We start from the raw sequence: 57,671 nt of genomic DNA on the forward strand, positions 1-57,671 counted from the left end.
TGATAACTTTCCATTGGCTGTTGGTCAGCGGAGCATAACGCCTCTGCATGTTTTAATCGGTTTAGTCACCTCATAAAACAGGCCAACAGCTGATTTTGTGTCCCAATAAAATTCCCAAACAAGCTCTAAGATTCTCTTGAACCTGGATTACATTATTGTAATTTTCCAAGTAATATTTTATTTCTGGTTCTGATTTGACGCTTCCTGAAGGTGTAAATATCCATAAAAGTATTGCAAATAGTAGTCCAAATAATGATATGGGAACTGTATTTTCTAAAATTACACCCCATTTGAACCATCTAGATATTTTATCAATAGTGCTTTTATCTGACATGAGATCCTTTTAATTTAGATTGTGCTGGTTTATGGTGAATAGGTTGGCCTATTGTTACTTCTCTTAGAACTTAATACTGGTTTAGCTTGGCAGAAAGCTTAACATCTAGGCTTGGAAGAATGCTTTAATTGACACATCACTCAATGGTCACATGAGTTGATCTAATCACTATGGTAGCTAGGGATAGGCATCAAGGGTTGGGTCTAAATGTAACATATAACTTGTCATCATATTTTATTGCATCAAAATAGCATTATTTCCAACATTCTTCTGAGGATTTTACCAACCTGTTGTCATACAGTTGCTTATGTAGACCTTCCGAGTCCCTCACTGCCCACCCCAAAAGCCCGCTTCCACCCAGGTGGAGGCGGGCTTTTCTATTATCGGTAAAACCCATAACAGCCTAAATCCTCAGCAGCAAAATCACTCCCCAAAAACCCTAACCTCCCCCTCCCTTTCCAAATTAATCGTCGGCGTCCCGTTGAAATCCCGCACCTCACCACGCACGGCGATGACCTGCCCTTCGTAGGTGGCCTGGGGGTCGCCGGTGAAGTTGACGAGGTCCTGCTTGCGGATGAAGACGGAGAAGAGCTGGTTGGGGAACTTTTTGTCCAGGTTGAGCCAGAGGTTGCCGCTGCGGGAGTAGCGGCTGCTAACGACCGTGCCGACAACCGTGACGGTGCGGCCGTTGCCCATCTGTTGTTTGGCCTGGACGGTGTTGAAGTGGCCGCGGGGCAGCGAGGGCGGGTAGATGGGGTCCACGTCACCGGCCTTGACGGCCGGTAGCCAGTGGGCCTTGTCCAGGGTGGCTTCGATCGCGGACTGGTTGGCGATGCGGTTGAAGAAGTCCAGACCGGTGAGGGTCTCCACGGCGTCGACGGAGACGGCGTAGTGCTCGATGGGGTAGGCCAGGCGCTCGTTGGGCATGAGGAAACCGATGGCCTTGCCGGCCTCCAAATCCAACACCACCTTGAAAAACTGCCGGGGGATGGATACTTGGTTAATTCCCCGCTCGATGACCGGGAGGTCATCCGTCAGTACGCCGCCGGTGACGACGTAGAGCTGGGTGGTGGGGTGTTCGAAGACGTAGCCCCGCAGCAGGCTTTCCAGCTCGGCCCAGCCCTCGCGGTTGAAGTCGGCTACCTGGGGCGACATATTGGAATAGAAGTAGCTTTCCGACAGGGCTTTGGCGGACCAGCGGAAGTCCGCCGAGGGCGCCAGGTGACCGCGGTCGTAGCCGAAGCCGTCGTAGTTGTAGTCGTCGGTGGTGCCGGGTTTGAGTTCCTTGAGGAAGTAGTCGGCCTCCACGGCCGTGCCCGTGGGGACTTTGGGGTCCACCCGGAAGTCGTTGCTGCGGTACTGCGTGCCGGAGATGATCTCCGGCGAGATCACGTGGGCCACCCAGCGGGCCTGCTCGTGGGACTCGCTGTACTCGAGCATCATGGCGCTGTGCTCGATCACGTTGTTGCCCGGCAGGCCGACGGCCCGCAGGTCGCGGCGGACCATCGCCAGGTGAATGTCCTCGATTTCGGCCACCACCCGGTCGCGTTGCTGCTCCAGCGCCTCCCGGCGGGCCTCGGCGTCGGCTAAACGATCATCCAGCGACTGGGCCAGGCCCAGGTTCACGGACAGCGCAAGAAAGAGGAGGAGGGTAAGGGTGCGAAGCATAAGGATAACAGCGTAATCTGGAGGAAATAAGGGGAGTTGAAGTAGTAATGAACGTAAAGGAATAAAAATTTGATGGGTGGATGATTTTTTCCTTTTCCATTAGCCCTCATCTTGAAGCTGTTCAGCTATTCGCTCCATCCCAGAGGATGCGGTAGCGCCGGATTTATCCGGTGAAAGGTTTTCGATCAACGGCTAAAGCCGTCGCTACGGAAGTAATTTGTGTTGGCGTGAAGAGAAATTTCTCGGTTGGAGCGTGGCACCTATCCTGAAGGATTACCAATAGTATTATCAACACCGCTCCAACCCATACCCCCGGCACCGGCGCTCCGCGCAATAAGTATGGTCTCACGCTTGCTGAACGTCCTTATCTCCTGGCCTCATTCCTGCTTCAGCATCCGCAGCGGGAAAGCGCCCCGCGGCCCCGCGAGCTGCACCAGGTAGATCCCTGCCGGAAGCGACTGCAAGGCCCGCAGCGGCATCCGGTGCGTGCCCGGTGGCCAGGGCTGGCGTGCACGCTCCCGGACCAGCATCCGGCCGGATACGTCCAGCACCTCGACGGAAAATTCGGTGGGCTCAAGGACCGTGAAGGTGAGCGTGGTGGTCGTCGATACCGGGTTGGGACTCACGCTGACCCCGGACAAAAAATTGGCCAGTGAGCGGTTGGCGGTAGTGCCGGACTGCACGAAATCGTCGTTGTTGCGGGGCAGCAGTTTCAGGTTGCCGCTGCCGTAGCTAATCAGGCCCGTGACGGACTGAAAGGCCGTGTCGGTGGTCACTACCCGGGCGGGCACGTTCAGGCGGCCATTGTTCGTGGCCCAGAACTCGTCGTTGATGTAGGACACGTTCAGGGAGGAAGACACCGAGGCGGTGGCTCGACCCGTCAATACCCGGCAGCCGGTCTGGGGGGTGGCGGGGTTGGTGCCGATGCGCCACTCCCCGAAGTTGTTGTTGACGTCGGCGTTGACTTCCACGACATGGATCAGTCCGCCCGGATTGCTAAACCTGACCAGCATGCCTTCGTACTGCTCGTTGGTGGCAAGGCCGTAGGTCGTGAACAGGGCGGGGTCCAGCTCCAGCGGCTCGATGGTGCCCGTGCCCGTCACGTTTACCTGGGAGATGTTTTCCAGGACGGTCATCCCGCCGACTTCATCCACCGTTCCGGTCACTTCGACTTTGTCGCCAATCGCCAGGCTGATGAGGTCGGGGCCGCCACTGACGAGGGGAATGCCGGCCCACTCCGTGGCCCCCTCCTGCTGGATGTAGATGTACCCCAGGTTGTCGGCTTCGGCCGAGGCGGTTACCACTCCCGTCACCGTCACCTCACTGCCCAGGAAGGTAGACGCGTCAGAGCCTCCTCCGATGTTGACCGTCTGAATGTCCACGATGGTGTTGGATTGAGCAAAGCCGGGCGGGGAAATGGTGCCGAGGAGGAGCAGGCAAATAAGGGTGATGGGTGGTGTTTTCATGGTTGCTAGTGTTGTGCACCCCTAAAATACGGGGTTTCGCACACTATCCTCAAGTCCGCGCGGCAAACGCCGGCGGCACCTTTATTTTCCAATCGACTCCCCCATCCGTACGAAGGTCTCGTAGCCCCGGCGGGTGTTCTCGAGGAGATCGGCGTCGATGGTCAGCCGCTCGCGGTCGGCGAGCACGACGATGCTGGAGCCGCCGAAGGCGAAGTAGCCCATTTCGTCGCCCTTCTGGCAGTGCTCTCCCGGAGCGTAGGTGGAGATGATGGAGCCCACCATGGCCGCGCCCACGGGCGCGAGGAGCACCCGGCCGTAGTCGGTGTCCTCCAGGAGGGTGTACTCCCGCTGGTTTTCGACGAAGACCTTCGCGAAATCGTGCACCAGGGCGTGGGGGGAAACGGACAGGTAGCCACCGTTGATGACCTGGCTCGCCGCGGGTGTGCCGGCACAGGGAAAGTGGTAGCGGTGGTAGTCGTTGGGGGCCAGCCGCAGGATGAGCATCACCGCGTCGTGGAAGCGCTCGGCCAGGGCCTTGTCCGCCAGGAAGTCCGGCAGCGTGAAGGCCCGTCCCTTGACGTAAAATTCGTTGACGCCGCTGGCGTTGTCGAAGGTCAGCAGTCGCCCGTCGCCGGGAGAGACGAAGCCCTCACCGATGGGGCGTACGCCCGGTTTCAGCTTGCGGTAGAAGAAGTCGTTGAAGGAGGTGAATTCCTCCAGGGATTTTTCGGCCTCGCTCAGATCGATGCCCAGGGACTCCACGAAGCCCGGGATGCGCTTGACCGAAGCGGGTTTGTCCATCCGCCGCCCGTATAGCTCGGTGAGGAACTTGCGCCGGGCCAGCGGCAGCACCACGCCGCGCCCCACGCTGGTGCCGTAGAGGAACTTCAAGAGTCCCTCGGCCGGCGGTGATTCCGTCAGCAGTTGGCCCGTGGCGCGGTCGACGTACTGAATTTGCATGCGTGATTGGTTAGGAGCGAAGCGCGTTGCCGGCGGCACCGGGGAAGCTACCCCTGCAGTACGCCGGTAACCCGCTCAGGGTTCAGCGGCAAAATTAAGTTTTTGTGGTGGGTTGGGATTTGCCGTGACCGCGAGGCCCTGGTTGTTGTACCCAACAACTGCAGACCTCGCTCGGGTAAGGAGGACCCTTCCAGGGCCCTTGGGGATTCCTTAGCCTTAGCCTCCGCCTTCTCCTCCCCCCAACAATTTCCTCCATCCTAAAACCCAAATCCTCCCTCCTTATGCTTACTTTGCCCTCCGCTGTTACTTTGCACCTGCGCTCCGTCGCCCCAAAAGGAAGATAAACGCAGCCGGTGCCAACTTACGATCATGTCCAACTACAAAAATAAAGTCGTCGTCATCACGGGCGCGGGATCCGGAATCGGCCAGGAACTAGCCATGCAATTTGCCGCCAAGGGTGCCATCCTGGCCCTCAACGACTGGAACGAGGAGGCCCTCAACCAAACCTGGGAGATTTTGCCCGAAGAAGCCCGCGGTCAGAAGGCGGCCTTCGACGTTGGCGACCGGCAGAGCGTGGAAGGCTTCGCCCAGCGGGTGCGCAAGGGACTGGGCCGGGTGGACATCGTGATCAACAACGCCGGCATGAGCGTGCAGCAAACCCCCGTGATTTATTCGGAGGTGGAGCAGTACGAGCGCGTGATCCAGATCAATTTATGGGGCGTCATCTACGGCTCGCTGGCCTTCCTGCCCTACCTGCGGGAGCGCGAGGAGGGCGGCTGCCTGGTCAACATCAGCAGCGTCTTCGGCCTCTTCGGCTTCCCCGGCTCGGCGCCCTACAACGTGAGCAAGTTCGGGGTGCGGGGCTTCACCGAAACGCTGCGGGTGGAGATGCGCAGCACCAACCTCCAGGTCGTCTGCGTGCACCCCGGCGGCATCAAGACGAACATCGCCGAGAACATCGAATACGACAGCGAGGCGGAAAAGAAGCGCTTCGTCAACACCTTCAACAAGCAGGCCAAAACGACGGCCGCCGAGGCCGCGCGGGTCATCATCGACGGCATCAGCCGCGGCCGGAGCCGGGTGCTGATCGGCAGCGACGCCCGCTTCATCGACAAGATCACCCGCCTGATGCCCGCCAGTTACGAACGCATCCTGACGCGCTGGCTGAAGCCCGAACGCTTCCTGGCGCCACCAAAATAATGGCCGACCGTCAACATCTCGGCCAAAATTGCCTTATATCCGGGGTGGCTACTTCCAGCACGATGGAATAGTCTGCCATTTTTTTTCTTTCTTGTGCGTTGCTTCCCGCCGGACAGACTGACCGGTGAAAAATTTTGTGGGTGGGTCCCGGATAGTTTCATGACCAGGACATTTGCCATGAGATACTTACGCGACAGCCCGTGGGCGACGGCCCCGAGTTCCGTAATGCTCGTCGGGGTCGCTGTTTTTAAGAAAATGCAGCGGCGCGCAGGTGCCTTGTTTCCGCTCAGGACGCCATGTTTTTTGCTCCACTCACCCATTAAACCATTTGCCCCAACGCTAGCCAACGGGAGGTGCTACATTCAACTCAAAACCAAATTGCACGAAATGACCAAGCTTGCCTTAAGCTGGTCGTCGTTGTTGCTCTTGCTGCTCTTGCCCCTGGTGGGCTTCAGCCAGAACAGCGCCGATGACCGTCCCCCGGTGACCGGGGCGTACTTTATCCAAAACGCCCTGGTCGTCACCCAACCCGGGGCCGAACCCACCATGAGCAATGTCCTGATCCGCGACGGCCTCCTGGCCGGCATCGGGAAGAACATTACCGCTCCCGCCGACGCCAAGGTGATGAAGGGGGACTCCCTCTACGTCTACGCCGGTTTTATCGACGGCCTCTCCCACGTGGGCGTACCCAAGCCCAAGGACGATGACCGCCCCCGCTACGAAGGCTACCCCGGCACCGCCCCCAACGACGTGGCGGGCATCCAGCCCGATCGGTCCGTAATGGAGATGATCAAAGCCAGCGATAAGTCCGTAGAAGAAATGCGGAAACTCGGCTTCACGACCGCCCACGTGGTGCCCCACGGCAACATGCTGCCCGGTCAGGGCGCCATCATCCAGCTCGGCGGCGACGTGGCCAACGACATGGTCATCCGCAAGGGAACTTCCCTCTTCGCCCAGTTCGTGGGCGGCCGCCGGGTGTACCCGGCTACCGACATGGCCATCATGTCCAAATTCCGGGAGCTCTACAAGCAGGCCGAGCAGGCCAAGACCCACGCCGCACGCTACGCCAAGAATCCCCGCGGCATGGCGCGCCCGGAAACGGACGCCGTGCTGACGGCCTTTGACGCCAGCATCGATAAGAAGCGGCCCATCTTCTTTGCCGTAGACAACGTCAAGGAAATGCACCGCGCGATGACGCTGCAGAAAGAACTCGGCTTTCCCCTCGTGCTGGCCAACGTCAGCGACGGCTTCCGCGCCATGGACATGCTGAAATCTTCCGGCACACCCCTGTTCCTGAGCATGGAGTTGCCCGAAGACAAGGCCGGTAAGAAGAAAAAGGACGACGAGAAGGAGGAAGATCCGGTGAAGGCCAAGATGGAAGAACGCCGGATGGCGGCCATGAAGGACTACGTCGGCCAGGCCGCCATGATGGCCAAGGCGGGTGTGCCCTTCGGGTTCTCCAGTATGGAAGTAAAGGCTAAGGACGTGCGGGGTAACCTGGAGCGCATGATCGGGGCCGGCCTGACGGCCGACCAGGCCCTGGCCGCCCTGACGACCACCCCCGCCAAAATGCTCGGCCTGTCCGACATGCTGGGCACGGTGGAAAAGGGCAAGATTGCCAACCTGGTGATTTCCGATAAGCCCTACTTCGAGAAGGGAGCCAACGTCCGCTACGTTTTTGTGGACGGCATGCCCCACGAATATGAGGTGAAGAAAAAGAAGACCAAGAAGGCCGGAGATGCTAACGCCACGGCGAAGGCCGCCGGCAGCTGGTCGGTGGAAATCGACGCCCCCGGCCAGGACGGCGACGTGGAGATGACCATTACCGGAGAGCCCGGTGACTTCAGCGGAAGCTTGTCCTTTGGCGGAGAGTCCACCAGCCTGTCGGCCATCGAACTGGACGGCAACACGCTGACCTTCGAAGCCAAGATTGACGCCGGAGGCCAGTCGCTGCCCCTGAGTTTCGAGGTCGTCATCGACGGCGACAGCTTCGACGGTTCCGTAACCGCGGGCAGCTTCGGCACCTTCGACGTGGAGGGCAGTCGCAAAGACCCCGAGTAACCACCGCCCCAATCCAAAAAAAAGAATCATGAAAAGATTAGCATTATGCTTCGGACTGATGCTCGTTTTCGCGGGGCTTTTCGCCCAGACGGAAAAGGGTAGCGTCCACATTAAAAACGGTACGGTCATTACCATTACCGACGGCGTCATGGAAAATACGGACGTCCTCATCGAAAATGGCATCATCACCCGGATCGGTAAGAACCTGCGCACGCCTTCCGGTGCCCGCGCGGTAGACGCCACCGGGCAGTACGTGATGCCGGGCATCATTGACGCCCACTCCCACATCGCTCTGGACGCGGTCAACGAAGCCACCAACGTGGTGACGGCAGAGGTCTGGACCGGCGACGTGCTGGACCCCATGGACGTATCCATCTACCGGGCCCTGGCCGGTGGGGTAACGGCCTCCCACGCCATGCACGGATCGGCCAACGCCATCGGCGGTCAGTGCGAGACCATCAAGCACCGCTACGGCACCTACAATCCGGACGACCTGAAGATGGTCGGCGCGCCCCGTACCATCAAGTTCGCCCTGGGCGAAAACCCCATGCGCGTACACGGAGAGGGCAACCGCATCATCCCCCGCACCCGGATGGGTGTTGAGCAGGTATTCCGCCAGGCCTTCTCCGAGGGCAAGGCCTACATGGAAGCCTGGGACGCCTACGAGAAGAAGAAAGCCACCGACGCTACGGCCGTACCCCCCAAGTATGACCGCCGCATGGAAACGATGGCCGACATCCTCAAGGGAGACATCATCATCCACTGCCACTCCTACCGCGCCGACGAAATCCTGATGCTGATGAACGTCTGCCGCGACTTTGGCGTCAAGCGCCTCGTGTACCAGCACGTGAACGAAGGCTTCAAGGTGGCGCCCGAGCTGGCCGAATTCGGTGCCGGTGCTTCGGTATTTGCCGACTGGTGGGCCTACAAGTTTGAAGTCTACTACTCCACGGCCTACAACGCCGCCATCCTGACCAAGAATGGCGTGGTGACCTCCATCAACTCGGACTCCGGCGACTACATCCGCCACCTGTTCCACCAGGCGGGCAAGACGCAGCGCTACGGTGGCCTGACGGACAACGAGGCCCTGCGCCTCATCACCCTCAACCCGGCCATTCAGCTCGGGATTGATGATCGGGTGGGATCCATTGAGAAGGGGAAGGACGGTGATATTGCCATCTTCAGCGCTCACCCGCTGTCGATTTACGCCGTGCCCCAGATGACGATCGTAGACGGTATCGTACGCTTTGACATCAAGGAAGATTCGGACGATATGCGCCTGGACGTCAACCCCGAAACCACCGACAATATGATGCTGGAATACGACGAAGACCATCGTTGTATGGAAGGTGTCAGTGAACAAATGCACTCGCATAAACACTAAAGAAAAATCCATGCGCTACACAAGCACAGTATTTATACTATTCCTCGTAGGGCTGTTCGCCGCTCCGGCGCTGAACGCCCAGGTGGTGGGCAAGCACGAAAAGGGGGCCTTCCTCTTCAAGAACGCTACCATCGAAACCGTTACCAAGGGCACCGTCAAGGGAGACCTGCTGGTGGAAGACGGTAAAATTACCGGTATCGGCACCAGCATCACCGCGCCCGCGGGCGCGAAGGTGGTGGACTGCACCGACCAGTTCATTTACCCCGGCTTCATCGACGGGGGTACCCAGCTGGGTCTGATTGAGGTGGGCTCCGTTTCCCTGACCCAGGACGCCAACGAAATCGGGGACGTCATCCCCTACATGGACGCCCTGACGGCCGTGAACCCCAACTCCGTGGCCATTCCCGTAACCCGGGTGGGCGGCGTGACGACGGTAATCACCATGCCCACCGGGGGCATCTTCCCCGGGCAGGCTTCCCTGATTAACCTCGTCGGCTACACCCCCGACCAGATGTACGCGGGCTTCAAGGCCGTGCGGATGAACTTCCCCTCCAGCGGCTCCCGCGGGCGGTGGGACCGCCGCAGCGAAGAAGACCGTAAGAAGGACGAGGAGAAGAAGCTCAAGCAGATTACGGACCTGTGGGAAGAGACCCGTCTTTTCGCCAAGGTCAAGGAGGCCAAGAAGAAGGACTCCAGCGTCAAGCTGAACTACAACCCCAGCCTGGAAGCCATGATTCCGGTCGTAAACGGTGACATGGCCCTCCTGATCGAGGTCAACCGCGACGCCGATATTCTCTCCGCCCTGCGGTGGATCAAGAAGAACGACGTGAAGGCCATCCTCACGGGAGTAGCCGAGGGCTGGCGGGTAGCCGACAGCATCGCCGCCGCCAAGGTTCCCGTCATTACGGGACCGGTCATCAACATCCCCTCCCGGGGATCGGATCGCTACGACCGTGCCTACGCCAACGCCGGACTGATGCACAAGGCGGGCGTAACCGTTGCCCTGCGGACGAACAATACCGAGAACGTGCGCGACCTGCCCTTCCACGCCGGTTTTGCCGTGGCTTACGGCATGGACCGTCAGGCCGCTCTGGAAGCCATCACCATCACCCCCGCCCGCATGATGGGCCTCGGTGACCAGATCGGTTCCCTGGAAGTGGGCAAGGTGGCTAGTCTGTTCATCTGCGACGGAGACCCCTTCGAAACCAGCACCCAGATCAGCAAGGTGGTCATCGAAGGATGGGACATCCCGATGGACAGCCGCCACATCCAGCTGTACAACGAGTTCCTCAACCGGACCCCTGGCGTGAAGGACTGATTAGGGACTTAGTCTGTTAGACTTTTGGTCTGTTAGACTTTTGGTCTGTTAGTCTTTTAGTACGTTAGACTTTTAGTCTGTTAGTCTTTTAAAACGTTAGTCTTTTAGTCCGCTGGTTCGATGGTGTTTGGACGGGCGGACATGATGGGCGACGGCTTCCGATGGGTATCGGGGGCCGTCGCTTTTTGTTGGGGCTAGATGACGGAATGCTGGACTCAAAGGACAGCTAAATCAATGTTTTTTCGGGCGCCTTGAAGACGCAATCAACCATCAGTGTTGTCCTCGAAGTGTTTATCGGGCTGAACCGTTGGTTCGCCTCGATAATCCTTTGAGAGTCAACCTGTCAAACCCCAATTTCAGTCTTTTAGTCCGCTGGTTCCATGGTATTTGGACGGGCGGACATGATGGGCGACGGCTTCCGGTGTTATCGGGGGCCGTCGCTTTTTGTTGGGGCTAGATGACGGAATGCTGGACTCAAAGGACAGCTAAATCAATGTTTTTTCGGGCGCCTTGAAGACGCAATCAGCCATCAGGGTTGTCCTCGAAGTGTTTATCGGGCTGAACCGTTGGTTCGCCTCGATAATCCTTTGAGAGTCAACCTGTCAAACCCTAATTTCAGTACTTTAGTCCGCTGGTTCGATGGTGTTTGGACGGGCGGACATGGTGGGCGACGGCTTCCGGTGTTATCGGGGGCCGTCGCTTTTTTAAGGGGTCAGATGACGGAGTACTGGAGGAAGTCGGCCTTTTCGGGATAGTCCGTGGTGTAGTGGAGGCCGCGGCTTTCGTGCCGCAGGGCGGCGGATTTGGTCACCAGGTGGCCGATGGTAATCAGGTTGCGGAGTTCGCACAGCTGGGGGCTGACCAGGGTGCTTTTGTAGAGCTCTTCGGTTTCTAACGAGAGGAGTTCAATCCGCTTGCGGGCCCGTTCGAGGCGCTGGTTGCTGCGCACGATGCCCACGTAACTGGACATGACCTCCTTGAGCTCCTTGATGCTCTGGGTGATGAGGACGAGTTCCTTGGGTTCCGTGGTGCCGGTGCGGTTCCAGCTGGGGATGTCTTCGCGGCGCGCGTAGAGGTCCACGTTGGCGGCAATGCTGTGCGCAATCCGGTGACCGAAGACCAGGGCTTCCAGCAGGCTGTTGCTGGCCAGGCGGTTGGCACCGTGCAGTCCGGTGCTGGTGCACTCCCCGCAGGCGTAGAGCTGATTGATGGAGGTCTGGCCGTATTCATCCACCTTCACGCCCCCGCACATGTAGTGGCAGGCGGGCGTGACGGGAATGAAGTCCTTCATCGGGTCGATGCCGATGCTCATGCACTTCTCGTAGATGGTGGGGAAGTGGGCGATGAATTTGTCTTTATCGAGGTGGGTGCAGTCCAGGCACATGTATTCTACCCCGCCCAGCTTCATTTCGTTGTCGATGGCCCGGGCGACGATGTCGCGGGGAGCGAGGCTGCCCCGGGGGTCGTAATCGTGCATAAATTCCGTTCCGTCGGGGCGTTTCAGGATGCCCCCGAAACCGCGCACGGCCTCACTGACCAGGAAGGCCTGCGGATCCCGCCCGGGATTGTAGAGTGCCGTGGGGTGAAACTGCACGAACTCCATGTTCTCCAGGTGGGCCTTGGCGCGGTAAGCCATGGCAATTCCGTCGCCGGTGGCGATTACCGGATTGGTAGTCGCCCGGTAGATCTGTCCGTTACCGCCGGCACAAAGCACCGTGGTGCGGGCCAGTACGGTATCAATTTCTCCGGTTTCCTTGTCCAGCACGTAGGCTCCGTAGCACTGGATATCGGCGGTCAGCTTGGTGACGATGTGGCCCAGGTGGTGCTGGGTCAGCAGGTCGAGGGCAAAGAAGTGTTCGTGCACCTTGACGTTGTCCAGGGTGGCGGCCTTGGCGCTCAGGGCCCGCTGAATCTCCCAGCCGGTCAGGTCCTTGTAGTGAAGGATGCGGTTTTCGGAGTGCCCACCCTCGCGGCCGAGGTCGTACTTCTTAAACTGGTCGGTGTCGAAGCGGGTGCCCCACTGGATGATTTCCTCCACCCGCGTGGGGCCTTCTTCCACCACGATGCGCACGATGTGCTCGTCGCAGAGGCCGGCACCGGCGTCCAGGGTGTCTTCGATGTGCTTTTCGAAGGTGTCGGAACCGTGGTCCCATACAGCGGCCACTCCGCCCTGGGCGTAGCTGGTATTACTCTCCCGTTCGTTGACCTTGGTGAGGACGTCGATCTGGAGGTCCGGACGAAGAATGGCGAGTTTGATTGCCGTGCTGAGGCCGGCGATGCCGGACCCGATCACGAGAACATCAGTGCGAAGCATGGAAATTACTTTAAGTCTGGGGGCGGTAGTAGGACGTGGCCCGTTATGGCAGGTAACTAAAAAAGGGGGCACCTGGTTGGGAGGAGCACCCGAAAGGCGGCGTAAAATAGGAAAGCCGGCGAGCTTAGGCCCCGGGAAGCCGCCCAAACAATTCCCCCACGCGCTCCAGCACCGGTGCCCAGCGAAAGGCTTCCCGTCGGGCCCGGCCGTTTTCTACGAGTCCGGAGGCGAAGAAGGGGGTGTGGACGAGCTGCTGCAGCGCCTCCGCAATGCGCTCCGCCGAAACACTTGGCACCAGCGCTCCGGCGCCCCCCAAAATATCTTGCTGGTGACTCACCACGGGCACCTCGGCGTGCCAGGCATCGAGGATGTCCAGCGGAAAAGCCGGGTGGTCGGAAAGGTTCAGTAAGGCCCGGGAGGAGCCCAGGATGCGGGCGTATTCCCGGGGGGCTTCCGGGCGGGAAAAGAAAATGTCGCCCCCGGAGGTGAGGCGCCGCAGCGTGCGCGACTGCCCGGCCCGGGAGCCCAGCAGCAAGAGGCAGACGTCTTCGTTCTGGAGCTTGCGGAAGCGTTGAAAACCCCGCACCAGCGGCAGGGTGTTTTCGTCCTGCCGCCCACCGGCGTGGGCCACGAAATAGGGGCGTCCCTTCGTGTAGACCTCGCGCGTAATTTTCCGGGTGTTGGCCGGTTGGGGAGCGATGTCCGTAACGGGACCGTGCCCCACCACGTGGATTTGCGCGTTGAGGTCGCTCAGGTGTTCCCGCAGGCGGTTGGCCAGTGCCCGGTGCGGCACGATAATGTGGCGGGCGTTTTTGATCTGGCGCATGTCTTCCTGGGGCCGTGGCCGGAAGAACAGCCACCGTCGTTGGGGCGGCGCCAGCAGGTCGTCCAGACGGCCCAGCAGAAGGATGGTCTTTTCCGGACTGGCGGTATCCTCCAGTCCCGCCCGGATGCTTTCCGCCCGTTCGGGCCACCGGGCGGCAATCTTTTGCTTCAGCGTGGTGGCGAATACGTCCGTGGTCATGAGGGGGAGGTTTCGCTCAGTAGGTCCTCCAGGTGGTGGCGGGTGACCCCGAAGGTTTTCTTGAGGTGCCGGATTTCTTCCCGGGCTTTTTCCCGTCGCCGACCGCGTACGGCCGTGATCATGACGTTCTTGGCCGTGTGCTCGAGGGGGATGAACTCAAAGAGTTTGGTCTTGTAGCCCTCCGCTTCGAGGAAGAGGGCCCGCAGGCCGTCCGTCAACATCGCCGCCTGCCGTTCCAGGATGATGCCGTTGCCCAGCAGGGGTCGTAGTCCCTTGGGTACTTCCATGTCCCGCCGCACCTGTTTCTGGCAGCAGGGGGCCACGACCATGATTTCCGCGCCGGCGCGCATGCCGTGGTGCAGGGCGTCGTCGGTGGCCGTATCGCAGGCGTGCAGCGCGATGAGGGCGTCGATCCGGGTGGTGGTGAAATTATCGATGTAGCCCTCCTCGAAATGGAGTTGGGTGAATTTGCATTCCCGGGCCACCTTCCGACATTTTTCCACGAGTTTGGCCCGCAGTTCCACGCCCGTCACCTTGACGCGCAGGCCGAGGGTATTGGTGAGGTGGTCGTAGAGGGCGAAGGTGAGGTAGCCGCTCCCGGAGCCCATGTCGACGATGTGGGCACCACTGGGCAGGGGGTGTTCCCGCAGCAGGCCGTCCATGATCTCCACGAACTTGTTGATCTGCTTGAATTTTCGCTTCCCTTCCTTTTTTACCTCGCCCTGGTCATTCGTAATACCCAGGGCCCGGAGGTAGGGGCGGCGGGCGTGTACCAGCCGATTTTTTTCCCGGTTGTGGTCCGTGTCTGGCGTGGCCATTTTTGGGGCGCCGGGGCGCCGGTGCAGTGTTTTTCGGATCAGCCGGGTATTTCCCTTGCGGTTCATCATCAGGCTGAGTTGCTCGGTGGTGGTGTAGAGGTCCGCGTGCAGGAATTCTTCTCCCATGGCCGCCGACAGCTGGTTCAATCCGCTTTCCAGCGGATGGTTTTTCACTTCTTCCCGGTCGGGGAAACGGTGCGCGATCTGTAGCTGCATCCCTCCCCGGATTTCCACCAGGCGGGCGTAGAGATTTTTGGGGAAATCGGCGCCTTTGCTCCGGGGTTTACTGAGGGTGAGCTTGGCCAGGTCACCGGCCCGGGCGGCCGATCGCGCTACGGACCAAAATTGCTGTAATGCCTCCTTTTCTGCCATGGGCGCAAGATACGCAGACGGGGAGGATACGCCCTATTGCGAAATTGCGGCTGGGGTAGGTCAAAAACAAGAATTGTTTTAAATTATTTTAATTCGTGAATTTATACAATATTTTGTTGATTTTAATTTCCCCCAACCCTATTTTTGGAACCTAAACAAAACCACCCAATAACCATGACTACCCAGCAAATTGCCGATCGCCTCGTAGAACTGTGCCGTACCGGCCAGTTTGAAGAAGCCTACACCTCCCTCTTCAGCCAGGACGCCTCCTCCCACGAAGCCCCCGGGGTGCCCGACGGCACCGTGGTCGGCCTGGACAATATGCTCGCCAAGAGTAAGGCCTGGGGCGAAGACATGGAGGCGGTGCACGAGATGACCGTCACCGATCCCTTCGTCTACGATAATTTTATCAGCGTCGGGATGTACATCGACGTGGAAAAGAAGGACGGCACCCGCGAAAAAGGCTCCGAAATCTGCCTCTACGAGGTAAAGGACGGTAAGATCATCAGTGAACGCTTTTTTTACCAGATGCCGGGTTAAGCCAGTGGCCTACCCCGTGTGGCGCATAGTGGGGGAGCCTCCACTATGCGCCCTTTCCCCTTATCTTTAGGTAGCGTCAAGCGCCTACATTTTCCCCATCCTTTACCCAATAACCACCATCCCAAGCTATGCCAGCCATTCACATCAGTCGATCAATCGACGTCGACGCTACTCCCGAGAAGGTTTACGAAATCGTCAGCAATTTTCACCACTGGCGGCCCTGGTCGCCCTGGCTGATTGCCGAGCCGGAGGCGAAGGTCTCCGTTGCGGAAGACGGAAAGTATTACGAATGGGAAGGCCAGCGGACGGGTGTCGGCAACATGACGGTCACCGACAGCACGGCTCCGAGCCGGGTGGACTACGACCTGGAATTTCTCAAGCCCTGGAAATCGAGCGCGAAGGTCAGCTTCGACTGCCGGGCGAAGTCCGGGGGTGGCACTACGGTCAGCTGGAACATGGATACGAGCCTGCCGTTTTACCTGTTCTGGATGAAAAACTCCATGATCGCCTACCTCAACTCCGACTATGACCGCGGACTGGCGATGCTCAAGGAATACGTCGAGGACGGAGCGGTAAGCTCCCAACTGGAATTTCTCGGCTACGGAGAGTATCCCGGAACGGCTTACGTGGGGATTACCACCGCCACCACCCAGGCCGACGTAGGTCCGCAAATGAACGCCGACCTCACCAAACTCGCCAAACATCAGGAGGAAGGGGTATTCAGCGCCAGTGGCGCACCCTTTTCCATTTACCATAAGTTTGACATGGTTAAGAATCAAGTCAACTACACGATTGCCCTGCCCGTAGCGGAAGCTCCCGCGAGCCTGCCCGCAGGACTCAAGGCCGGAAGCATACCCGCCACCAGAACGTACACCCTGCGGCACGTTGGCCCCTACAAACACCTGGGCAACGCCTGGTCGGCCCTGGTCATGATGCAGCGGGGAAAGGAGTTTAAGGTGCAGCGGGGCATCCACCCCTTTGAGGTCTACGGTAATGCTCCGGGGGAGGTTCCGGACGAAGAACTCATCACCGATATTCACTTCGCGGTGAAGTGAGGGGAGGGCCGGGATACATCCCGGCCTTTTCCTTTTCAGGTTCTTCCTTTCGTCAATAGTGGATATCGTTATTCCTGACTTTTTCCACCGAGGCTTCGATCAGCTGCTTCAGGACGTCCAGGTCCACGTCGCTCAGGCGCTTGATGTACAGGCAGCTTTTGCCCGTTTTGTACTTGCCCAGTTTAGCGAGTAAGTCGGTTTCCCGCTCCACGCCACTCATGAGGTACACGGATATTTTTCCTTTACGGGGGCTGAATCCCGTCAGCATCCAATCCCCCTCTCTTCCCGTGGGGTAGACGTAACGGAACTTGCCAAAGCCAATGATACTGGGCCCCCACATGACCGGTGGGGAATCGGTCACCTCACGCATGGTCTTCAGAATCCACTGACTGTCTTCGCGTTGCTGCTCATCGGTGACGGCAGCCAGGAAGTCCTCGGGACTTTTTTCCGTGGGTTTGGTTTTATTTTCGGCCATGCTACTTATTATATAGTTGGAGAAATGGAGAGGTTCCACCAAGTTAACGGCAAAGGCCGACATGGCAACTTCTCCCCCACGAAAAGCGTTCCAGAAATAAGAACAACGTAAATTTTCTTCCGAAGGCTTGTCTAATTCACCGCTTCGTTATTAAATTTGCGTCGCTTTAGCGGGAACGCCTGCTAATAAATTAAGGTGCGGTAGCTCAGTTGGTAGAGCAATGGACTGAAAATCCATGTGTCGGCGGTTCGATTCCGCCCCACACCACCCAAGGAAAACCATGACCAACTTCCTCCATCATCACCATGCTGCTATGTCTTGCCCCGTCGGCGAGCGGTAGTTCTGGTGGAAGAACCTGGTTTCCCAAAAGCTATCAAAAGGTCCGTCGGAGCTACTCCGTCGGGCCTTTTTTGTTTCTACCCCCTTCGTATCGAAAACCAAATAACCAAGAAATGTCGACCCCCCGTCTTCGCATTGCCGTGCAAAAATCCGGCCGCCTGTTGCAGGATTCCATTCAGTTGCTGAAAGAGTGTGGCATCAGAATCGACAACGGCCGTGATCAGCTCAAAGCTCCGGCCCGTAATTTTCCGGCGGAAATTCTGTACCTCCGCAACAGTGACATTCCGCAGTACATCCAGGATGGCGTAGCGGATATTGGCATCATTGGAGAAAACACTCTCGTTGAGAAAGAGAAAGAAGGGGAGGTCGTACAGCATCTTGGTTTTTCGAAGTGCCGCCTGAGCCTGGCTACGCCCCGCGGCACCGTCTACGCGGGGCCGCAGGACCTCAACGGAAAGCGGATCGCCACCAGCTACCCCAACAGCCTGCGGGCCTACCTGAAGGCGCAAGACATTGATGCGGAGATTCACGAAATTTCCGGATCGGTGGAGATCGCCCCGAACATCGGCCTGGCCGATGCCATCTGTGACCTGGTTTCCACGGGCTCCACGCTCTTCAAAAATGGTCTGGAGGAACGGGACATCATCCTGAAGTCCGAGGCCGTCATTGCGGCCAGCCCCAAGATTGACGCTACCCGCCGGGAAATCCTGGATCGGCTGCTCTTCCGGATTCGTTCCGTGCTGGCGGCCCGCAACCAGAAATATTTATTGATGAACGTGCCAAACCAGAAGGTGGAAACGATCATTAAGATGCTGCCGGGGATGCGTTCGCCTACGGTACTGCCGCTGGCCGAAGCGGGCTGGAGCAGCGTACACACGGTGATCGCCGAGGACAGCTTCTGGGACATCATCGATCAACTCCGCGAAGCCGGAGCCGAAGGCATCCTCATCGTTCCCATCGACAAAATGATTGTCTAATCCAGAATGAGTAGCATGCGTATTTACGATAACCCACCGCGCGCCGACTGGCCGGAGCTGCTGAAGCGCCCCGCCAAGGATCTCTCCAACCTACAGAAACGAGTGGGGGAAATCATGGCCGCCGTAAAGCAGCGGGGTGACGCGGCCCTGCGGGAGTTCACCGCGCGCTTTGACGGGGTCGAACTCGACCAGTTGGCCGTTCCGGCCGCGGCCATCAAGGCTGCCGGCGATAAGCTGAGTCCGGAGTTGCGGCGGGCTATCCTCACCGCCCGACAAAACATCGAGACTTTTCACCGGAGTCAGGTCACTACGGCCGAGGTGGTGGAGACCATGCCCGGGGTCCGCTGCTGGCGGGAGAGCCGGGGCATCGACCGGGTGGGTCTGTACATTCCTGGGGGGACGGCCCCCCTGTTCAGTACGGTGCTGATGCTGGCCGTCCCGGCCAACATCGCCGGTTGTGAAGAAATCGTGCTGTGTTCTCCGCCCGATAAGTCGGGAGAAATTCATCCGGCCATCCTCTTTGCGGCGGACGCCTGTGGGGTGACCAAAATTTTCCGGGTCGGTGGGTCGCAGGCCATTGCGGCCCTGGCCTACGGCACGGAGAGCGTGCCGGCGGTGTACAAGATCTTCGGTCCCGGTAACGCCTACGTTACCGTAGCCAAACAACTGGCGATGCTGGACGGGCTGGCGATTGACATGCCGGCCGGTCCGAGCGAAGTACTGGTTTGCGCGGACGCAGGTGCCGAGGCCGCCCACGTAGCCGCGGATTTGCTGAGTCAGGCCGAGCACGGCCACGATAGCCAGGTTGTGCTGGTCGTAGATAATCAGGAGCAGGCAGAAACGATCCGGGAGGAAGTGCAGCGGCAACTGGCGGATCTTCCCCGCCGGGAGTTGGCCGAACAAAGCATTGCCAACAGCCTGACGGTGGTGTTCTCCAATCCACAGGATCGTGTGGACTACGTCAATGCCTACGCTCCGGAACACCTTATCCTGAGCATGCAGGAGGCACGGGCGTTCAGTAAGCAGATTCGTAACGCCGGTTCCATCTTTTTGGGATACCACACCCCGGAGAGTGTGGGCGACTACGCCAGCGGCACCAACCATACCCTGCCCACCTACGGATACGCCCGCAACTACAGCGGTGTGAGCCTGGACAGCTTCGTGAAGAAAATCACCTTTCAGGAGCTTACGGCCGACGGACTGCGTACCCTGGGGCCCACCGTGGAGGTGATGGCTGCCGCCGAAGAACTTGATGCCCACAAGAACGCCGTCAGCCTCCGACTGGCGAGCCTGAAAGCCCAATAAATCATTGCCCAACCAAACAACATTGCACCCGCGATTCGCCAAAATTTAAAAACATGACCGCCACCGAAACCATTTCCTGGACGCCGGAAAAAATCCGCGAACTCGTCCGACCGAATATCCTGACGCTGAAGCCCTACTCCAGTGCCCGGAGTGAGTTCAAGGGCGTTGCCGAGGTGCTGCTCGACGCCAACGAAAGTCCCTTCGATAATGGCGTCAACCGCTACCCGGACCCACTGGCCACCGCCGTGCGCCAGGCCATCGGTGGTTTGCGCAACGTCGATCCGGAGCGCATCATGCTCGGCAACGGCTCCGATGAGTTGGTCGACTACGTGACGCGTATTTTCTGTCACCCCGGACGCGACGCGGTGCTGGCGCTGCCCCCAACCTTCGGGATGTACAAGGTAGCGGCGGGCATCAATGACGTGGAGTTCCGGGCGGTCAACCTGCTCCCCGATTTCACCATTCCGGTAGACCAACTCAAAGGGGCCTTTGACGATAAGACGCGGATCCTCTGGCTCTGCAGTCCCAACAACCCCAGCGGTAACGCGATGGACCCGGCCGTGATGGAGGACCTGATCCGGACCTTCCCCGGCATTGTGGTGCTCGACGAGGCCTACATCGACTTCACCCCGGAGGCCAGCTTCTTGCCTCGCCTCGATGAATTCCCGAACCTGATCATTACCCAAACCATGTCGAAGGGTTGGGGTATGGCCGGCGCCCGCGTGGGGATGGCCTTTGCCTCCGAGTTCATCATCACGATGATGAAGGCCATCAAGCCGCCCTACAACGTGAACGTTATCAGTCAGGAGCGCGCGCTGGCGGCGCTGCAACGCCCCGAGGTGATGCAGGCCAAAGTCAATACCCTGATCGGGGAGCGAAAGCGGCTGGCCCGGGAGCTGGACAGCTTGGCCTGTGTGGAGTACATCTTCCCGTCGGTGACCAACTTCCTGCTGGTACGCTTTCAGGACAGTGCGGCCGTGTACCAGTTTTTGCTGGACCGTGGCATTGTGGTCCGCAATCAAAGTTACCAGCCCAACGCCGAGAACTGTCTGCGGATCACGGCCGGACTTCCCGAGGAGAACGACCGTTTGCTGGCGGCGCTGCGGGAATTTGATGCTCAATAAGTATAAGAACCACAATTTCGCGTAACGTGCAAAAAGTCCTTTTCCTAGACCGTGACGGTACCCTCATCCTGGAGCCCGAAGACTACCAGGTCGATCACATCGACAAGCTGAACTTTTATCCCGGTGTTTTCCGGTGGTTGGGGCGCATCGTGCGGGAGCTGGACTACCAGCTCGTCATGGTGACCAACCAGGATGGACTTGGCACGGACAGCTACCCCGAAGAGAATTTCTGGCCCACGCACGAAGCCATGCGGCGTGCGCTGGCGGCCGAGGGCATCACCTTCGCCGAAGAAATTATTGACCGCACCTTCGCGGCCGACAATCAGCCCACCCGCAAGCCCGGCACGGCCCTGCTCACCCATTACCTGGAGGGGGCGTACGATCTGGCGAACAGTTACGTCGTCGGTGATCGATTGACGGACATGCAACTGGCCAAAAACCTGGGTGGTAAGGGCATCTGGATTGCGAACGATCCGGAGTTGGGTAACGAGGAACTGGACGCTGACCAACTGGCGAGTCTGGACGATACCATTGCGCTGCGCACGACCGACTGGGAGGAAATCTACCGCTTACTGCGGCTGGAAAACCGTACGGCCAGCATCCGTCGGACGACCAAGGAAACGGACATCCAGATTGAACTGGATCTGGACGGCACGGGCAAGACCCGAATGGATACCGGCCTGGGGTTCTTCGACCATATGCTGGATCAACTCGGCCGCCATTCCGGTTGTGACCTGAGCGTGAAGGTGGCCGGTGACCTCCACATTGACGAGCATCATACCATTGAGGACACGGCCATCGCCCTGGGCGAAGCCTTCGGCGCGGCCCTGGGGAATAAGATGGGCATTGAGCGGTACGGTTTCCACCTGGTGATGGATGAGGCCCTCGTACAGGTCGGCCTTGACTTCGGCGGACGCCCCTGGCTGGTCTGGGAAGCAGCCTACAAACGCGAAAAGATCGGGGATATGCCCACCGAGATGTTCCACCACTTCTTCAAGTCGTTTAGCGACGGCGCGAAATGCAACCTGAACATCAAGGCCGAAGGGCAGAACGAACACCACATGATCGAGGCGACCTTCAAGGCGCTGGCCAAGGCCATCAAGATGGCCAAGCGCCGTGACGTGGACAATATGCGACTGCCCTCCACCAAGGGAATGCTCTAAACTCAAAAAAGATAGGTGCCATGGTAGCCGTAATTGACTACAATGCCGGTAATATTCGATCCGTGCTCTACGCCCTGGAGCGCATCGGGGTGGAACACGTGCTGACGAGTGACCACGACGTGATCCGCGCCGCGGATAAGGTGATTTTTCCGGGGGTGGGCGCCGCGGCGTCCACGATGGCTCACCTGAACGAGACGGGCCTGAGTGACCTGATCCGTTCCCTGACGCAACCCGTCTTCGGGATTTGCGTGGGGATGCAGCTGCTCTGTAGCCACAGTGAGGAAGGGGACGTGCCCTGCATCGGGGTGTTTCCGGAGCGGGTCCGGAAGTTTGTACCGACCGATGGCGAGAAGGTACCCCACATGGGGTGGAACGACGTCAGCCTGACCGAAAAGAACGACTGGGTGAGTGATTCCGTGAACGGAACGTACTGCTACTACGTGCACAGTTACTACGTGGAAGCCGGCCCCGATACGGTAGCCACGACGGCGTACTGCGGCAAAACCTTCGCCGCCATGATGCAGAAGGACAACTTCTACGCCGCGCAGTTTCACCCAGAGAAATCCGCTGCGGCGGGGGAGCAGATCTTGCGGGATTTTCTGGCGTTGTAGGGGTGAATTTTGAAATGGATTACGGTTGGTTGGCCCAATGACCGCGAGGCCCTGACCGGAGCTATCGCTCCGGTTGCAGACCTCGCTCATGGAGGAGGACCCTTCCAGGGCCCGGGTCAGGATAACCGAGACCGCGATAACCAAAGCTCGGGCCACGTAGCCCTTCACCTCACCGCCTCGTAGCCCACCATAATTTCCTTGCGTTCCGGACCCCAGCGGTAGCCGCCGAGGGCGCCGTTTTGGCGCAGCACCCGATGGCAGGGAATCAAGAAGGCGATAGGGTTTTTCCCGATGGCCGTGCCTACGGCACGGACGGCAGCGGGCTTCCCAACCTGGGTCGCAATGTCTCCGTAGGAGCGAAGGTGCCCGGAAGGGATCTGCAGCAGCGCCCGCCAGACACTCAGTTGGAAGGGCGTTCCCCTTAGGTCCAGGACCAGTGGTTTATCGGGTAGCTGCCAATCCTTAAAGAATCGGCCGACGGCGCGCAGGTGCACACTATCTCCCCGGTGCAATCGTGCCTCGGGGAATTCCCTACGGAGCTCCTGCTCCGGGTTAGCGTTCCTTTCCAAAAAAGAAAGAAAACAGATCCCCAGTTCGGTGGCCGCCGCCAGCGCCACGCCAAACGGGGTAGTAATTTCCCGGTAGGTGATGTCGACGCCCGCGCCCCGGTCGCGCCACGCTCCGGGTGAGCACCCCTGCAGCTGCACGAACAGATCGTGCAGCCGGCCGTTGCCGGATAGCCCCGCAGCGTGGGCGGCCTCCAGGGTGGAGACGCCGGCCCGCAGGCCGGCCTTGGCGTGCTCCAGCGTCAGGTGTTGCAAAAACCGCTTGGGACTCACCCCCGCCCATTCCCGAAACAGGCGCTGGAAGTGATACTTGCTCAGGTGCACGTGGGCCGCTACGTCCTCCAGACTGGGCTGCTCCTGCGCGTGTTCCCGCAGGTAGCGGATGGCCGCCGCCACCCGCTCGTAATGGTGTTCGGTTGGTGTCATGGTCCAAAAGTAGGGGAGGTGCGGAGGCAGCACAATCCGATTCTTGCGGAGTTCGTACTTTCCTCACCTCACGCAATCCCAATCGCTTCCAATTCTTCCGTCGTCACGTTTTTGATCACGCGGTTTTCGCGGTCCCACTCCACCCGCTTTCCCGTGCGGTAGGCGATGGTGGACATGTGAGCAGACATGGCCTCCTCAAAGCCTTCCTCAATGCCACAACTTACGCCGTGGTCGTTGCGGATGGCACTGAGCCATTCCCGCATGTGCAGGAAGGTGGAATCCACCCGTTTACCGTCGCGGTAGGTCCACATGAGGCCCTTGTCCGCAAAGTACTTGGCAGTGGCGCCGGTTACGCCGTCCACACCCTTTGACGCCGGGTTGTATGCGTACATCGGCGTGGTGGTCGAGACCAGCTGATCCTGCAACATCTCCTCGTAGCGGGTGGATCGCGCGTCGGGGTAGACGGTGAGTTGAGCACCCAGCTCCATCGTTCCGTCGTGGCCCATCAGCAGGGTGGGCCGACTGAACTGGTTCCCCAGCGTGGCGCTGTAAATGAAGGTCATGCCCTTTTCCTTGCCGGATTCCTGGGAGCCGCCCCGGTAGTAGTCTTCGTATTCCATCACCACCTGAAGTACGTCGGGAACCGTCCGCCCGTCGCGGTGGGTGTACACCCCGCCGGAGCAAACCACGGCGTCGGGAATCCCCATATTGAGCAGGCAATTCACCCGGTCGTAATCGTGGGTGAGGAGGTCGCCGGTCAGCCCCGTACCGTATTCCCACCACTTGCGCCACCGGAAAAAGTGTTCCTTATTGAAGGGAATTTTGGGGGCGTTTCCGAGGAAGTTTTCCCAGTCGATGGTCTGCGGACTGGCCTTCTCGTGAATGTGGTACTGCCAGGCACCGTTGTCGTCGTTCCGGTTGGTGTTGGTCTGAATCAGAGAAATGTGGCCCAGGATGTTTTTTTCGATGATGTCTCTGGCCGTCAGGAAGCTCTGCGTTTGCCGGTGCTGGTGCCCCAGCTGGAATTTGATGGCGGAATTTTTGACCGCATCGTAAAGGGCGTAGGTTTCGGCCACTTTGTGGGTCATGCATTTCTCCACGTAGACGTGTTTACCCGCGGCAATGGCCGCGAGGCTCATCGGTGCGTGCCAGTGGTCGGGGGTGCCGATGACGACGGCGTCCACCTCGGGCGATTCGAGCAGCTTGCGATAGTCCTGGTAGATCGTTGGCGCCTGACCATCCACCGTTCCGGCAGCCTGGGCCAGTTCCCGACGAACCTCAAAAGCATCGCAGACCGCGGTGATCTTTACGTTGAGGTTCTCCTGCTCCAGGAAGTCCTTCAGGCGGGTGTCCTTCGGGTTTTTCATGGCCCGTTCCTTCATGCCTGCTTTCCACTGTGGGGTGGCGAAGCCCAGGGCGCGGGTCAGTTGTTCGCCGCGGATGCCGAAGCCGATGATGCCCACCCGAATGGGATCACCGGCCATCGGGCCGGTAGCGGGTGGCCGGGCGGGTTCGACGTTCAGTTCGTCGAGGATTTGCCGTTTGGCCGCCTGGTCGCTCTGGTATTTGGCCAGCGCTCCGGCCGCAAAGGCTCCCAAAACGGGAAGACCGATTAGGCCCTTGACGAAGCTGCGTCGTTTGGTATCCGCACCCTCCATTTTTTCTTCGTTCTTATTCGTTTCCATGATCAGTATTTAAGCGGTTGCGTAGGTGCGTTTCAGTAGGCCATCCAGTCCCCAGCGTTGGCTCGACGGGAAAACCATTAAGACCCCCAGGGCAAATAGCTCAATGAGATTTTTATTGATGAAGAGGTAGCTTCCCTCACTGGGTAATGCGTATTTCACGTCAATCAGCGGTGGATGCGAGAGGAAGTAGAAACCAAGCAAGATGATTCCCCCCAGGGCGGCCCAGCGCGTCATGAAACCGAAAAGCAGGCCTAAGCCAATGAGGATCAACCCCCAGACGTTGGCCGTGTCGACCACGGAAAGGACGGTAGGATTGCTGCCCATTTCGTAAAAAAGATCCTTGAAGGGGCCGGCGGAATCCGTCAGGTAGCCCCGGGCCGACCAGTTGGGGTTCCAGAGCTTTACGACCCCTTCGTAGAGAAAGTGCCAACCGATGGCTAGGCGTAAGACTACCAGGAAAAACTCCTGGCCCTTAGTGTAATTTGTCATGATCAGTGTGCTTTAAGCGGCTGATCCGTCCGGAGGTTGGAAAGGAGAACGGAGGGTTCTGCCGTCCGGTGCGGAGCAACAACCCCCGTAAAGTAAGGGCGTTCCGTTACGGACTTAGTGATTTTGGTCAGCCTTGCGGGAGACTTTTGTTGCGAACCTTTTTTCTTCTTTGGGGAACCAATTGGATGCCCGTAGATGTTATGTCCCGATAAGCAAAATACACTCCCATGAGTTACGTAATGGTGGACGTCGAGACCGACGGTCCCATCCCCGGTGATTATTCCATGGTTTCCCTCGGTGCGGTCATCGTCCGGGAGGGGCTGGAGCATACTTTCTACGGAAGGTTACGGCCTATTTCTGATCGCTACGTGGAGGAGGCCCTCCGGGTTTCGGGCCACTCCCGCCAGGAGACACTGACCTTTGATGACCCCGCCGAGGTGATGGCCGCCTTCGCCGACTGGGTGGCGGAGTACTCCACCGGTCGGCCCCTCTTCATTAGCGACAATAATGGCTTCGACTGGATGTTCGTCTGCTGGTATTTCCATCACTTCACCGGCGGTAATCCCTTCGGTCATTCCTCCCAGAACCTGGGCAGCCTGTACAAGGGACTGGTCAACGACGTCTTTAAAAATTTCAAGCACCTGCGGGAAACCTCCCACACCCACCATCCGGTGGACGACGCCAAGGGAAACGCCGAAGCCCTGCTGAAGATGAAGCGGGATCTGGGGTTGAAGATTCCTTTGAAGTGATTTTTAGGGCAACGGAGTGCCGGTGCCGGGTTGTTCGGTAAGGCGCAATGGTCAGTAATAATCATTTCTCCCATACCCTGAGCAATCGGCAAGTTCTTAGCGGGTCGGTGACCATTCGGGGAATGATCATTCCAATGATTATCTCTTTGACAAGTTGATATATTGGTCAAATGAAAAACTGCCTCTACCTACTGCTCCTCTCCCTAATGCTGGGCACCTGCGCGCTTGCGCCCTCGTGCTCAGCCGGGGCGCCGTCGCATTCCTCGGGAATCGACGATCCCGACGAGTTGCGGAACTCGGGACCGTCGCCCGCCACCGCTCCAGAGACCGATACGGCGATCATCATCGACGAAGATGCCGTCAGTTTTCGGCGCAATGACGGAGAGGTGCTGCGCTATCACCTGACCCCTCGGCTGCCGGACGGACTGCCGGATCACTACGCCCGCAGTGGATTTGTGCACCCGCTGAGCAGTCCGGCCGGGAAGGTCGTCACGGATGATTTTCCGGTGGCCTACGCCCACCAGCACGGCCTCTTCAACGCCTGGACCAACACTACCTTCCGCGACAGTTTCGTCGACTTTTGGAATCAGCACCACCTGCTCGGCACCGTGGCTCACCACCGGCTCACGGATACCCTGCGCGAGGACGGATTCGTGGGTTTCAGCAGCGAGCTGCACCACCTGAGTCGGGTGTACGGCAAGGTGCTGGAGGAAAGCTGGACGGCGCGCCTGCATCCCCGGACGGACGTCCACGTCATCGATTTTCGTAGCCGGCAAAGCAACGTTACCGAAGACACGCTTCACCTGAACGAATACCACTACGGCGGTTTTGGCATCCGCGGTAGTAAGCACTGGAACCCCAGCGATAGCCTCCACTTTTCCGGTCACCCCACCTTCCTCACCAGCGAGGGCCTCGGACGGGAGGCCGCCAACCACAGCCGTCCGGCCTGGACCGCCATGTACGGCGACGTGGCGGGAAGCGTGGCGGGCGTAGCGATTTTTCCGCATCCGGATAACTACCGCTATCCACAGCCCGTACGGGTGCACCCCGGCATCCCCTACTTCGTGGTGAGCCCCGTCGTGCTGGGAGCCTTCACCCTGCCGCCGGGAGCGAGCTACCTGTCGCGGTTCCGGGTCGTCGTCTTCGACGGGGAACCGGACGTGGAGTTGTTTGAGGAGTTAGCTTGGGAGTGATGTTTTCGGTAGTTTTTAAGTACGGTAGTTTTGCCGTGAAGTAGGTCGGCAATGGTGTTAGCATTGTGGCCGTCCCATGAGGAAATCTCCTCTTATTACTACCGTACTAAAAGACTAACCTACTCCCGATGAACCATCGGTTCATCTAACATTCCACTTCGCAAAATCCTTGGCGAAGTAGGTGATGATGGCGCTGGCGCCGGCCCGGCGGATGCTCAGCAGCGCTTCGCTGGCGGCCTGCTGGTAATCCAGCCAGCCGCGCTCGGCGGCGGCCAGAAGCATGGCGCATTCCCCGGAAACGTGGTAGGCCGCGATGGGCAGGGGGTGAGCGGCGTGGAGACGGTAGATGATGTCCAGGTAATTGAGGGCGGGCTTGACCATCAGGAAATCGGCGCCTTCGGCGGCGTCCAGCGCGGCCTCCCGGAGGGCTTCGCGGGTGTTGGCCGGGTCCATCTGGTAGGTCTTTTTGTCCGTCGGTACGTTTTCCAGGGCCCGGGGAGCGCTGTCGAGCGCATCGCGGAAGGGGCCGTAGAAGGCGCTGGCGTATTTGGCGGTGTAGGCCATGATGCCGGTGTCGGTGTACCCGGCCGCGTCCAGGGCCCGGCGGATGGAGCCCACCCGGCCGTCCATCATGTCACTGGGACCGATCAGGTCAAACCCCGCCTGGGCCTGGGCCACGGACATGGCGTCCAGCAGGGGCAGGGTTTCGTCGTTGTCGATCTTGCCGTTGATGACCACTCCGTCGTGTCCGTCGCTACTGTAGGGGTCGAGGGCGACGTCCGAGATCAGGCAGATGTCGGGAAATTTTTCTTTGATGCGGCGGGCGGCCTCCAGGTAAAAGTTGTCCGCTGCCGTAGCGTAGGTGCCCGTTTTGTCCTTGTGCTCTTCCGGCACGGCGGGGAACATCATGAAGCTTTGCAGTCCCAAAGCCACACATTCCTCGACTTCCTTCAGGACCTGCTCGATGCCCAGCCGGAAGGTGCCCGGAAGGCTGGTTACGGGGAGGCGACCGTTGGGATCGGGAATCAGAAAGAGAGGCTGCACGAGATGGCCAACGGTGAGTTCCGTTTCTCGAACCATTGAGCGGATGGCGGACGACTGTCGGTTTCGGCGGGGACGCAGGAGCATACGGGCAAATTTTCGATGTGGAGGCACAAAGGTAGCCGGAGTGCTGCGTGGGAGGGTCACGGGCCGGTTATAATTTTTGGCCGGATTTACCAGCGAACGGAGGCCGATAGGCTGGGGGTGAAGCCGAGGCCACGACGGAAGATTAGGCGCCTGATAACCGCCGCGTTCTTTTCACGCTTGTTTCCGCCTTCGCCTCCCACACTCTTCCGCTCCGCGCTATCTTCACGCCGGAATGATTACCCCCGCCATCATCACGCTTTTGGTGGCCCTCGTGGCCGTGCTGCTCTTCGTCACCGAATGGCTGACCGTGGACCTGATCGCGATGCTGATCATCGTATCCCTGGTGGGCACGCAGGTCATCTCCCCCACCGAGGGACTGGCGGGCTTCAGCAACGGGGCTACCCTTACCGTGGCCTTCATGTTCGTACTGTCCGCCGCCCTACTGAAAACGGGAGCCCTGCAGCTGCTGGCCAGCCGGATGTCCGACCGCTTCCGTCGCCGGCCCCAGTACGCGACCTTTCTGATGATGTTGCTGGTGGCCGCCGTCTCTGCCTTCATCAACAATACGCCGGTCGTGGCCGTCTTTATTCCCATCGTGCACCGCATCGCGGTGTCGGCCAGGATCAAGCCTTCCCGACTGCTGATTCCCCTCTCCTTTGCGAGCATTCTGGGGGGCATGTGCACCCTGATCGGTACTTCCACCAATATCCTCGTCAGCGGCATCGCGCAGGATCACGGATTGCCCGGGTTTTCGGTCTTTACGCTGGCCCCCATCGGCGTTCCCCTCCTGATCATCGGGGTGGTTTATCTTACTTATCTCGGGGCCCGGCTGCTGCCGGACCGGGAAGGAGAAGGCGATCTGGCCGACCGGTTTGCCCTGCATGATTACCTGGCCGAAATTGTAATCCTGAACAATCCCCGCGTAGCGGGGAAGCGCATTATGGAATCGCCCATCGTGCGGGAACTCGACATGGACATCATCGAGGTGCGGCGGGACCAGGACGTATTTACCCTCCCGCCGGGTGATTTCCGGTTGGTGGAGGGGGATACCCTCAAGGTGCGTTGCGACCGGGAAAAAATCAAAAGCCTCAAAGATTGGGTGCGCCTGGTCGATCAATCCGGATCCGTCAAGGTGATGGGGACGGGCCTGGAACGAAACAACTCCAGTCTGGTGGAAATGGTGGTTACGCCCAACTCAGAATTTGTGGGCAAGACCCTGCGCGAGGTCGACTTCCGGCGGAGTTACCGCGCCGTGCCCCTGGCCATCCGGCAACGCGAGGCGACGCTCCACGAGCAGCTGTACCGCTTGCCCCTAATGGCCGGAGACGTCATCCTGGCCGAAGTGAAAACCCACTACCTGAAGGAGCTGCAGCGGATCGAGCAGCAGCAGGACAGCCCGTTCATCCTCCTTTCCAGTGCGGCCCTGAGCGACTTCCATCCGGCTCGCTTTTACTTCGTGCTGACCACCATCGTCGGCCTCGTGGCGGTGGCCACGGCGGGGCTGGTGCCCATCAGTATCGCCGCGCTGGCGGGCGTTTGTCTGCTGGTGCTGGGCCGTACCCTGACCATGGCCGAAGCCTACGAAGCCGTAGACTGGAAAATTGTGTTTCTGCTGGCCGGAGCCCTCAGCCTGGGCAAGGCCATGAGCAACAGCGGACTGGACGGGCAGATCGCCGAGTTGATGACCGGAAATCTGCAGGGTTCGGGACCCTACGTTTTGATTGCGACCCTTTACTTCATCACCAACCTGCTCACCGAAACCATGAGCAACAACGCCACGGCGGCCCTGCTGGCTCCGGTCGCCATCGCCGCGGCTCAGCAAATCGGCGTTGATCCCATGCCCCTGCTCGTCACGGTCAGCATTGCCGCTTCCGCCAGTTTCATGACCCCCGTTGGCTACCAGACCAACGCCATGGTGTACAGCGCGGGCCGCTATCGCTTCCTGGATTTTGCCCGCATTGGAGGTCCGCTTAACCTGATCTGCTGGGGCATGACCACCCTCCTGGTTCCCTACTTTTTCGGCCTGTAGTGGAATAGTTCAAGGGGCGTAATCCCGTGGCCTTAGCCGACAACTTTTCGCGGGAGCAGTACAACGAAGTACCGGAGAAGCAGGAGGGCGTCGGCGCGCGGGTGCAGACATCTGCCCGAAGAGCCGGGAAAATCCAAAAATCCTGCTAATTTTGCCCCCCCCTGCGGGATGTAGCGCAGCCCGGTAGCGCGCGTCGTTCGGGACGACGAGGCCGCTGGTTCGAATCCAGTCATCCCGACCCTAAGCTTAGCCGCTCTGCATCGCAGAGCGGCTATTTTTTTGGCCCAATTGGTTCGAGCGCGAAGCACACGACCGAAGGGAGTAATCCAGTCATCCCGACCAGCGTACAAAAGGCCAGACCCCGCAGGGGTGACCTTACAGTGCGTTGAGACCCACCCCCACGCTGGATCAGCGCAGCTCATCCAGCATGCCGAAAGGGGAACCATTTTAGTTAATTGTTTATGGGTGGACAGTAGCGACAAGGCATGAGTGGGATGGCATAGAGTTATACCCCTTCTAGAGACTATGGCTTGTTCTGTAATAATTAAGTCCAAATTCTCTAGGCCCTGGGCTTCTTGAAAATCATAATCAACCATCCTGGGGATAAGTGCCTGGTGTCGCCTTTCCCCGAAAGGCGACCACTCCATCAAAGAAAGAAGGATGAACAAGATCGATTGGCCACATTCTTTCGCGGAAGGTCCTTCAGTTTTCCCAGGCTGATTCGGTTTCCTTTCGGGGAAAGGAAACACCACCTGCCTTCAATCATTTGATATTTCCTTAAGTGGGAGTCATGATAAACCAGTAGTCTGTCAGACTACTGGCCACAAACCTAAAGGTGAAAAAAGGTATTCGTGGGGCATAGATTACAAAGCATACAACGGCCATAACTCTACGCCATTGTAAGGGTTACAACTTTGCGCCATCCCACACATGCCTTGTCGCCCAACGACCAACAAAGTACGACTGCGATTACTCCTGAAATCGCCATCAATACGCTAACCGATCATCGACGCCGCCGGTGGCAACCGGCGGGCAGTTTAAGCCCCCGTAAGGAGAGCAAACGACCCGGAAATTCACCCATCCCCGGAGCCAAGAAGCGACCAAATTTAATCGAACCATTCCAGCCGCAGGGCCGACGCATTTCGCCACCATTAAGAAACCCGTTCGGCACGCACCGGCGGGATAACCCACCGCTCCCTAGGTACCCCGTGCATACCTGGCCCCACCGGATATCTTTGCACCCGCCGACGGGCCATATATAATTTTTTATTTATTGTTTTAATCTTCATTTTTTGGCTTTTCGCCGCTGCTTTGCTTCCGTTGGTGTTCCATAATCCCAAACTCATGTTCCAGCAACGACTGACGCGCGCTCTCCTGACCTGCCTCGTGATTAGTAGTCTCTTCTTCCTGATGAGCACTAAGAGTCACCGGGTAGGTGCAGCGCCGGCGCTACCCACAACAACCATCGAGAACGACTCTCTGGGCGTCTACATCCCCAATGCGTTTTCCCCGAACGAAGACGGTGTCAACGATGACTTCGGTCCCTACTTCCGACCGGACCTCACCATTGAAGCCTACCAGCTCCAGGTTTTTGATCGTTGGGGCGTGCAAATGTTCATTTCTAATGACCCCAGTGACCGCTGGAACGGTACTTACCGGGGAGAAATCGCGGAACCCGGTGCCTACGCCTACGCGCTGGCCGTCACTTTTGCCGGAGAAACCGGACCGGGGCCCAAAGTGATGCGGGGAAATATTAACCTGGTGCGGTAGCTAAGGGCAGCATGGCAGGAAGGCCACGGAGTAAAATGTTTTCGGGCCGGCTAACGAAGTATGAATTCAGGGCATTAAGCGGGGGAAGTATTACCTTCAATTCCCCTTAAGCCCGAAATACCTCAATCCCAAAGCTATGCTCACCCTCCACAACTTACCCAAAGTTTCTGTATCCCGTCGGTTCGGATTATGGCTCCTGCTCCTACTCGGGACTACTTCACTGGCGGCGGCCGATTACTTCTGGGTTGGGGGTAGTGGCGACTGGTCGGACATCTCTCACTGGGCCACCACCTCCGGAGGAACAACCTTTCACCCTCAGGCCCCCACGGCAGACGATGACGTCTTTTTTGATGCCAACTCCTTCACCGCTGCGGGGCAGCGGGTTAATCTGAACACGGACATCATTTTCTGCCGTAACATGACCTGGGCCGGGGTTACCAATAACCCCACCCTTGCGGGGGGCGATGCGGTTAACCTGAACGTTTTTGGTTCCCTGGAGCTCAACGCGCAGATGAGCTTTGACTTCACCGGACAGGTCATCTTTTCCGCCGACCAGCCGGGCAATACCATCAGCTTCGGACCGCACAATGCCGGGACCAACGTGACCTTTTCCGGAGCGGGCGACTGGACCCTGACGGGCCCCCTTCAACTGGACAGCCTGCTCAGCTTCACGGAAGGCAACCTCAACACCAACGATCAGCCCGTAACGACGGCCTACTTCCACAGTCTGGGAACGGGGGCACGGACCCTGAACCTGGCCGGTTCCGTTATCTCCATCACCAATTCTACCTACATCCCCTTCGAATTCGCCTCGGAGGAATTGTACGTGACGCCGCTTTACCTGTCCAGTACCGGACTGACGATTACCCCCGGCACCTCCGAAATTCAGCTTCAGGGCGCCAACGCGGATCTGTGGCTGGAGGGCTCGGGTAGCCTGGACTTCGGGCGGGTGGTCTTCACGGCGGCGATGGGCAGCTCAAGGATCATTCCCGGGATTTTCTTTCGGGGCTCTCCCGCCACCAGCTTTGCGGAGCTGGAACTGCGGCACCGAACCCTGATCAACGGCAGTCATACCATCGGAAACCTCATCCTGACGGCCGGACAGCGCTATGAATTTGAATCCGGACAAAATTTCAATCTCGGAGACATCCAGGCTACCGGCGACTGCATTGGCGGAATCATCATGGAGGCCACCAGTTCGGGGAATCCCGCGAACTTCATCAGCAGCAACGCCATCACCGTTGACTTCGTGACCCTAAGCTCGATCGCGGCCAGCGGCGGCGGCACCTTCACCGCCAACGACGTGATTGACCTGGGGGGCAACACCGGCTGGACGATCAACCTGAAGCCCACCGAAACCTTCTTCTGGGTGGGCGGCACCGGAGACTGGAGCGACCCCAACAACTGGTCTTTTTCCAGTGGCGGAGCACCCAGTGGATGTGTCCCGAGCCTGGCGGACGACGTCTTCTTTGACGGCAACTCCTTCAATGGTGGCGGGCAAACGGTCACGGTCGATATAGAAAATTCGAATTGCCGGAATATGGATTGGTCGGGGGCGACCAATAATCCATCCTTCAGTGGCCCCATTGAGCACAACGTGCGTATTGCGGGGTCCCTGGTCTTTACCGCGGCCATGACCCACGATTTTGCCGGGAATTATTTCTTCAGCTCCAACCAGACGGGGAATACCATTCAATCCAACGGGCAACGCTTTAACTACGACGTAACCTTCACGGGGGCCAACGGGGAGTGGATCCTTTCGGACGATTTTTACGCCTTTAACCAGATCCTTTTTCTCTCCGGTACCCTGCGGACCAATGACCAGCGCATGGAGGGGAATTTCTTCTATTCGCAAACCACGGAACCCCGGACGCTATCGCTGGGGAATTCTTACGTGCGCCTTCATCCGGACGGTCCCTTCTTTTTTTCCGAGTGGCAGGTAGACGCCACCAATATGACCTTTGACGCGGGTAATTCCACGATCGAGTGCTCGGCCCGGTCCAGTTCCAGTTTGCGGACCTACGGCGACGGGACGATGGCCTACAACCGGGTGGTGATGAATGCGCCCTACGATTACGTGAACAGTAACGTCTTCAGTCAGCCGGACGCCGTGTCCATTGACTCGCTGATCATGGTGCAGTACGGCAATTTTAACGGCGACCTGGTGATTAACTACCTCTCCCTTTTTGCGGGACAGACCTACGAGTTTGACGCCTACACCGAAATGACCGTAACGGAACTGGACGCCAACGGGGATTGCACCCTTGGGCCGGTGTACCTGACGAGCGCCGAAACGGGTAATCAGGCCGAGGTGGAATTTGAGCAGGACAAAACCCTCGAGCGGCTGTTCGTTCGGGACATCAACAACACCGGTCCGGCGCAGCTGACCGCGAATAATTCCATCAACGGAGGCAACAACTCCGGTTGGAGCATCCAGGACATTGGCTCCAGAACGCTCTACTGGATCGGCGATACGGGCGACTGGTTTGCCGAAGCCAACTGGTCGGCCAGTTCCGGCGGACCGGGAGGGGAGTGCCCCCCCACTCCGATCGATGACGTGTTTTTTGACGATAATTCCTTCTTCACGCCCAACGCTGAAGTACGGAATTACACCTCCCGGGAAACTTACGCCCGGAACATGACCTGGGAGACCGGCATTACGGGAACGCCGCGCATCAACGTCAATCGCGTGAACCTGTTCGGGAGTCTGTCCATTCAGGGGGACATGACCTGGGATTACAACTATACTGTGCTCCACGGGGCCGGGAACCACTCCATTGAAACGGGAAATGCCCGGATTTCGGACCTGGTGCTCGAAGCGGAAGGAACCTACTCCCAAATCGGCGACCTGGAGGTCATTGAAACCCTGGCCATGCAGCAGGGTGACTACATCACCAACAGCGAAGACATCCGGGCGGGCCGGTTGACCACCTACGGGGACTTTGATAAGACGCTCGATCTGGGGGATTCTCACGTTATCCTTAATCGTCCCGGGGAGGTGTTCGTCAAAACGCTCAACGTCTATCAGTCAAACAATCGGTTTTCCATTATCCCCGGTAATTCCCTGATCGAGTTTACCCATCCGACGGGAGCCGCACAGATGTACGAGCCGGTTACCTTCAATAATTTCCTGTTCAGTGATCCGGCGGGAGTGGGTACCATACAGTCGCGTAACGTTAGTTTCAACCAGATCCAGTTCAACGGAGGGGGGGAGTTAATTGAAAATCTTACCACCGATACGCTGCTGTGTGCTCCGGGTAAGACCTACTTGTTTGACGCCAACCAGACCCAGACCATCAACGAGTACTGGCAGATCATTGGCAACAACTGCACGCCGATCGAACTGGGCTCGCGGGTGCTGGGGTCGCTGGCCAACGTGAGCATGCCCGCAGCCGGAGTAATTTTGGCCGACTTCATCCAAATGCGGGACATCGCCGCCGGTGGCGGCGCGGAGTTCCTCGCCGGCCGACGGAGTACCGACATCGCCAACTCTAACGTAGGGTGGATATTCGAAAGCGCGCCGCGCTTTGAAACGACGGGCTTCCTGGGGCAGGACCGGGCTCTCTGTGCGGGGGAACCGCTCACGCTTAATGCCTACAACTTCAGTCCCGGAGAAACCTACCGCTGGCAGGACGGCACTACGGATTCAACCCTGGTGGTGGATCAATCCGGAACCTACTCGGTGCAGGTCACTTTCCAGACCAGCTGCGTGATCCGCGATACCGTAGTGGTACTGGAGCCCCAGGACATCACGGTAGATCTTCCCGATGATCCCATCATCTGCGAAGGTGACGAGGTGACGTTCAACGTCAACGTCGGACTGAACTCCGCCACCTACCTCTGGCAGGACGGGAGCACGGATTCCACCTTCACCACCATGGCGGCGGGGGAAGTACGGGTAATCGTAGACCTCGGGGGATGCCAGGAGCGAGACTCCACCATCGTGGGTATCACGGAGCTACCGACGGTGGACCTGGGGGAGGACCGGATTGCCTGCGTGGGCGATGACTTTACCCTGATGGCGAACGTCATGGCGGAGTCCTTCCAGTGGCAAGACGGCAGCAGCAATGCCACCTTCACGGATGACCAACCCGGCATCTACTGGGTGGAGGCCCTCAACGGGGCCTGTCCGGTGCGGGATAGCGTAGAGGTTTCCTACCTGGATCCCGGCGTAGTGGATCTCGGGGCCGACAGTACGCTGTGTGAGGCCGATCAGCTGACCCTAACCGCCAACATCAACGGGGCCACCTACACCTGGCAGGACGGCAGTGCCGGCCAGAGCTTCACGGCCCGCGAAACGGACACGTATTCCGTGGTGGTGGACGTCATGGGCTGTACGACTACGGATACCATCAACCTCGTTTTTCCCGACCTGCCCACGCTGGGACTGGTCCCGAACTACGTGGAATGTGAGGGTAGCACCTTTAACCTTTCCACGGCGACGGTGGCGGATACCTACGCCTGGAGCGACGGTCAGATGGGGCCCAGTTTTTCCACCCTTACTCCCGGCCAGTATGCGCTGGAGGCCACCTTCGGGCCCTGTACGGTTACCGAAGCGTTTACCCTTGACTTTCTGGCGCCACCCAGTCTGGAGCTGGGGCCGGACGTCACCGAATGTGAGGGCATACCCGTGCTGCTGGACGCCGGGCAGGCGGGCACCTGGCAGGACGGGACGATGGTCACCGTATACACGGTAAATGATCCGGGGACTTACCGGGTGGCGGTCAGCAATGCGGCCTGTACGGTGCGGGACAGTGTGGAAGTATCCTTCCTGCCAGCACCGGATTTCTCGTTGGGCGACGACCTGGCCGGTTGCGCGGGCGACTCCTTTACGCTACAGGTCCCCCTGGATTTGGGGACCATCACCTGGTTTGACGGAGACGACCAATCGATGCGCACTTTCTCCCAGACGGGAGCCTACTGGGTGGAGATTGAAGATGCCAATGGTTGCATCTCGCGGGATTCGGCGGTGATCAATATTGCCGAACTGCCGGTGATTGATCTCGGCCCGGATACGGTGGTGTGTGAGACGGTGCCGTTTACCCTCATGCCCGCCGTTTCGGCGGGGATCGTGCGGTGGCCGGACGGGAGTACGGGACCGGAATTCCTGGTGGAGAACCCCGGCCTGATCATCGCGGAGGCGGACGATAACGGCTGTACTTCCACGGACGAAATCCGGGTGAGCTTCCGGACTTGTAAGCGCTTTCAGGCTTACCTGCCCACGGCCTTCTCGCCCAACGGCGACGGCATCAACGATTCCTTCGGGCCCTACTTTGACGCAGACCTGGAGGTGCTTTCCTTCCGCATGCAGGTCTTTGATCGCTGGGGTGCCCAAATCTTCGTGAGTGAAGATCCGGAGGTGCTTTGGGACGGTAGTTTCCGCGGACGGGGCGTCGAGATGGGCGTTTACGTTTACGCGATCGAGATCAATTATCGGGATGATTTCGGGGAGGATTCTACCATCCTCAAGGGGGACGTTACGATACTGCGGTAATCCGGAATCAGTTGGGGGCGGGGTAGTGCATGCTTTGCTGGATGTCTTGCCGGGCCGATGGCCCGGCGAGTCGCTCGCAGAGGTGTAGTCCCAGATCGAGGGACGCGGCTACCGCTCCGGCGGTAACGACGGAACCTTCATCGACGATCCTTTCGCGGAGGACCTCCCCGCAGTAGGGCGCCAGCAGTGCGTACTCGTTGAAGTGGGTCGTGGCCCGTAGGCCACGAAGAAAGCCCGCCGCCCCGAGGAGGAGACTACCCGTACAGACGGAAGTCTTCAGGGGGACCGGTGCGGCGGTTTTGAGCCAGGCGATGAAATCATGGTCTTCCCGCAGGCTGCGGGTGCCGTAGCCGCCGGGGATGAAGATCAGGTCGAAGGCGCCCAGATCGGGCCGGACCCAGTCTACGGTAACGGGGAGGCCAAAGCCGTCGCGGACGGTGGGGGTGACGGCTGCGGTCGTCCAGGAAAAGTCGGGAAGGTGCCCCCGCGACCGGAGGCGGGTGAGGGGATCGTAGGCGCCCACGAAATCGAGGAGGGTGTAGTCATCGAAGAGAATAAAACAGGCCTGCATGTCGGGGAATAGCTGGTGATGGGGGAGCGGCCTGCCGAAAACAAGGCCACTGGTAATTACCTTGCACCTGCGCCCCGCGCCCTCAACTGATTGAAATGTCCGTCGAAAATAATACCCCGATCAGGACCCTGGTCATTTTCCTTACCCTGCTGTTCGCCCTGGGATGTAAACCCAAACCCACGGAGGCCGGGATGGCCACGGTGCCCAATCGCGATACCTTGGTGAGCTACGAGCCCTACGAGCTGGAATTTGTGCGCCGACCAACGGACTACAATTTCCTCTCGCCCCGCACCATTGATCCCGCCGCTTATTTTCCCGACACGACCAACGAGCGGTACCTGCCCATTCGCTATCTGCGGGTAAATTTTCACCTGATGAATACTTCCGATACGCTTTACCCGTACTGGGGCGAAGCGGGCTGGAAGTACGCGCGGGAAGTGGTGATTCACGCCAATAACCTCCTCAAGAAAACGCCGGAATTATGGCTCACGCCGGATTCCATGGAGGTGCCCGCCCTGCCCCGTCGGTTGCTGCTGTCGCTGGGCAGAAAAGCGGGGACGGACGACTACGCGGTCTACGATCACTTTGATGATGAGCTCTACCACTACCTCCACGACGGAAAGGATCGCAACCGCTCCGACCGGGACGTGATCAACAAGTACGCCATCGATAAGGATTCGGTGCTCAACATCTTCGTAATGGGGCCGCCCCGCGATAGCCTGGACCGCCCGAGCTGGCGCTCTCCCGGCACGGTGGGCATTTTCCTGGGCGACGCCATTAAGGTGACGGGGTGGATGGAAAGCGACCGTCCGCCCTGGGAGCACCGCGGCAACCTGGTGCACGAAATTGGCCACGCTCTGGGGTTGCGGCACGCCTGGACCAGCAACGACGGCTGCACGGATACCCCCGTGCATAAAAACGACTTCTGGACCCGCCCCAAAGCGCAACGGGGGCCCGGAAAGACGAGCAACAACCTGATGGATTACAGCAATCGGCAGGAGGCCCTGACCCCACAGCAGATCGGCATCATGCACTTCCGGATGAGCGACATCACCGGCCGGCAAAGGAAGTGGTTGGTGCCCTACTGGTGCCGCTACAACCCCCACGAGGCCGTGCGGGTAACCAAAGACCTTAACTGGGAAGGAGCCCGCGACTTTAACAGCGACATTTTCGTTCGCCGCGGTAGTTTGTTGCGGATCAATAACCGCGTGCACCTGCCGGAAGGAGCAGCCATCCACGTTGATCCCGGTGCCCGCCTCGAGCTGGGGCCGAAGGCCATCATCCACAGCGATTGTGGGGGACAGTGGGCCGGTATTCGGGTTGGCGTCAGTTCCATGGGTACCCGCGGCGAGGTGGTCGTCAACGAGCGGGCCATCATCATGAACGAAGCCTGATGACGTCGCCACACCTCCTCGTTACCGGTGCCACGCAGGGCATCGGCCGGGCCTGTGCCGAGCGTTTTGCCCGGGAAGGGTGGACCGTGACGGCCATTGCCCGCAACGAAGACCGCCTGCGGGAAATGGCCAGCGCCTGGGAGAAAGACTTTCCCCGAAGCAGATTGATTGTTCACCCGGCGGACCTGTCGACGGTGGAGGGCACGGACTCCGTGCCCCGGATGGAGTACGACGTCATCCTACTGAACGCGGCAACTTTCGCTCCCGGCAAATTGCTGGATGACGTGGGGGTATACGAGCAGCTGTTTCGCTTGAACGTACTGGCCAATGAGCGGCTTGCTCGATCATTACTTCCCCGGATGGTGGAACGCGGAGCGGGCTACCTGGTGGTGATTGGTTCGACGGGCACCGATCACTGGAAGGATCACATGACGGCCTACGTGGCGACCAAGTACGCGCTTCGGGGGCTGTTTCTGGGGTGGGAGAAGGACCTGGCGGGGAGTGGCGTACGTACTTGCCTGATTGCTCCCGGGGCCACCCTCACGGCCAGTTGGGCCAACGAGACCCCGCCACCGGGCATCCTGCTTCCGGAGGAGGTGGCCGAGACGGTCTGGCGGGCCGTGCGGGAAGGGTGGACCGGAAGGCACCTACTGCCGAGCAAGGAGGACTGAACTTCATAAAAACAGAAAAGCCCCCCGGAAATTCCGGAGGGCTTAGTTCGTGGGGATGCTAAGGATCTACTAGGCGTAGACGCTCTCTTTGCCGAGGTCCTTCACGACCAGGTAGTAGAACACGGCGCGGTGCTTGGCCCGTTCGGTGTACTTGGCGCAGGCTGCCTGCACGGCGGCCTCGCCCTTGGCGGCACTCACTCCCAGTTTCTTCACGCAGAAGTTGTTGACTACGCGCTCCAGCTCGGTGGGGTCGCTGCAGGCAACCTTGTTGCTGTCGTTGTTGTAGATGGAGGGTCCCAGACCTTTGGTTACGGCGCGGAGCAGAGCCATGTCTGCGCCTTTATCAAGACTTTTAAGGGCGGCTTCGTAGGTGGCGAGCTTCTCATCGAATTTACTCATGAATGACTTTTGTTTGTCGCACCACCGAAAATCGATGGTACGGGCGTTCAATGTAAGTACCTGACAATAATGCGAAAATTTTAGCATTTGTTATACCACACCAGCATAAATCCTGAAATATGGTGACGAAGGCGAATTTTCGGCGGAGAAAATTCGCGGGGCTACTTAACTTCACCCTTCCATGTGTCACGTTTCCTTTTCCATGATTACCGCTCCCCGATTTCCGGGAAATCGCCTGCTTCGCGGTGGAATCATGTGGGTGCTGTTGCTGACCTGTCAGGCCTTCCTGCCCGCTCAGGAGGCGAATTCAAGCCCGGTTTTCCCGGTGGAGAGACACGAAGAATTGCGCCAGGAGCTGGTCTACGATCCGCCAGAAGAAGAGGAGGAGGTCGAAGAGACGGACGAACCCTGGGACTTCAACTGGAACTTTGATCTTTCTCCGACGACGTCCATCGTGCTGTTATTGTTGTTGCTCCTTCCGCTGGGGTACCTGATCTACCGGATGCTGGGCGACATTGAGGGGCGTAAACGGGCAAAAGAAAAAGTAGCGGAGGCTCCGTTGAGCATCGAAAACATCGAAGAGGAGAAAATGGTGGCTACGGGGGTTGCCCCCAGTTTGCTGCGACAGGCCGAAGAGAGCGGGCGCTACGATGTGGCCATCCGTCTGCTGTACATTCAGCTGCTCAAGGAGTTGCAGGACGCGGGGCACATCAAGTACCGGCGTGACTTCAGTAACCGCGACTACCGTCAACAATTGCGGGGCAGTAAACTTCTCCCCGGCTTCCGGACCGTCACGGCCGATTACGAGCGCTACTGGTACGGAAAGTATCCCGTAGACCGGCTGACGTACCGGACGGTCCACCAGCGGTTCGCAACCCTGAACGAGGGGATTAAGCAATCCCGGAAATTCAGTGCCCATGCTTAAACGAATCGTTCAGTATGGGTGCATGGCCGTTGGCCTGCTGAGTTTTTACGGCTGTCCGGACAGCTGGTACGAACGCTATGACTACGAGGGAAAGGAGCCCTTTGACGTGTACGCGCTTTACGAGCTGTTTTCGGCGCGACCGGAAGGGACGATCCTCGTGGAAGACAGCCTTTCCGTACTCCAGGAGGATACCCTCCAGCGGAGCAATTACTTCTTCATCGGGCAATACGCCTACTACGGAGAGCGATCCGTCACGGAGCTGCTCGATTACGTCGAGCGGGGCAATACGGCCTTCATTGCCGCCTACGAACTGCCGGAAGATCTGGCGAGTCATCTTTTTGGCGATGAGTGCTACTACAACATCTTCTACAACGACGACCGCTTTCCCTACTTTGATCTGGACACCGTCACCTTTCAACTCAACGACGGGGAAGACCACTACGAGCTGGTCAACGTGCACCGGCACAAGCCCGTTCACCGGACGATGTACTACCTCAACGACGCCCTGTTCTGTGACGAGTATCTGGGCAACGAGACCCTGGGACTCATGGATACGCTCCACGTCAATTACGCCCGCCTTCCCTGGGGGGAGGGGAATTTCTATTTTCTCTCCAGTCCCATTTTTCTGACGAATTATTACCTGGTCGACGGGCAAAAATACCAGTACGCCGAAGCCACCCTGAGCGTGCTGGGGGAGGGACCCGTGTACTGGGATGAATTCAGTCGCGTACCGCCTTCCGTCGCCCGGCAGCGGGCACCCCGAAATTACAGTGGCGGTCGCAACCTGCTACAGGGGAACGAAACCCTGAGCTACGTACAGGAGCAACCCCCGCTGGCCCTGGCCTGGTACGGTCTGCTGCTGGGGGGCTTCCTCTTCATCCTCTTCCGCGGCAAACGACGGCAGCGGATCATTCCCATCATCAAGCCCCGGGAGAATTCCAGTAAACGCTTCATGGATACGATCAGCCGACTGTTGTTCCAGAAGGGCCACCACGCCGCCCTGGCGAAGCAGGAACTTGGCAATCTGCGGCATCACCTCCACGACCGCTTCGGTGTGCGCTGGCGGGAAGGAGAACCCCCGCCGGAAAACCTCGGCGAACTGATCGGTGCCCCCTCCGAAGTGATGGAACGGGCGCTCAAAGAAATCCGGATGGTCCAGAACAGCAAATCCGTGGAGGAGTACGCCCTCGTCCGCTTTTATCGGGCCATCGAACCGCTGTATACGCTCTAAATACTTACCTTAACCCACCGATAATCACCCATTATGCTAGAAGACGAAAGCCCGGAAAAAACATCTCCCGAAATCCCGGAAGAACCCACCGGTGAAGCCAGCGGTTTGCCGGAATCTCCGGGAGAGCTGGTGCCCGAGTTGGAGGAGTTGCCCGAGGAGGCACCCAGCCTGGCTCCGGCGGACCGGATTGACCTGGAGGAATTACGGGAAGCGGCGGTAGCCGTTCGTCGCGAGATTGGTAAACTGGTGGTGGGGCAGCTGGAATTTATCGATCTGCTCATCGCCTCTCTGCTGGCCGGTGGGCACGTGCTGGTGGAAGGCGTGCCGGGGATCGCCAAAACGCTTACGGCCAAGCTGCTGGCCAAGACCATCGCCGCGGAATACACCCGCATACAGTTCACCCCCGACCTGATGCCCAGTGACGTTACCGGCACCACGGTCTTCAACATGGCCGACTCCAAGTTCACCTTCACCAAGGGCCCCATCTTCAGCAACATCGTGCTGATCGACGAGATCAACCGTGCCCCCGCCAAAACTCAGGCGGCCCTGTTTGAGGTCATGGAGGAACAGCAAGTGAGTGTGGACGGCACTACCTACAAGCTGGCGCCCCCCTTCTTCGTCATTGCCACCCAGAACCCGATCGAGCAGGAAGGTACCTATCGATTGCCCGAAGCACAGTTGGACCGCTTTCTGGTGCGGGTCGTCATCAATTACCCCAACCACGAAGAAGAAAAGGAAATTCTGTACCGCTTCAAAAACGACTTCCGTCAGGCGCGGCAGTCGGAGGTGGAAGCCGTGTTTACCAAGGAACTGGTGGCGAAGTACAGTGCCCTGGTAGAAAAAATCTTCATCCGCGACGAACTCCTCGATTACATCGCCGCGCTGGTGCACCGGACCCGGACGCACCCGGATTTGTATCTGGGGGCCAGTCCGCGGGCTTCCCTGGCGCTACTCCGTCTGGCCAAAGCGGTGGCCGCACTTGGGGGGCGTGACTTTGTGACGCCGGACGACATTCAGCAGGTGGCCTTCCCCGTGCTCAACCACCGCATCATCCTCACCCCCGAACGGGAAATGGAGGGCTACGGCACCAAGGACATCATCGAGGAAATCGTCAAGAGCATCGAGGTGCCCCGCTAATCTTTAGTTGTTGGGGCGACGCCGCGCAGGTGCCAGGGAATTTGGTGATGAATAGAGACACAAAATTTTGCGGCCCCACCATGGTTCATCATTCCTCAAACAGCGAGAACTGCTTACCGCCCTTGAGCAGCTGGAAGCTGCGGCGGTGGTGTACCGTAGCACCGTGGGCCTCAATGGCCGCCCGGTGGGCGGCCGTTGGGTAGCCGCAATTGGTATTCCAGGCGTATTGCGGGTAGGTTTTGTGCAGGCGTTCCATGTATTCGTCCCGGTGGGTTTTGGCCAGGATACCCGCTGCGGCGATGGACTGGAATTTGCCGTCCCCCTTGATGACGCACTCGTACGGAGTGTCTCCGTAGGGAATGAAAAACTTCCCGTCGATGAGGAGGAATTCGGGGCGAACCGTGAGGGCGTCCAGGGCCCGGTGCATGGCCCGGTAGCTGGACTGAAAGATATTGAAGCGGTCAATCTCCTCCACGCTGAAGCTGGCCACCTTCCAGGCCAGTGCTGCTTCCTCAATGTGCGCCCGCAGGGCGCGGCGCTGGCTGGTGTTGAGTTTTTTACTGTCGTTGAGTTCCGGGTTGTCGTATCCGGGGGGGAGGATGACGGCCGCCGCGAATACGGGTCCGGCCAGGCAGCCCCGTCCCGCTTCATCACAACCGGCCTCTATCCGGTCCGGCGCTAAGTAGGGGTGTAGCATGCTCTATTTTTTTGGCATCCCGGTGGGGAGTCCGTCAATGCTGCGGAGGTTCTTTTCTTCCCAGTAGGCCTGCAGTTCCGCATCGGTCTTTTTTCGGGCCCAGTCCTTCAGCAGCTCCCGGTCTTCCCGGAAATCCATAAGGGGAACGGCCATGCCGCAACTCGTCTGGACCAGGTCGATGGACAGGTCAAAAATTTGGCGGGCACCGGGCAAGCTGGGAAGCTGGGCGGCCAGGTTTTCCCATGCTTCGTCACCCTCATGAATGACCCTGGCGGTTCCGTACACCCGCAGAATGAGGGGTGCTCCCGTGAAGGCACACCACATCAGGGTCATCCGTTGATTCTCCAGAACGTGGGCGGCCGTTTCGTTTCCGCTGCCGGTCACGTTCAGCCAGAGGATACGCCCGGGGCTGATCACCCGCAGGGCGTCCATCCCCTTCGGAGAGAGGTTGACCCTTCCCTCGGCGGGGGCGGTAGCAACGAAAAAAAGGTGCTGCTGGGAGATGAACTCCGACAGCCTTTCGGTGAGCGCGGGAAATTGTTTGGCCATTGGCCAAAGATACAGTTTTGACGATTCTGACTTTACCGCGGCTTTTTCCTACGATGGCTAAACCTAGCCCCACGGAGACCGTTAATAGGGTACGGATAAAGTGAGGAGGTTTTCGTTTTGTCCCCACGCCCTATATTTAGGAGTAAACCTCGAGAAAGTAAGCGAAATTTCGCTAATTCAATATGGCAACAGCAACTAAGAAAACGACGACGCGTAGTCGGAAAACTACGACCGCTAAGAAAAACGGTACGGCTAAAGGCCTGAAATACAGCAAGGAACAGTACCTGGAGTGGTACGAATTGATGCTGCGCATTCGCCGTTTTGAAGAACGTGCCCTGATGGCCTACGGTCAGCAGAAGGTGCGGGGTTTCTGTCACGTATACATCGGACAGGAAGCCGTAGCGGCCGGAATCGAGAGTGCCATCACCAAAGATGACGGTATCGTGACGGCCTACCGCCAGCACGGTACGGCCATCGGCCGGGGAGTAACTACCCGCGAGGCCATGGCCGAGCTTTACGGTAAAGCAACGGGTATCGTCAAGGGTAAGGGCGGAAGTATGCACTTCTTCAGTAAAGAGAACAAGTACTTCGGCGGAAACGGTATCGTGGGGGCCCAGATTCCCATCGGTACGGGTATCGCCTTTGCTGAAATGTACCGGGAAACCAAAAATCTCTGCGTGGTGATGTTTGGCGACGGTGCGTCCCGACAGGGAGCCCTCTGGGAAAGCTGGAACATGGCCATGAACTGGAAGGTTCCCGCCCTGTACATCTGCGAAAATAACGGTTACGCCATGGGTACCTCCGTGGAGCGGACCAGTAACGTAACGGACCTTTCTCAACTGGGTGCCAGCTTCAGCATGCCCAGCGAAAGCGTGGACGGGATGAGTCCCGAAGCGGTTCACGAAGCCGTCAGCCGTGCCGCCGAGCACATTCGTTCGGGCAAGGGCCCCTACTACCTGGAAATTAAGACCTACCGCTACAAGGGGCACTCCGTATCCGACCCCGCGAAGTACCGTAGCAAGGACGAGGTGAAGGAATACCAGGGCAAGGATCCCATCAAGGTAACCGAGAAGACCATCCTGGAGAACGGACTGGCTACCGAAGAAGAAATCAAGGCCATCAAGGACAAGGTCAAGGCCGAAATCGCCGACGCTGCGAAGTTCGCGGAGGAAAGTCCCTGGCCCGACGCCTCGGAGCTCTACACCGATAACTACTCAGAACCCTACCCCTTCCTGACGTAGTTCCGGTAAGAAAAAACATTCATACTCGCCCGCCATCGAATTCTTTCGGTGGCGGGCGTTTTTATGGTGGACTTCCGGGAATCGGGACCCGCCCCAAACGTCTTCCGGCTAACCCGCGTCAGCATCAATAATTTACCTTCCCGCTTTCGCTATCTTGATTCCCCAAACATTCTTTATCTTTGCCCCGCTTTTCAAGTCCCACCCCACCGGGACTCGTAAAATTTTTGGAAAATGGCAAGAAAGAATAATATCGGCCGCCGGCCAACGGGTACGCCAAGTACTGGGCGCCGCAAAGGCAGTGAACAAGTTATCGAGGGAGATGAGACCCTCGTTGACATCGTCGAGGTTCGCGATCAGGGACTCGACTTTTTTGAGCGGAACCGCAACACCATCGTTTATGGTGCCCTGTTGCTCGGTGCACTGGTTGCTGCTTTTTTCATTTACCAGACCTTCGTAAAGGCTCCTGCCGAGCAAACTGCCGCCGAGCAGATGCAGCAGGCTCAGGTTCAGTTCGAGCGCGACTCCTTCAGCCTGGCCCTCACGAACCCCGGTCAGGGCTACCCCGGATTTCTGGACATCGTGGAAGATTACGGTAGCACCGCAGCGGGCAACCTCGCTAACTACTACGTGGCCGTCAGTTACCTGAACCTGGGTCAGTACGAAGCCGCGTTGGACTACGCCAAAACCTTCAACGCCGACGGTACGCTCCTGCCCGCCATGAAGTACGGGGTGATGGGGGATGCCCACAGCGAACTGGGAGATATGGAAGCTGCCATCTCTGCCTACGAGGATGCCGTGGATGCCGCCGGTGAAAACTACGTTACCGGAGGATACTACCTCAATAAGCTGGCCCTCCTGCTCCAGAATCAGGGACGTAACGACGAAGCCCTGGAGGCTTTCCGCCGCCTGAAGTCCGAGTTCGCCCGGAGCACCGAGGCCGCACAGGCCGACAAGTACATCGCCATGCTGGAAATGGCCCAGTAAGCATAAAGAACTCACGAAAACCAGGCCCGCTTCACCATCGTCGGTGAAGCGGGTTTTTTATTTGGTGTCCGGGAATAAAAAACCCGCCTTCCACCGGAGGCAGAAGACGGGCCAGTATTACCAGGTAAGCCTTGGGAAATTACTTCACCCGCACCTTGTACTGAAAAGAATTACCTACGGATTTACCGTCGAAGTGAATGGTGACGAGGTAACCCTTCACGCCACTAATGGTATGGGAACGCGTCTCTCGCTTGTTACTTTTTTGGGAGTTGATCTCGTTGAACCAGCCCGTTTTCAACTTGGTGTACCGGCCGTTGCGGTCCACTTTGCAGATTACGTAGCTGGTCTTACCCTTGCCGTCCAGTTCGTTGATGTTGACCTGGAGGGTGTTCTTGTTGGAAGGTACACAAGACACGTACATCCGGCCGCCGGAGCTGACGATGCGACCCTGCTCCCAATTGTTGAAATTGAGTCTGCGGGGGCCAATGGTGGACCAGGCGCTGGCCCGACGATTCCAGAATTTAACCATCTGGGAGGTCAGGTGGGCGTAGGTGCCGGGGTTACTCAAACAGCTGGGGAAGTTTCCGGGGTTGCAGCCACGGGCCTGCAAAACACGCATGACTTCCTTGTTAAGGTCGGATACTACGGAGGGGGCAGACTTACAGCTCTGAGCGTTGGCGTTCAGGCACAGTCCGAAAAGGATTAATAGGGAAAATAAAACTCTCATGATAAGGGATGGATTAATACCCGTTGCGAAGTGGAATGGGAAATTGTTTGTTCGCCATTGACGTTCTCTTTTGGCCGTAAAACACGGGTTGATGCGCGACATCGTCGGGATTTCAGCTTTCGGAAAACGAGGGAGGCGGCACGGCAATTTCCTCCAGCCACCTCGTGCCAGGTATGGGTTGGTAAGTAGGGATGTTGGCCGGGCCGAAGCCCGGCAAGGGGAGTTGTTAGTAGTTACGCTTGCGCTTCTCCAGCAGGGGAGTGGCGATATCGTCCAGGAGGATATCCAGGAAACTGCGCTTTGGGGTCGGTGAGGGGCTCCCCGAATTATTCTTGGGGAGGTTGCCGGAGGCATTTTTCCGGCTTTCCTTAATGCGGGCAATTTGCTCCGGCGTCAGCAGTGCGCTTACGGCCTGGCGCAGCGCCCGGCGGCGCTGCCGCTTTTCGTCCTTCGTTGCCGGGGGTTGATCGCCGTACTTCTCGGTAAAGGTGATCAGGACCTCCCGGATGGAGGCGCGTTGGTCGGGCAGGAGTCCCAGGCGTTGGTCAATGCGGTCGAGCTTTTGCTCGATGACATCTTCCGCGATCGCCGGTGAGGGAGCTGCCGTAATCTTCAGGGAATCCTGGGCGGACAAAAAATGTACGCCACACAAGATTCCCAGGATGGTTATCACTATTCGCATCCTGAACTGGTGGTGCCCCAACCGGTAGTGGATACCGGTTGGGGCGCGTCCAATTAGCTGCGTTTTTTGATGATGATTACCTCGTCACCAAACTCCTGGATAAAGGCATCCAGCAGGTTCCGACGGGCACGTTCATCGCGCTTGTCCTTGAAGTGGGTGATGACCTTCTGCCGCTGGCGTGCGTCGAGACACTCGAGGATGGCCTTGCGGAAGGCGTTTACCCGCTTGTCCTTTTGGGCGGCGGTTTGGGGTGGGTTCTGGCGGTTTTTGTCGCAGAAGGCGGTGGCTTTGTCCTTCAGGCACTTCATCTGCTTGAAGTCGAGGTCGAGGTGCTGGTCGAGGGTCGCAAGGTGGTTCTTGACGAGGTCGGCGCAGGGGTTTCCCTGGGCCATTGCGGCGGTGGAAGTGAGTCCACCAATCAGGAGTAGTGGGATGATGATACGGAAAAACATGAGTTAGTAAGTTAAAGGTGCCGTTGCCCGGGCGAGGCGGTGATGGAATTTGCCCTAGGGACGAGCACCTCCGGAAGAATCCACAAAGGCGGCAATTTTTTTTTACATTAGGGCATTGCTTTCCGGTCGGCGGCTACTATTTCGTAGCCCCGCAACTTATCCCTTTTGTGAAGTCCCCGTACGGCAATCACCTTCCCTAGCAGAATTTCCACGCGATTACCCCAAATAATGTAGTGCAAACTATTGGTTAGTGTCGTTGCGGTGAACGTTTAACGCCACTGACCGGTGTGCTTTGACCTGGCCAATGGGGGAGTCCCGCCCCCCATATCCACGGCCGGAGACGAGCGAAATCCTCATCTGGCATCCTGGCTCAGGGGCTGTATTCATAATTTGGTCTTCCTATGAAAACACAAAAAGACTTGGACCTGGTTAGTGCCTTCTGTGAAGACGGGCAACGCCCTGCGCTGGGAGAGCTGTACAAACGGTACGCTCACCTGGTGGTTGGTCTTTGTCTGGATTACCTGAAAGATCGTGCGGCGGCTCAGGATGCCACCATGGAAATCTTTGAGAAGGTAACCCTCAAGGTGTGCAACCAACCCCTGGAAAGCTTTCGGGCCTGGCTCTTTTACACCAGCCGGAACCACTGCATCGACCGACTGCGTAAGCAAATGCGGGAAAGAGAAAAAAAAGTAGCATATAACAATAGCCAATCTGTGGAATCGGTAGCGGAGGAGCGTCCTCTCAGTGAAGAACGGCTGGAACAGCTGCCCATGGCCCTGGCCAGGTTGCCGGAGCAACAAGCAATTTGCGTGAAGCTCTTTTACTTGCAGGGTAAATCCTATCAGGAGGTCAGCGACATTACCGGCTATGATGCAAAGCAAGTAAAGAGCTACCTCCAGAATGGACGTCGTAATCTCAGAAATACGCTTAAATAATTGGCGAATGGCCCAACCGGATAATCCAAAACGAGACGAATGGCTGCGGGGGGAATTCCCCGGCGATGCTGCGCGGGATCCTTTCGGGGAAAGCGCCGCCCGCGGGCGGCGGGAACTGGACTCCCCGGAAGAGGCCGCCGACCTCCTGGCCGGGATTGAGGCCCGGCTGGAAGCCGTCTACGGCAAACCGGCCGTCCGGAAGAAAGACGCTCCCGCCCGGGTGCGCTCCCTGGGGCGCTGGTACGCCGCCGCGGCCGCCATCCTGCTCCTCGTGGTTGCGGGCATCTGGTGGATTAACCAACCCGCAACCTTCGACGCCGAAACGGTCTTTGCCGAAACCTTCACCCCCTACGCTAACGACCTCAGCGGACGGACGATGGGCGGCGACGAAGCGGATAGCCTCACCAACGAGGCCCTGCAGGCGGCCCTGCTTGCCTACGACCGCCGGGATTACCCCGCCGCGGCGGCAGCCTTCGGCGTCTATCGCACGGCCCTACCCGACAACTCGGCACCTGCGTCCGCGCCCAATCCATCCGCCATCAGCCTGTACTACGGCATCAGCCTCCTCGGAACGGACGAGGCCGAAACCGCAGCTGAAGTGCTGGAGCCTCTGACGGACGATGCGACCTACGGACTGCCCGCAAAGTGGTACCTCGCCCTGGCCTATCTGCGGGCGGAACGGACCGACGACAGCAAAAATATCCTCCAGCCGCTTTCCCGGAGGAACGACACGCCCTTTGCGCGAAAGGCGGCGGACTTACTGAAAACACTCCCCTAATTAATCCCTTTAATATCCCTCCTCTATGCGATATCTGCTCCCCTTCATCATCCTGGCCCTGGCCGCCCCCGGCCTGCTGGCCCAGGGTAGTGATGAAATTGACATCCCCACGGATTCCCGTTACCTGGAAATCTACAACAAATACGAAAGGACGCTGGAATCTTTGGGCTATCCCGTTGGCCGCGCGAGAAACGCCGCCTACGTGCCCGACCAGTACGTTTTCTTCTACGAAGGACCAACGGCCGCCCAGGACGCCGCCAATGACCGCGCCCGGCTGGAAAACCGACTGGGCGCCAACCGGGTCCACGGTGTAGCCACCTGTGGCTGCGGCGACTACCAGATTTCCGTGCTGCAACTCGATAGCCTCGGTGGCGAAGAACGGGGGAAACGCGGACGAGAATCCGTCGCCCAGGACCTGGGGAAAGAAGAAGTGGAACCCAACTACTACATCGTTCCCGAACTGAATCAGGTAGAAAAACATCCTGGCTTCAACCGACTGCCGCGCGGGTTCACCGTAAAGCCCAGCGGAAAGCGCACTACCCCCGTAGACATCGCGGTGATCGATTCGGGCATCGACGTGGCCATGCAGGACTCCCGTTATACGGCCGGCGGCCCGCCACTGTACCTGTGGGAAAACCCCTCACCCAACAGCGCCACGGACCCCTTCTGTTTTCCCAACGATTTCGTTGGCTGGGACTTCGTCAACAACGACAATAGCCCCATGGACGATCACTCCCACGGCACCCACGTGGCCAGCCGGATTGCGATGCAGCTCGATAAGTACGCACCCGACGTCAATTATCGTTTCATGCCGCTCAAAATTCTGGACCAGAATGGTGTCGGAACGAGTTTTCATGCCGCCTGTGCGGTTTTCTACGCTGCTTACCACGGCGCAGACGTCATCAACGCCAGTTGGGGCATGTACGGCGAACGGGATCGTATTCTGACGAAGGCTTTCCGCTACGCCCAGAGCCAGGGAGTCGCTACGGTTTCTTCCGCCGGAAACGAACGGGTGGACCTGGCGGAACTGGAGCACTACCCCTCCGGTTTTCCGATCATGGACCAACTCCCCATCCACAGCATGCTGTTCATCTCCGCTTCCCGGGGAGGCAGCTCCCTGTGGCCCGGCACCAACATCCGTTTGGAGCCTACCGTTCCGGGTAATTTTGGTGGCTTTGTGGCGGCTCCCGGAGACAATCAGTATGGCTACATTCCCCGCCACCTTTCCAGTTCCGTCAGTGCCCGCAAGAGCGGTACCTCGGTGGCCACGCCCTACGCTACGGCCATCGCCGCGGAGTATCGTCACCGCTATCCTACGCGTAACCCGATCTGGCTGCGCAATGACGTACTGGCGGCCATCAAGGACCAGGGCAATGAGTTTTTTATCAACCAAAACGGACAGGCGTACCCCTACTACATTTTTGACTGGGTGAACGTCCCCTAGCACCAATGAAGGAGCGGGTCATCCGGATCTGCTCCTCTACGGTCGTTAAGGATCGCTGCCTTCTTTGCGGAAGCGATCGTTCGAGATGGGCGCCGGAGCGCGGGTGCAGGGCAAAACGCAAGTAGCCATGCACCCGGGTTCCGGCGTTTTCCTTTTTCCCCTGAGGCAGAGTCACCCCAATTTGCCATTGCTCGGCAGAATACCGTTATTGAGATGCGGGCCACGGGCCCGTTTCACCCTCGGATTCAGGTTCATGCTGCGTTTATCCCTCCTCGTTTTTCTACTATCGTTTGTTTACACATCACTCCCGGCTCAGGAGCAATCGGCCCGGGCCCTGCTCGATTCCCTCCAGCAGTTGCTGGACGCCACTCCCGACAGTGACCCCATGCGCCGCGGAGACCTGCAGCACGAAATGGGTAAAATCTACGATGACCTCGAAGAGTATCCCCTGGCGGTAGCCATGACCACGCGCGCCCTGCGGGCGCGCCTTGACCACGAAGACACCGAACCGGACAAGGTGCTGGTCTCGGCCTTCAACCTCGGCCTCTACTACCGTAATATGCAGGAGTATCAGGCGGCCATTGATCACTTTGATCTGGTCGTTCGTCGGGCCCCCAACCGGAAGTTGGGGCAGGCCTACTTCCAGCTGGGCTACACCTACGACGAAATCGGGGAATTTGCCGCCGCCATCCAGGCCTTTACCTCCGCCCTGGAACACGAAAGCTTCCAGAATGACCCGACGACGATTGCGCTGATCCACCGGAACATTGCCCGGGTACACCTGAATAAGGAAACCGCAGCGGGCGCACTTCAGGCCCTGCCGCACCTTGATTCATCGTTGGCGCATTTCATTTCTTCGGGCAACGACCTCGAGGAATTGGATACCCGGAGTTTAGTGGGCCTAGCTCACACCCATGCGGGTGATTATCCCGAAGCCATTAAGTGGCTAGAAGCAACCCTGGCGGATAATGCCGCAGGCCCTCAGGACCTGGTGATTGAAACCACTGCTGCCACCAATCTTGGCATGGCCTACCGGCGGTCGGGCCAATTATCCCTGGCCGAAAAGCACTTTCGCCGGGCACTGGAAATCGATCTGGAGTTTGCTGAAGGGTATCGCCCCGACAATTACGTAGCCCTGGATTACGACAATCTATCCACCCTTTTCCTTTCCATGGGCATGCCCGACTCTGCTCTGATGGCCGCCCAATTGGCCCTTTATTGGGGTATCGAAAGTTTCAGCCCGGAAGCCCTGTCGCACAACCCGACCCTCGAAGACCTCTCCGGCACGAATCAGTTGGACATCCTCACCTACTTGCAGGATAAGGCCCGGGCCCATCGGGCCCTCGGAGACGCCACGGGTGACGCCGAACAGTATGCCGCAGCTCTGGCCACCTTCCGCCTCGCCGATGAGCTGCTGGACGAAATGCGGCGCAACCAACTCCTCGAAGACACCCGTACTTACTGGCGGGCGGATGCCCGGACCCTCTACAATGCGGCGATCAGTACCGCCAGTCGGGCGGAAGATCCCGAAGCGGCTTTCTATTTTATGGAGAAGGCCCGCGCCCGGCTGTTGCTGGAAGAGCTCAACGCCGGACGGGCCGAAGAGGCCTTGCCCGAGGCGGTGCGGGCGCGCCTCGCGGCCGTGGCCCAACGGGCGCGTCGGGCGGCCGGTGACCCTTCGGCCCTGCAGGCGTTTCGCCGCTTGCAGGATAGCGTCTTCCGCGCCTACCCCGCCTACCAGCAGGCGCAAATTGGCGCCACCCCACCACGATCATCCCGCCTGAAGGAAATCATGGGCAATACGACCATGGTGGAGTATTACGTCGGGGAAGACTTTACCCTGGCCCTGAAGTGGATTCCCTTTCAGGGACTGAGTTTGGTGGAATTGCCCGCTCCCGACGTCTGGCGCCCTCAGCTGCGGGCCTACCGGGAGGCGCTGCTTGATCCGGCAAGTTCCCTGAACCCGGAGGCGGCCACCTCCCTGTACGAACAGCTTTTTCTACCCCTGGATTTGCCGCGGGGGCAGCCGGTGTACATCATCCCGGATGCTGAGTTGTACCTACTCCCGTTTGGGGCCTTGCTGACGGCAAGGCCGGAGGATGGTCTCACTTACCAGAACTGGCCCTGGGTGGCCCGGGAGCGGCTGGTCCAGTATGCCTTTTCCGCCCAGCTTCTCGAGTTCGCCCGCCAGCGAAGGCGACGGGGTAACGGACGGGCGCTGGCGCTCGCGCCGGTTGCCCGCATCGAAAATGCGGATGAATTGCCCCAGCGGTTGGAGTTGCCCGCAACCATCCGCACGGTACGTCATCTGGCCACCCTGATGCCCACGGATACCTTGGTCAACGCGGCGGCTACCCGCGCAGCCTTCCGGGAAATGGCGGATGCCTACAGTCTGCTGCACCTCGGTACTCACGCCTATCCGCGGGAAAAGGAAACCGAGTTGTTGAGTAGGTTTTTGATCCGGGATGCGAACGACCAGTACTATTCTGCGGAGGACCTGCACGCCCACGCCCTGAAGGCGGACCTGGTGGTTATGGGAGCCTGTGAAACTGGCCTGGGGGAACAGCTTTACGGCGAGGGGGTAGCCAGCCTGGGGCGGGCCTTCGCCCGCCGGGGTGCCCCCAACCTCATCATGAGCCTCTGGAGCATTGACGATGCCACCACCGACGAGCTGCTGCGAAGCACCTACGACGGCCTGTACGTCGGTGACGCTCCGGGAGCGGCCCTCGACGGGGCCGGCCGCAGCTACCGGGAAGGGGTTACCAACCCCCGGTTTGGCCATCCGTATTACTGGGCGGGACTGGTGTACTACGGGCCCGCACTGCCGGTCCAACTCGGTACACCACCCTGGAAACGCTGGATGCTGTATGGGGGGATGGGAATGCTGGTGCTTGGTGCTTTGTTGTGGTGGGGAAGCCGGAGGAAGGAGTCGTGACGTCGAACTTTTGGGGAAGCTTAAAGGGAGTTGCTGGTGGCCAGTTACTGGTGGTGGTTACTGAATCATTGCAACCATTCCTGACGGCGCAATTCACTAAAGCTTCCGGCCCGAAATACTCCCTCTCGCGGGGGTGCCGGATTTATTATCTGGCGAAGGTTGTCGTAGATATGTAGAAGTACGACACTTTCGCTGCCCTTCCGAAAACAAAACGAGCCGGTTGATCGGGCGGCACCTGACGTAAAGACGTATCTATACGTCAGACTCTACCCCCAACTCCCCTTCCGCTATTCTGGCAATCACCCGCCAGTAATTGGCGTGCTCCAGCCGCAGCACCCGCGCGGCAATGTCTTCCGGACTGTCGTCCGGGTCCAGGCGCACGGCGGCCTGGTAGACGATGTCTCCCTCGTCATAGTGTTCGTTGACGTAGTGGATGGTCATCCCGCTTTCGGGGTCACCGGCCGCCTTGACGGCCCGGTGCACGTGGATGCCGTACATCCCCTTGCCGCCGTAGGCCGGCAGCAGAGCCGGGTGTACGTTGAGCATCCGGCGGGGGAAGGCCCGAACCAGATAGGACGGGATGAGCCAAAGGAAACCCGCCAGAACAATGAAGTTTACCCCGAAGTGCTCCAGTTGGGCCAGTAGGTCTTCCGTTTCGTAGAAGGACTTCCGCTGGAGCACCAGCGTCGGGATGCCGCGCTCGGTGGCCATCGCCAGGGCGCCGGCACCCGGCTTATTGCTCACCACCAGGGCAACTTCCACCCCGGCTTCCGGGCGTTCCCGGAAGCGATCAATGATCATCCGGGCGTTGGATCCGGTTCCGGAGACGAAGATGGCAAGTCGAAGCGGCATTAGTATCAAGCTGGGTGAAGGCGTAAGGTAGTAAGTAAGTGAATTCCCGGAAAAACGGTCGGTCCCCGGCCCTACCCACTTACCCGGCACCTGCCTGCGGCCACGAAAATCTCCGGCAACGCCCTAGAAGCGTTCGTCCAGGTAGGCGATCATGTAGTCAAGCGCGGGCACGGCATCCCGACTGAACTCAATCCCCAGAAATTCGTTGCTCCCCGAATCCAGGAAGGCGTGCGGCCGCCCCTCGTGCACCCAGTACTGCAATTCATCGTGGCCGGCTTCTCTCAACTTGGCCATGTAGGCCTCGATGGACGCCGGAGTGGTCAGGTTGTCTTCGGAGCCCACGGTGAAGAGCATCGGCGGATAATCCCGCTCCGCAGCCGGGTCGATCAGGTAGAGCGGAGAAACCATCCGGTAGCGTTCCGGGTGGTCTTCGTGGTTGTAGTCCTCCCCGAAAATGCCCCGCGGCTGTGCCTGCCCGAGCTGCCAGAAGATATTGCTCTGGGTCTCAAAACCGCCCCGGGCCGAGCCCAGGTGATCGAAGGCTCCGTAGCTGATCATGGCCCCGGCCACGCTCACGCCGCCCGCGGGAAGTCCTTCCGGAGGCAGGTAGCTGGGCCGGAAGCGATAGCCGGGGGTTCCGAAGGCTTCGGTGGCGGACAGCCGATGTCCCTGGGTAGCCACCATGGTGGCCAGGTGGCCGCCGGCACTATCGCCCGTTACGATGATTTTGTCGGGATCACCACCATATTCCCCGATGTGCTCCCGTACCCAAAGCAGGGCACCGAAGGCGTCCCCCACGATTTCGTCCATCGTCACGGTATTGCCCAGGTCACCAAGGAGGCGGTAGTTGACGTTACACACCACGTATTCTCCGTGGCTGGCCAGGTAGGCCGCCCCTTCGTCCATGATGCTTTTGTTGTTGATCAACCAACCACCCCCATGGTACATAACGATGACGGGATACTGCTTCTTCCGCGTCTGCGGGGTATAAATGTCCATCGTCAGGTCAAAGCCCCGCGGCGCGGCCCAG

48 protein-coding genes and 2 tRNA genes (1 of these 50 running past the window's edge) are annotated in these 57,671 nt (G+C 58.9%); 29 read left to right on the top strand and 21 right to left on the bottom strand.

From position 1 onward, the window contains the following. Positions 1 to 757 precede the first annotated feature (757 nt). The 3 genes from E1J53_RS22205 to E1J53_RS22215 all read right to left on the bottom strand — a co-directional run bounded on the left by E1J53_RS22205 (position 758) and on the right by E1J53_RS22215 (position 4,428). Entirely contained in the window at positions 758 to 2,002 is a 1,245-nt protein-coding gene (locus tag E1J53_RS22205; protein WP_134274626.1) for a DNA/RNA non-specific endonuclease, read from the bottom strand. 377 nt (positions 2,003 to 2,379) lie between these two features. Continuing rightward, positions 2,380 to 3,468 (bottom strand): T9SS type A sorting domain-containing protein, encoded by a 1,089-nt coding sequence (locus E1J53_RS22210; RefSeq protein ID WP_134274627.1) that lies wholly within the window; start codon positions 3,466 to 3,468, stop codon positions 2,380 to 2,382. A gap of 81 nt (positions 3,469 to 3,549) precedes the next feature. Then, positions 3,550 to 4,428 carry a phosphatidylserine decarboxylase gene (locus tag E1J53_RS22215; protein ID WP_134274628.1) on the bottom strand — a complete coding sequence of 293 codons (879 nt, stop codon included), beginning with the start codon at positions 4,426 to 4,428 and terminating at the stop codon, positions 3,550 to 3,552. A 369-nt stretch (positions 4,429 to 4,797) separates the two neighbouring features. On the opposite strand from E1J53_RS22215, the gene E1J53_RS22220 reads away from it, so the two are divergent. From E1J53_RS22220 to E1J53_RS22235, 4 genes are all read left to right on the top strand, one after another. Next, the gene (locus tag E1J53_RS22220) at positions 4,798 to 5,628 is read left to right on the top strand and encodes an SDR family oxidoreductase (RefSeq protein ID WP_134274629.1); all 831 of its coding nucleotides are present in this window, start codon (positions 4,798 to 4,800) and stop codon (positions 5,626 to 5,628) included. 387 nt (positions 5,629 to 6,015) lie between these two features. Further along, positions 6,016 to 7,689: an amidohydrolase family protein gene (locus E1J53_RS22225; protein ID WP_134274630.1), complete on the top strand. Its 1,674-nt coding sequence runs from the start codon at positions 6,016 to 6,018 to the stop codon at positions 7,687 to 7,689. Between the two features lie 28 nt (positions 7,690 to 7,717). Further along, a complete protein-coding gene (locus E1J53_RS22230) occupies positions 7,718 to 9,073 on the top strand; it encodes an amidohydrolase family protein (RefSeq protein WP_134274631.1) in 1,356 nt (451 codons plus the stop codon). Between the two features lie 10 nt (positions 9,074 to 9,083). Next, the gene (locus E1J53_RS22235; protein ID WP_134274632.1) at positions 9,084 to 10,391 is read left to right on the top strand and encodes an amidohydrolase family protein; all 1,308 of its coding nucleotides are present in this window, start codon (positions 9,084 to 9,086) and stop codon (positions 10,389 to 10,391) included. 712 nt (positions 10,392 to 11,103) lie between these two features. Here E1J53_RS22235 and nadB read toward each other — a convergent pair. The 3 genes from nadB to E1J53_RS22250 form a co-directional block, all read right to left on the bottom strand. Next, on the bottom strand, positions 11,104 to 12,705 hold the full coding sequence (gene nadB, locus E1J53_RS22240) for an L-aspartate oxidase (protein ID WP_134274633.1): 1,602 nt from the start codon (positions 12,703 to 12,705) through the stop codon (positions 11,104 to 11,106). Positions 12,706 to 12,829: 124 nt separating this feature from the next. Beyond that, positions 12,830 to 13,729, bottom strand: coding sequence for a glycosyltransferase (locus E1J53_RS22245; protein WP_134274634.1), 900 nt, complete (start codon positions 13,727 to 13,729; stop codon positions 12,830 to 12,832). Further along, on the bottom strand, positions 13,726 to 14,919 hold the full coding sequence (locus E1J53_RS22250) for an SAM-dependent methyltransferase (RefSeq protein WP_134274635.1): 1,194 nt from the start codon (positions 14,917 to 14,919) through the stop codon (positions 13,726 to 13,728). The genes E1J53_RS22245 and E1J53_RS22250 overlap by 4 nt, the downstream gene beginning before the upstream one ends. Before the next feature lie 174 nt (positions 14,920 to 15,093). Between E1J53_RS22250 and E1J53_RS22255 the strand changes: the two genes are divergently transcribed. Next, the gene (locus E1J53_RS22255) at positions 15,094 to 15,459 is read left to right on the top strand and encodes a SnoaL-like domain-containing protein (RefSeq protein ID WP_134274636.1); all 366 of its coding nucleotides are present in this window, start codon (positions 15,094 to 15,096) and stop codon (positions 15,457 to 15,459) included. A gap of 128 nt (positions 15,460 to 15,587) precedes the next feature. Continuing rightward, positions 15,588 to 16,514: an SRPBCC family protein gene (locus E1J53_RS22260; RefSeq protein ID WP_134274637.1), complete on the top strand. Its 927-nt coding sequence runs from the start codon at positions 15,588 to 15,590 to the stop codon at positions 16,512 to 16,514. A gap of 52 nt (positions 16,515 to 16,566) precedes the next feature. Here E1J53_RS22260 and E1J53_RS22265 read toward each other — a convergent pair whose 3' ends face one another. Continuing rightward, positions 16,567 to 16,989, bottom strand: a complete 423-nt coding sequence (locus tag E1J53_RS22265) for a DUF1801 domain-containing protein (RefSeq protein WP_134274638.1) — start codon at positions 16,987 to 16,989, stop codon at positions 16,567 to 16,569. Between the two features lie 194 nt (positions 16,990 to 17,183). Here E1J53_RS22265 and E1J53_RS22270 point away from each other — a divergent pair. The 6 genes from E1J53_RS22270 (at position 17,184) to hisH (ending at position 22,508) form a co-directional block, all read left to right on the top strand. After that, positions 17,184 to 17,256, top strand: a tRNA-Phe gene (locus E1J53_RS22270). A gap of 185 nt (positions 17,257 to 17,441) precedes the next feature. Then, entirely contained in the window at positions 17,442 to 18,305 is an 864-nt protein-coding gene (gene hisG, locus E1J53_RS22275) for an ATP phosphoribosyltransferase (protein WP_134274639.1), read from the top strand. Between the two features lie 15 nt (positions 18,306 to 18,320). Then, positions 18,321 to 19,610 (top strand): histidinol dehydrogenase, encoded by a 1,290-nt coding sequence (gene hisD, locus E1J53_RS22280; protein WP_134274640.1) that lies wholly within the window; start codon positions 18,321 to 18,323, stop codon positions 19,608 to 19,610. Between the two features lie 53 nt (positions 19,611 to 19,663). Further along, on the top strand, positions 19,664 to 20,734 hold the full coding sequence (gene hisC / locus E1J53_RS22285) for a histidinol-phosphate transaminase (RefSeq protein ID WP_134274641.1): 1,071 nt from the start codon (positions 19,664 to 19,666) through the stop codon (positions 20,732 to 20,734). A 26-nt stretch (positions 20,735 to 20,760) separates the two neighbouring features. After that, positions 20,761 to 21,897, top strand: coding sequence for a bifunctional histidinol-phosphatase/imidazoleglycerol-phosphate dehydratase HisB (gene hisB, locus E1J53_RS22290; protein WP_134274642.1), 1,137 nt, complete (start codon positions 20,761 to 20,763; stop codon positions 21,895 to 21,897). A gap of 20 nt (positions 21,898 to 21,917) precedes the next feature. Further along, positions 21,918 to 22,508: an imidazole glycerol phosphate synthase subunit HisH gene (gene hisH / locus E1J53_RS22295; protein WP_134274643.1), complete on the top strand. Its 591-nt coding sequence runs from the start codon at positions 21,918 to 21,920 to the stop codon at positions 22,506 to 22,508. A 164-nt stretch (positions 22,509 to 22,672) separates the two neighbouring features. Here hisH and E1J53_RS22300 read toward each other — a convergent pair whose 3' ends face one another. The 3 genes from E1J53_RS22300 to E1J53_RS22310 all read right to left on the bottom strand — a co-directional run bounded on the left by E1J53_RS22300 (position 22,673) and on the right by E1J53_RS22310 (position 25,674). After that, complete coding sequence (locus tag E1J53_RS22300) at positions 22,673 to 23,500, bottom strand: bifunctional transcriptional activator/DNA repair enzyme AdaA (RefSeq protein WP_134274644.1); 828 nt, start codon at positions 23,498 to 23,500, stop codon at positions 22,673 to 22,675. A gap of 68 nt (positions 23,501 to 23,568) precedes the next feature. Further along, a complete protein-coding gene (locus E1J53_RS22305; RefSeq protein ID WP_216650090.1) occupies positions 23,569 to 25,185 on the bottom strand; it encodes a Gfo/Idh/MocA family oxidoreductase in 1,617 nt (538 codons plus the stop codon). 9 nt (positions 25,186 to 25,194) lie between these two features. Further along, entirely contained in the window at positions 25,195 to 25,674 is a 480-nt protein-coding gene (locus E1J53_RS22310; RefSeq protein ID WP_134274645.1) for a DoxX family membrane protein, read from the bottom strand. Between the two features lie 227 nt (positions 25,675 to 25,901). Between E1J53_RS22310 and E1J53_RS22315 the strand changes: the two genes are divergently transcribed. Together E1J53_RS22315 and E1J53_RS22320 are read left to right on the top strand one after the other, a co-directional pair. Further along, positions 25,902 to 26,423: a 3'-5' exoribonuclease gene (locus E1J53_RS22315; RefSeq protein WP_134274646.1), complete on the top strand. Its 522-nt coding sequence runs from the start codon at positions 25,902 to 25,904 to the stop codon at positions 26,421 to 26,423. Between the two features lie 170 nt (positions 26,424 to 26,593). Next, complete coding sequence (locus E1J53_RS22320; protein ID WP_134274647.1) at positions 26,594 to 27,616, top strand: PmoA family protein; 1,023 nt, start codon at positions 26,594 to 26,596, stop codon at positions 27,614 to 27,616. A 141-nt stretch (positions 27,617 to 27,757) separates the two neighbouring features. Here the strand turns inward: E1J53_RS22320 and hemB are convergent, their stop codons facing one another. Beyond that, positions 27,758 to 28,744 carry a porphobilinogen synthase gene (gene hemB / locus E1J53_RS22325; protein WP_134274648.1) on the bottom strand — a complete coding sequence of 329 codons (987 nt, stop codon included), beginning with the start codon at positions 28,742 to 28,744 and terminating at the stop codon, positions 27,758 to 27,760. Positions 28,745 to 28,976: 232 nt separating this feature from the next. Here hemB and E1J53_RS22330 point away from each other — a divergent pair, with 232 nt between their 5' ends. From E1J53_RS22330 to E1J53_RS22345, 4 genes are all read left to right on the top strand, one after another. Next, a complete protein-coding gene (locus E1J53_RS22330; protein WP_134274649.1) occupies positions 28,977 to 30,773 on the top strand; it encodes an SLC13 family permease in 1,797 nt (598 codons plus the stop codon). A gap of 164 nt (positions 30,774 to 30,937) precedes the next feature. Continuing rightward, positions 30,938 to 31,011: transfer RNA gene (locus tag E1J53_RS22335), tRNA-Pro, on the top strand. Between the two features lie 1,106 nt (positions 31,012 to 32,117). Then, a complete protein-coding gene (locus tag E1J53_RS22340) occupies positions 32,118 to 32,543 on the top strand; it encodes a gliding motility-associated C-terminal domain-containing protein (RefSeq protein ID WP_134274650.1) in 426 nt (141 codons plus the stop codon). A gap of 136 nt (positions 32,544 to 32,679) precedes the next feature. After that, the gene (locus E1J53_RS22345) at positions 32,680 to 38,037 is read left to right on the top strand and encodes a gliding motility-associated C-terminal domain-containing protein (protein WP_134274651.1); all 5,358 of its coding nucleotides are present in this window, start codon (positions 32,680 to 32,682) and stop codon (positions 38,035 to 38,037) included. A gap of 7 nt (positions 38,038 to 38,044) precedes the next feature. Here the strand turns inward: E1J53_RS22345 and E1J53_RS22350 are convergent, their stop codons facing one another. Continuing rightward, entirely contained in the window at positions 38,045 to 38,608 is a 564-nt protein-coding gene (locus tag E1J53_RS22350; RefSeq protein WP_134274652.1) for a DJ-1/PfpI family protein, read from the bottom strand. Positions 38,609 to 38,703: 95 nt separating this feature from the next. On the opposite strand from E1J53_RS22350, the gene E1J53_RS22355 reads away from it, so the two are divergent. Together E1J53_RS22355 and E1J53_RS22360 are read left to right on the top strand one after the other, a co-directional pair. Continuing rightward, positions 38,704 to 40,002, top strand: a complete 1,299-nt coding sequence (locus E1J53_RS22355) for a hypothetical protein (RefSeq protein ID WP_134274653.1) — start codon at positions 38,704 to 38,706, stop codon at positions 40,000 to 40,002. Beyond that, entirely contained in the window at positions 40,002 to 40,673 is a 672-nt protein-coding gene (locus tag E1J53_RS22360) for an SDR family oxidoreductase (protein WP_134274654.1), read from the top strand. The genes E1J53_RS22355 and E1J53_RS22360 overlap by 1 nt, the downstream gene beginning before the upstream one ends. A 69-nt stretch (positions 40,674 to 40,742) precedes the next feature. Here the strand turns inward: E1J53_RS22360 and E1J53_RS22365 are convergent, their stop codons facing one another. Further along, complete coding sequence (locus E1J53_RS22365) at positions 40,743 to 41,072, bottom strand: DUF2853 family protein (RefSeq protein ID WP_134274655.1); 330 nt, start codon at positions 41,070 to 41,072, stop codon at positions 40,743 to 40,745. A 181-nt stretch (positions 41,073 to 41,253) separates the two neighbouring features. Here E1J53_RS22365 and E1J53_RS22370 point away from each other — a divergent pair, with 181 nt between their 5' ends. The 3 genes from E1J53_RS22370 to E1J53_RS22380 are packed head-to-tail and all read left to right on the top strand — an operon-like array spanning position 41,254 to position 44,365. Further along, the gene (locus tag E1J53_RS22370) at positions 41,254 to 41,997 is read left to right on the top strand and encodes a DUF4129 domain-containing protein (RefSeq protein ID WP_134274656.1); all 744 of its coding nucleotides are present in this window, start codon (positions 41,254 to 41,256) and stop codon (positions 41,995 to 41,997) included. Further along, a complete protein-coding gene (locus tag E1J53_RS22375; RefSeq protein ID WP_134274657.1) occupies positions 41,990 to 43,228 on the top strand; it encodes a DUF4350 domain-containing protein in 1,239 nt (412 codons plus the stop codon). The genes E1J53_RS22370 and E1J53_RS22375 overlap by 8 nt, the downstream gene beginning before the upstream one ends. Positions 43,229 to 43,258: 30 nt before the next feature. Next, a complete protein-coding gene (locus E1J53_RS22380) occupies positions 43,259 to 44,365 on the top strand; it encodes an AAA family ATPase (protein WP_368671770.1) in 1,107 nt (368 codons plus the stop codon). Positions 44,366 to 44,453: 88 nt separating this feature from the next. Here the strand turns inward: E1J53_RS22380 and E1J53_RS22385 are convergent, their stop codons facing one another. Together E1J53_RS22385 and E1J53_RS22390 are read right to left on the bottom strand one after the other, a co-directional pair. Beyond that, the gene (locus E1J53_RS22385; protein ID WP_134274659.1) at positions 44,454 to 45,062 is read right to left on the bottom strand and encodes a ribonuclease HII; all 609 of its coding nucleotides are present in this window, start codon (positions 45,060 to 45,062) and stop codon (positions 44,454 to 44,456) included. Positions 45,063 to 45,065: 3 nt separating this feature from the next. Continuing rightward, positions 45,066 to 45,611, bottom strand: a complete 546-nt coding sequence (locus tag E1J53_RS22390) for a pyridoxamine 5'-phosphate oxidase family protein (protein WP_134274660.1) — start codon at positions 45,609 to 45,611, stop codon at positions 45,066 to 45,068. A 182-nt stretch (positions 45,612 to 45,793) separates the two neighbouring features. On the opposite strand from E1J53_RS22390, the gene pdhA reads away from it, so the two are divergent. Together pdhA and E1J53_RS22400 are read left to right on the top strand one after the other, a co-directional pair. After that, complete coding sequence (gene pdhA / locus E1J53_RS22395; protein WP_134274661.1) at positions 45,794 to 46,852, top strand: pyruvate dehydrogenase (acetyl-transferring) E1 component subunit alpha; 1,059 nt, start codon at positions 45,794 to 45,796, stop codon at positions 46,850 to 46,852. Positions 46,853 to 47,083: 231 nt separating this feature from the next. Beyond that, positions 47,084 to 47,836, top strand: a complete 753-nt coding sequence (locus tag E1J53_RS22400; protein WP_134274662.1) for a tol-pal system YbgF family protein — start codon at positions 47,084 to 47,086, stop codon at positions 47,834 to 47,836. Positions 47,837 to 47,975: 139 nt separating this feature from the next. On the opposite strand, the gene E1J53_RS22405 is transcribed toward E1J53_RS22400, so the two are convergent. From E1J53_RS22405 to E1J53_RS24490, 4 genes are all read right to left on the bottom strand, one after another. After that, positions 47,976 to 48,563, bottom strand: a complete 588-nt coding sequence (locus tag E1J53_RS22405; RefSeq protein WP_134274663.1) for a hypothetical protein — start codon at positions 48,561 to 48,563, stop codon at positions 47,976 to 47,978. Positions 48,564 to 48,789: 226 nt separating this feature from the next. Further along, on the bottom strand, positions 48,790 to 49,245 hold the full coding sequence (locus E1J53_RS22410; protein ID WP_134274664.1) for a hypothetical protein: 456 nt from the start codon (positions 49,243 to 49,245) through the stop codon (positions 48,790 to 48,792). A 53-nt stretch (positions 49,246 to 49,298) separates the two neighbouring features. After that, a complete protein-coding gene (locus E1J53_RS22415) occupies positions 49,299 to 49,697 on the bottom strand; it encodes a hypothetical protein (RefSeq protein WP_134274665.1) in 399 nt (132 codons plus the stop codon). A gap of 107 nt (positions 49,698 to 49,804) precedes the next feature. Next, on the bottom strand, positions 49,805 to 49,936 hold the full coding sequence (locus E1J53_RS24490) for a hypothetical protein (protein ID WP_256366228.1): 132 nt from the start codon (positions 49,934 to 49,936) through the stop codon (positions 49,805 to 49,807). 162 nt (positions 49,937 to 50,098) lie between these two features. Here E1J53_RS24490 and E1J53_RS22420 point away from each other — a divergent pair, with 162 nt between their 5' ends. From E1J53_RS22420 to E1J53_RS22435, 4 genes are all read left to right on the top strand, one after another. After that, a complete protein-coding gene (locus E1J53_RS22420; protein ID WP_134274666.1) occupies positions 50,099 to 50,632 on the top strand; it encodes an RNA polymerase sigma factor in 534 nt (177 codons plus the stop codon). Positions 50,633 to 50,639: 7 nt separating this feature from the next. Next, positions 50,640 to 51,410, top strand: a complete 771-nt coding sequence (locus tag E1J53_RS22425; protein WP_134274667.1) for a hypothetical protein — start codon at positions 50,640 to 50,642, stop codon at positions 51,408 to 51,410. A 25-nt stretch (positions 51,411 to 51,435) separates the two neighbouring features. Further along, positions 51,436 to 52,854, top strand: coding sequence for a S8 family serine peptidase (locus E1J53_RS22430; protein WP_134274668.1), 1,419 nt, complete (start codon positions 51,436 to 51,438; stop codon positions 52,852 to 52,854). 253 nt (positions 52,855 to 53,107) lie between these two features. Then, complete coding sequence (locus tag E1J53_RS22435) at positions 53,108 to 55,789, top strand: CHAT domain-containing tetratricopeptide repeat protein (RefSeq protein ID WP_173021602.1); 2,682 nt, start codon at positions 53,108 to 53,110, stop codon at positions 55,787 to 55,789. Between the two features lie 252 nt (positions 55,790 to 56,041). Here E1J53_RS22435 and purN read toward each other — a convergent pair whose 3' ends face one another. Continuing rightward, positions 56,042 to 56,641 carry a phosphoribosylglycinamide formyltransferase gene (gene purN / locus E1J53_RS22440; protein WP_134274670.1) on the bottom strand — a complete coding sequence of 200 codons (600 nt, stop codon included), beginning with the start codon at positions 56,639 to 56,641 and terminating at the stop codon, positions 56,042 to 56,044. Between the two features lie 123 nt (positions 56,642 to 56,764). Beyond that, positions 56,765 to 57,671, bottom strand: the 3' portion of a protein-coding gene (locus E1J53_RS22445; protein ID WP_134274671.1) for an alpha/beta hydrolase. The gene runs 119 nt beyond the window's last position; the window shows 907 of its 1,026 coding nt (coding positions 120-1,026); its start codon lies off the right edge, out of view; the stop codon is at positions 56,765 to 56,767.

This window comes from Lewinella sp. W8 (assembly GCF_004375085.3).
In the GTDB taxonomy this organism is placed as follows: Bacteria; Bacteroidota; Bacteroidia; order Chitinophagales; family Saprospiraceae; genus Neolewinella.

What these genes read in the sequence shown, in the direction of transcription:
- E1J53_RS22205 (WP_134274626.1), bottom strand. Translation starts at nt 2,002, where the DNA reads ATGCTTCGCACCCTTACCCTCCTCCTCTTTCTTGCGCTGTCCGTGAAC.
- E1J53_RS22210 (WP_134274627.1), bottom strand. Translation starts at nt 3,468, where the DNA reads ATGAAAACACCACCCATCACCCTTATTTGCCTGCTCCTCCTCGGCACC.
- E1J53_RS22215 (WP_134274628.1), bottom strand. Translation starts at nt 4,428, where the DNA reads ATGCAAATTCAGTACGTCGACCGCGCCACGGGCCAACTGCTGACGGAA.
- E1J53_RS22220 (WP_134274629.1), top strand. Translation starts at nt 4,798, where the DNA reads ATGTCCAACTACAAAAATAAAGTCGTCGTCATCACGGGCGCGGGATCC.
- E1J53_RS22225 (WP_134274630.1), top strand. Translation starts at nt 6,016, where the DNA reads ATGACCAAGCTTGCCTTAAGCTGGTCGTCGTTGTTGCTCTTGCTGCTC.
- E1J53_RS22230 (WP_134274631.1), top strand. Translation starts at nt 7,718, where the DNA reads ATGAAAAGATTAGCATTATGCTTCGGACTGATGCTCGTTTTCGCGGGG.
- E1J53_RS22235 (WP_134274632.1), top strand. Translation starts at nt 9,084, where the DNA reads ATGCGCTACACAAGCACAGTATTTATACTATTCCTCGTAGGGCTGTTC.
- nadB (WP_134274633.1), bottom strand. Translation starts at nt 12,705, where the DNA reads ATGCTTCGCACTGATGTTCTCGTGATCGGGTCCGGCATCGCCGGCCTC.
- E1J53_RS22245 (WP_134274634.1), bottom strand. Translation starts at nt 13,729, where the DNA reads ATGACCACGGACGTATTCGCCACCACGCTGAAGCAAAAGATTGCCGCC.
- E1J53_RS22250 (WP_134274635.1), bottom strand. Translation starts at nt 14,919, where the DNA reads ATGGCAGAAAAGGAGGCATTACAGCAATTTTGGTCCGTAGCGCGATCG.
- E1J53_RS22255 (WP_134274636.1), top strand. Translation starts at nt 15,094, where the DNA reads ATGACTACCCAGCAAATTGCCGATCGCCTCGTAGAACTGTGCCGTACC.
- E1J53_RS22260 (WP_134274637.1), top strand. Translation starts at nt 15,588, where the DNA reads ATGCCAGCCATTCACATCAGTCGATCAATCGACGTCGACGCTACTCCC.
- E1J53_RS22265 (WP_134274638.1), bottom strand. Translation starts at nt 16,989, where the DNA reads ATGGCCGAAAATAAAACCAAACCCACGGAAAAAAGTCCCGAGGACTTC.
- hisG (WP_134274639.1), top strand. Translation starts at nt 17,442, where the DNA reads ATGTCGACCCCCCGTCTTCGCATTGCCGTGCAAAAATCCGGCCGCCTG.
- hisD (WP_134274640.1), top strand. Translation starts at nt 18,321, where the DNA reads ATGCGTATTTACGATAACCCACCGCGCGCCGACTGGCCGGAGCTGCTG.
- hisC (WP_134274641.1), top strand. Translation starts at nt 19,664, where the DNA reads ATGACCGCCACCGAAACCATTTCCTGGACGCCGGAAAAAATCCGCGAA.
- hisH (WP_134274643.1), top strand. Translation starts at nt 21,918, where the DNA reads ATGGTAGCCGTAATTGACTACAATGCCGGTAATATTCGATCCGTGCTC.
- E1J53_RS22300 (WP_134274644.1), bottom strand. Translation starts at nt 23,500, where the DNA reads ATGACACCAACCGAACACCATTACGAGCGGGTGGCGGCGGCCATCCGC.
- E1J53_RS22305 (WP_216650090.1), bottom strand. Translation starts at nt 25,185, where the DNA reads ATGGAAACGAATAAGAACGAAGAAAAAATGGAGGGTGCGGATACCAAA.
- E1J53_RS22310 (WP_134274645.1), bottom strand. Translation starts at nt 25,674, where the DNA reads ATGACAAATTACACTAAGGGCCAGGAGTTTTTCCTGGTAGTCTTACGC.
- E1J53_RS22315 (WP_134274646.1), top strand. Translation starts at nt 25,902, where the DNA reads ATGAGTTACGTAATGGTGGACGTCGAGACCGACGGTCCCATCCCCGGT.
- E1J53_RS22320 (WP_134274647.1), top strand. Translation starts at nt 26,594, where the DNA reads ATGAAAAACTGCCTCTACCTACTGCTCCTCTCCCTAATGCTGGGCACC.
- hemB (WP_134274648.1), bottom strand. Translation starts at nt 28,744, where the DNA reads ATGCTCCTGCGTCCCCGCCGAAACCGACAGTCGTCCGCCATCCGCTCA.
- E1J53_RS22330 (WP_134274649.1), top strand. Translation starts at nt 28,977, where the DNA reads ATGATTACCCCCGCCATCATCACGCTTTTGGTGGCCCTCGTGGCCGTG.
- E1J53_RS22340 (WP_134274650.1), top strand. Translation starts at nt 32,118, where the DNA reads ATGTTCCAGCAACGACTGACGCGCGCTCTCCTGACCTGCCTCGTGATT.
- E1J53_RS22345 (WP_134274651.1), top strand. Translation starts at nt 32,680, where the DNA reads ATGCTCACCCTCCACAACTTACCCAAAGTTTCTGTATCCCGTCGGTTC.
- E1J53_RS22350 (WP_134274652.1), bottom strand. Translation starts at nt 38,608, where the DNA reads ATGCAGGCCTGTTTTATTCTCTTCGATGACTACACCCTCCTCGATTTC.
- E1J53_RS22355 (WP_134274653.1), top strand. Translation starts at nt 38,704, where the DNA reads ATGTCCGTCGAAAATAATACCCCGATCAGGACCCTGGTCATTTTCCTT.
- E1J53_RS22360 (WP_134274654.1), top strand. Translation starts at nt 40,002, where the DNA reads ATGACGTCGCCACACCTCCTCGTTACCGGTGCCACGCAGGGCATCGGC.
- E1J53_RS22365 (WP_134274655.1), bottom strand. Translation starts at nt 41,072, where the DNA reads ATGAGTAAATTCGATGAGAAGCTCGCCACCTACGAAGCCGCCCTTAAA.
- E1J53_RS22370 (WP_134274656.1), top strand. Translation starts at nt 41,254, where the DNA reads ATGTGTCACGTTTCCTTTTCCATGATTACCGCTCCCCGATTTCCGGGA.
- E1J53_RS22375 (WP_134274657.1), top strand. Translation starts at nt 41,990, where the DNA reads ATGCTTAAACGAATCGTTCAGTATGGGTGCATGGCCGTTGGCCTGCTG.
- E1J53_RS22385 (WP_134274659.1), bottom strand. Translation starts at nt 45,062, where the DNA reads ATGCTACACCCCTACTTAGCGCCGGACCGGATAGAGGCCGGTTGTGAT.
- E1J53_RS22390 (WP_134274660.1), bottom strand. Translation starts at nt 45,611, where the DNA reads ATGGCCAAACAATTTCCCGCGCTCACCGAAAGGCTGTCGGAGTTCATC.
- pdhA (WP_134274661.1), top strand. Translation starts at nt 45,794, where the DNA reads ATGGCAACAGCAACTAAGAAAACGACGACGCGTAGTCGGAAAACTACG.
- E1J53_RS22400 (WP_134274662.1), top strand. Translation starts at nt 47,084, where the DNA reads ATGGCAAGAAAGAATAATATCGGCCGCCGGCCAACGGGTACGCCAAGT.
- E1J53_RS22405 (WP_134274663.1), bottom strand. Translation starts at nt 48,563, where the DNA reads ATGAGAGTTTTATTTTCCCTATTAATCCTTTTCGGACTGTGCCTGAAC.
- E1J53_RS22410 (WP_134274664.1), bottom strand. Translation starts at nt 49,245, where the DNA reads ATGCGAATAGTGATAACCATCCTGGGAATCTTGTGTGGCGTACATTTT.
- E1J53_RS22415 (WP_134274665.1), bottom strand. Translation starts at nt 49,697, where the DNA reads ATGTTTTTCCGTATCATCATCCCACTACTCCTGATTGGTGGACTCACT.
- E1J53_RS22420 (WP_134274666.1), top strand. Translation starts at nt 50,099, where the DNA reads ATGAAAACACAAAAAGACTTGGACCTGGTTAGTGCCTTCTGTGAAGAC.
- E1J53_RS22425 (WP_134274667.1), top strand. Translation starts at nt 50,640, where the DNA reads ATGGCCCAACCGGATAATCCAAAACGAGACGAATGGCTGCGGGGGGAA.
- E1J53_RS22430 (WP_134274668.1), top strand. Translation starts at nt 51,436, where the DNA reads ATGCGATATCTGCTCCCCTTCATCATCCTGGCCCTGGCCGCCCCCGGC.
- E1J53_RS22435 (WP_173021602.1), top strand. Translation starts at nt 53,108, where the DNA reads ATGCTGCGTTTATCCCTCCTCGTTTTTCTACTATCGTTTGTTTACACA.
- purN (WP_134274670.1), bottom strand. Translation starts at nt 56,641, where the DNA reads ATGCCGCTTCGACTTGCCATCTTCGTCTCCGGAACCGGATCCAACGCC.